44 protein-coding genes and 1 pseudogene (1 of these 45 only partly in view) are annotated in these 57,671 nt (G+C 46.6%); 23 read left to right on the top strand and 22 right to left on the bottom strand.

Annotated features, from left to right (window positions below; all coding sequences use genetic code 11):
• The first annotated feature begins 395 nt into the window (after positions 1 to 395).
• Complete coding sequence (locus F453_RS0100220) at positions 396 to 2,663, top strand: prokaryotic RING finger family 4 (RefSeq protein ID WP_018966189.1); 2,268 nt, start codon at positions 396 to 398, stop codon at positions 2,661 to 2,663.
• 256 nt (positions 2,664 to 2,919) lie between these two features.
• On the opposite strand, the gene F453_RS0100225 is transcribed toward F453_RS0100220, so the two are convergent.
• The 4 genes from F453_RS0100225 to rplU all read right to left on the bottom strand — a co-directional run bounded on the left by F453_RS0100225 (position 2,920) and on the right by rplU (position 7,288).
• Complete coding sequence (locus F453_RS0100225; RefSeq protein ID WP_025789851.1) at positions 2,920 to 3,753, bottom strand: O-fucosyltransferase family protein; 834 nt, start codon at positions 3,751 to 3,753, stop codon at positions 2,920 to 2,922.
• A gap of 274 nt (positions 3,754 to 4,027) precedes the next feature.
• On the bottom strand, positions 4,028 to 6,088 hold the full coding sequence (porE, locus tag F453_RS0100230) for a PorE family type IX secretion system protein (RefSeq protein ID WP_018966191.1): 2,061 nt from the start codon (positions 6,086 to 6,088) through the stop codon (positions 4,028 to 4,030).
• Between the two features lie 600 nt (positions 6,089 to 6,688).
• Positions 6,689 to 6,952 (bottom strand): 50S ribosomal protein L27, encoded by a 264-nt coding sequence (gene rpmA / locus F453_RS0100235; protein WP_009235217.1) that lies wholly within the window; start codon positions 6,950 to 6,952, stop codon positions 6,689 to 6,691.
• 18 nt (positions 6,953 to 6,970) lie between these two features.
• Positions 6,971 to 7,288 (bottom strand): 50S ribosomal protein L21, encoded by a 318-nt coding sequence (gene rplU, locus F453_RS0100240; protein ID WP_009229380.1) that lies wholly within the window; start codon positions 7,286 to 7,288, stop codon positions 6,971 to 6,973.
• 573 nt (positions 7,289 to 7,861) lie between these two features.
• On the opposite strand from rplU, the gene F453_RS0100245 reads away from it, so the two are divergent.
• The 8 genes from F453_RS0100245 (at position 7,862) to F453_RS15930 (ending at position 21,065) form a co-directional block, all read left to right on the top strand.
• Positions 7,862 to 11,416, top strand: a complete 3,555-nt coding sequence (locus F453_RS0100245) for an ATP-binding protein (protein WP_018966192.1) — start codon at positions 7,862 to 7,864, stop codon at positions 11,414 to 11,416.
• Positions 11,417 to 11,445: 29 nt separating this feature from the next.
• A complete protein-coding gene (locus tag F453_RS0100250; RefSeq protein WP_018966193.1) occupies positions 11,446 to 12,171 on the top strand; it encodes a DUF5932 domain-containing protein in 726 nt (241 codons plus the stop codon).
• Positions 12,164 to 12,802, top strand: coding sequence for a hypothetical protein (locus F453_RS0100255; RefSeq protein WP_018966194.1), 639 nt, complete (start codon positions 12,164 to 12,166; stop codon positions 12,800 to 12,802). Before F453_RS0100250 ends, F453_RS0100255 begins: the two co-directional genes overlap by 8 nt.
• 383 nt (positions 12,803 to 13,185) lie before the next feature.
• On the top strand, positions 13,186 to 15,801 hold the full coding sequence (gene gyrA, locus F453_RS0100260) for a DNA gyrase subunit A (RefSeq protein ID WP_018966195.1): 2,616 nt from the start codon (positions 13,186 to 13,188) through the stop codon (positions 15,799 to 15,801).
• Positions 15,802 to 16,005: 204 nt separating this feature from the next.
• The gene (locus F453_RS0100265; protein WP_009235223.1) at positions 16,006 to 17,232 is read left to right on the top strand and encodes a tetratricopeptide repeat protein; all 1,227 of its coding nucleotides are present in this window, start codon (positions 16,006 to 16,008) and stop codon (positions 17,230 to 17,232) included.
• Positions 17,233 to 17,590: 358 nt separating this feature from the next.
• Positions 17,591 to 18,796, top strand: a complete 1,206-nt coding sequence (locus F453_RS0100270; RefSeq protein ID WP_018966197.1) for a tetratricopeptide repeat protein — start codon at positions 17,591 to 17,593, stop codon at positions 18,794 to 18,796.
• A 405-nt stretch (positions 18,797 to 19,201) separates the two neighbouring features.
• Complete coding sequence (locus tag F453_RS0100275) at positions 19,202 to 20,527, top strand: DEAD/DEAH box helicase (protein WP_018966198.1); 1,326 nt, start codon at positions 19,202 to 19,204, stop codon at positions 20,525 to 20,527.
• A gap of 319 nt (positions 20,528 to 20,846) precedes the next feature.
• Positions 20,847 to 21,065 carry a hypothetical protein gene (locus tag F453_RS15930; RefSeq protein ID WP_018966199.1) on the top strand — a complete coding sequence of 73 codons (219 nt, stop codon included), beginning with the start codon at positions 20,847 to 20,849 and terminating at the stop codon, positions 21,063 to 21,065.
• A 445-nt stretch (positions 21,066 to 21,510) separates the two neighbouring features.
• Here the strand turns inward: F453_RS15930 and F453_RS0100285 are convergent, their stop codons facing one another.
• Positions 21,511 to 21,870, bottom strand: coding sequence for a rhodanese-like domain-containing protein (locus F453_RS0100285; RefSeq protein ID WP_374188173.1), 360 nt, complete (start codon positions 21,868 to 21,870; stop codon positions 21,511 to 21,513).
• A 274-nt stretch (positions 21,871 to 22,144) separates the two neighbouring features.
• Positions 22,145 to 22,693, bottom strand: coding sequence for a peroxiredoxin family protein (locus F453_RS0100290; protein WP_018966201.1), 549 nt, complete (start codon positions 22,691 to 22,693; stop codon positions 22,145 to 22,147).
• A 339-nt stretch (positions 22,694 to 23,032) separates the two neighbouring features.
• Between F453_RS0100290 and F453_RS0100295 the strand changes: the two genes are divergently transcribed.
• From F453_RS0100295 to F453_RS0100305, 3 genes are all read left to right on the top strand, one after another.
• Complete coding sequence (locus F453_RS0100295; RefSeq protein ID WP_018966202.1) at positions 23,033 to 23,710, top strand: YiaD family glycine zipper/OmpA-like lipoprotein; 678 nt, start codon at positions 23,033 to 23,035, stop codon at positions 23,708 to 23,710.
• A 172-nt stretch (positions 23,711 to 23,882) separates the two neighbouring features.
• The gene (gene mtgA, locus F453_RS0100300; protein WP_018966203.1) at positions 23,883 to 24,641 is read left to right on the top strand and encodes a monofunctional biosynthetic peptidoglycan transglycosylase; all 759 of its coding nucleotides are present in this window, start codon (positions 23,883 to 23,885) and stop codon (positions 24,639 to 24,641) included.
• Between the two features lie 33 nt (positions 24,642 to 24,674).
• Entirely contained in the window at positions 24,675 to 27,146 is a 2,472-nt protein-coding gene (locus tag F453_RS0100305) for an ATP-dependent helicase (RefSeq protein ID WP_018966204.1), read from the top strand.
• A gap of 322 nt (positions 27,147 to 27,468) precedes the next feature.
• Here F453_RS0100305 and F453_RS0100310 read toward each other — a convergent pair whose 3' ends face one another.
• From F453_RS0100310 to F453_RS0100325, 4 genes are all read right to left on the bottom strand, one after another.
• A complete protein-coding gene (locus F453_RS0100310; protein WP_018966205.1) occupies positions 27,469 to 29,328 on the bottom strand; it encodes a M6 family metalloprotease domain-containing protein in 1,860 nt (619 codons plus the stop codon).
• Positions 29,329 to 29,362: 34 nt separating this feature from the next.
• Entirely contained in the window at positions 29,363 to 30,145 is a 783-nt protein-coding gene (locus tag F453_RS0100315; protein ID WP_018966206.1) for an EFR1 family ferrodoxin, read from the bottom strand.
• A gap of 156 nt (positions 30,146 to 30,301) precedes the next feature.
• Complete coding sequence (locus tag F453_RS0100320; RefSeq protein WP_018966207.1) at positions 30,302 to 31,036, bottom strand: cysteine hydrolase family protein; 735 nt, start codon at positions 31,034 to 31,036, stop codon at positions 30,302 to 30,304.
• A 22-nt stretch (positions 31,037 to 31,058) separates the two neighbouring features.
• A complete protein-coding gene (locus tag F453_RS0100325; RefSeq protein ID WP_018966208.1) occupies positions 31,059 to 33,536 on the bottom strand; it encodes a bifunctional UDP-N-acetylmuramoyl-tripeptide:D-alanyl-D-alanine ligase/alanine racemase in 2,478 nt (825 codons plus the stop codon).
• 442 nt (positions 33,537 to 33,978) lie between these two features.
• On the opposite strand from F453_RS0100325, the gene F453_RS0100330 reads away from it, so the two are divergent.
• On the top strand, positions 33,979 to 34,479 hold the full coding sequence (locus tag F453_RS0100330) for an outer membrane protein (RefSeq protein WP_025789847.1): 501 nt from the start codon (positions 33,979 to 33,981) through the stop codon (positions 34,477 to 34,479).
• An 86-nt stretch (positions 34,480 to 34,565) separates the two neighbouring features.
• On the opposite strand, the gene F453_RS0100335 is transcribed toward F453_RS0100330, so the two are convergent.
• Positions 34,566 to 35,462 carry a hypothetical protein gene (locus tag F453_RS0100335; RefSeq protein WP_018966210.1) on the bottom strand — a complete coding sequence of 299 codons (897 nt, stop codon included), beginning with the start codon at positions 35,460 to 35,462 and terminating at the stop codon, positions 34,566 to 34,568.
• 108 nt (positions 35,463 to 35,570) lie between these two features.
• Positions 35,571 to 36,344, bottom strand: coding sequence for an RNA methyltransferase (locus F453_RS0100340; protein ID WP_018966211.1), 774 nt, complete (start codon positions 36,342 to 36,344; stop codon positions 35,571 to 35,573).
• Positions 36,345 to 36,620: 276 nt separating this feature from the next.
• Here F453_RS0100340 and F453_RS0100345 point away from each other — a divergent pair, with 276 nt between their 5' ends.
• Together F453_RS0100345 and F453_RS0100350 are read left to right on the top strand one after the other, a co-directional pair.
• A complete protein-coding gene (locus F453_RS0100345) occupies positions 36,621 to 37,379 on the top strand; it encodes a head GIN domain-containing protein (protein WP_018966213.1) in 759 nt (252 codons plus the stop codon).
• Between the two features lie 486 nt (positions 37,380 to 37,865).
• Positions 37,866 to 38,792, top strand: coding sequence for a hydrogen peroxide-inducible genes activator (locus F453_RS0100350; RefSeq protein WP_009235244.1), 927 nt, complete (start codon positions 37,866 to 37,868; stop codon positions 38,790 to 38,792).
• Positions 38,793 to 38,911: 119 nt separating this feature from the next.
• Here F453_RS0100350 and F453_RS0100355 read toward each other — a convergent pair whose 3' ends face one another.
• The 4 genes from F453_RS0100355 to F453_RS0100370 form a co-directional block, all read right to left on the bottom strand.
• Complete coding sequence (locus F453_RS0100355) at positions 38,912 to 39,946, bottom strand: hypothetical protein (protein ID WP_033404069.1); 1,035 nt, start codon at positions 39,944 to 39,946, stop codon at positions 38,912 to 38,914.
• 38 nt (positions 39,947 to 39,984) lie between these two features.
• Positions 39,985 to 42,150 (bottom strand): TonB-dependent receptor, encoded by a 2,166-nt coding sequence (locus F453_RS0100360; protein WP_018966215.1) that lies wholly within the window; start codon positions 42,148 to 42,150, stop codon positions 39,985 to 39,987.
• 207 nt (positions 42,151 to 42,357) lie between these two features.
• Positions 42,358 to 42,678, bottom strand: a complete 321-nt coding sequence (locus F453_RS0100365) for a hypothetical protein (protein ID WP_234398254.1) — start codon at positions 42,676 to 42,678, stop codon at positions 42,358 to 42,360.
• A 349-nt stretch (positions 42,679 to 43,027) separates the two neighbouring features.
• A complete protein-coding gene (locus F453_RS0100370; RefSeq protein ID WP_018966217.1) occupies positions 43,028 to 43,924 on the bottom strand; it encodes a DsbA family protein in 897 nt (298 codons plus the stop codon).
• A gap of 163 nt (positions 43,925 to 44,087) precedes the next feature.
• Here F453_RS0100370 and F453_RS0100375 point away from each other — a divergent pair, with 163 nt between their 5' ends.
• The 8 genes and pseudogenes from F453_RS0100375 to F453_RS15940 all read left to right on the top strand — a co-directional run bounded on the left by F453_RS0100375 (position 44,088) and on the right by F453_RS15940 (position 52,574).
• Entirely contained in the window at positions 44,088 to 44,543 is a 456-nt protein-coding gene (locus tag F453_RS0100375) for a copper resistance protein NlpE N-terminal domain-containing protein (RefSeq protein WP_018966218.1), read from the top strand.
• Between the two features lie 215 nt (positions 44,544 to 44,758).
• A complete protein-coding gene (locus tag F453_RS0100380; protein WP_018966219.1) occupies positions 44,759 to 46,102 on the top strand; it encodes an NAD(P)/FAD-dependent oxidoreductase in 1,344 nt (447 codons plus the stop codon).
• A 149-nt stretch (positions 46,103 to 46,251) separates the two neighbouring features.
• On the top strand, positions 46,252 to 47,982 hold the full coding sequence (lysS, locus tag F453_RS0100385) for a lysine--tRNA ligase (protein ID WP_009235252.1): 1,731 nt from the start codon (positions 46,252 to 46,254) through the stop codon (positions 47,980 to 47,982).
• Between the two features lie 146 nt (positions 47,983 to 48,128).
• Entirely contained in the window at positions 48,129 to 49,124 is a 996-nt protein-coding gene (locus F453_RS0100390) for an NAD(P)H-dependent glycerol-3-phosphate dehydrogenase (protein WP_009235253.1), read from the top strand.
• 17 nt (positions 49,125 to 49,141) lie between these two features.
• Positions 49,142 to 49,981, top strand: coding sequence for a hypothetical protein (locus F453_RS0100395; RefSeq protein WP_009235254.1), 840 nt, complete (start codon positions 49,142 to 49,144; stop codon positions 49,979 to 49,981).
• A gap of 45 nt (positions 49,982 to 50,026) precedes the next feature.
• The gene (locus F453_RS0100400) at positions 50,027 to 51,376 is read left to right on the top strand and encodes a glucose-6-phosphate isomerase (protein WP_018966220.1); all 1,350 of its coding nucleotides are present in this window, start codon (positions 50,027 to 50,029) and stop codon (positions 51,374 to 51,376) included.
• 82 nt (positions 51,377 to 51,458) lie between these two features.
• Positions 51,459 to 52,196: pseudogene (locus tag F453_RS15935) on the top strand (inorganic diphosphatase); the annotation flags it as partial.
• A 51-nt stretch (positions 52,197 to 52,247) separates the two neighbouring features.
• The gene (locus F453_RS15940) at positions 52,248 to 52,574 is read left to right on the top strand and encodes a DUF4180 domain-containing protein (RefSeq protein ID WP_169333976.1); all 327 of its coding nucleotides are present in this window, start codon (positions 52,248 to 52,250) and stop codon (positions 52,572 to 52,574) included.
• 330 nt (positions 52,575 to 52,904) lie between these two features.
• Here F453_RS15940 and F453_RS15945 read toward each other — a convergent pair whose 3' ends face one another.
• The 6 genes from F453_RS15945 to cobU all read right to left on the bottom strand — a co-directional run.
• Positions 52,905 to 53,132 (bottom strand): hypothetical protein, encoded by a 228-nt coding sequence (locus F453_RS15945; protein ID WP_081619089.1) that lies wholly within the window; start codon positions 53,130 to 53,132, stop codon positions 52,905 to 52,907.
• 217 nt (positions 53,133 to 53,349) lie between these two features.
• Positions 53,350 to 54,906 (bottom strand): PAS domain-containing protein, encoded by a 1,557-nt coding sequence (locus F453_RS0100410; RefSeq protein WP_018966222.1) that lies wholly within the window; start codon positions 54,904 to 54,906, stop codon positions 53,350 to 53,352.
• A gap of 190 nt (positions 54,907 to 55,096) precedes the next feature.
• Entirely contained in the window at positions 55,097 to 55,627 is a 531-nt protein-coding gene (gene cobC, locus F453_RS0100415; RefSeq protein WP_018966223.1) for an alpha-ribazole phosphatase, read from the bottom strand.
• A 15-nt stretch (positions 55,628 to 55,642) separates the two neighbouring features.
• Positions 55,643 to 56,461, bottom strand: coding sequence for an adenosylcobinamide-GDP ribazoletransferase (locus F453_RS0100420; RefSeq protein ID WP_025789846.1), 819 nt, complete (start codon positions 56,459 to 56,461; stop codon positions 55,643 to 55,645).
• Positions 56,436 to 57,482 (bottom strand): nicotinate-nucleotide--dimethylbenzimidazole phosphoribosyltransferase, encoded by a 1,047-nt coding sequence (gene cobT, locus F453_RS0100425; protein ID WP_018966225.1) that lies wholly within the window; start codon positions 57,480 to 57,482, stop codon positions 56,436 to 56,438. The genes F453_RS0100420 and cobT overlap by 26 nt, the downstream gene beginning before the upstream one ends.
• 72 nt (positions 57,483 to 57,554) lie before the next feature.
• Positions 57,555 to 57,671, bottom strand: partial view of a bifunctional adenosylcobinamide kinase/adenosylcobinamide-phosphate guanylyltransferase gene (gene cobU / locus F453_RS0100430; protein ID WP_018966226.1) — the 3' portion only. Its footprint extends 411 nt past the window's final position; the window shows 117 of its 528 coding nt (coding positions 412-528); the start codon falls outside the window, past its right edge; its stop codon occupies positions 57,555 to 57,557.

A 57,671-nucleotide genomic window follows, 5' to 3' on the forward strand; every position in this document is an offset into this window, starting at 1 on the left:
ATATAAAAGGTGGGCATGTTCTTACCGCAAACGCGCCATAATATGTTGCTTTGATGCACGGTATAAAGGGAAACGAGGGACGGTCAAGTTGGTCTTACTTCAACTCATAGGAAATTTAGGCCAGCAATTACCGCCCTCTCACCCTTTTTTATTTTAGATGGCGAGTTCGTGAGTTCATGAGTTGATGTGTTATAATCCCCGAACATCCTACTAAGTTTATAACTCGTAAGCTTTTAAGTTAAGGGTGTATGCGATGGAATTCAATTCTGTCAGGAACTTATCGACCAAGAAACGACACGTCTTTGTCCCACAACATAAAACCCATTGACAAGCGAGAAAACGTCGTCTAATTTTTTAATTGTTTGGAAAACAACCAGTATCAACAATCCCACAACATGGACCATATCATAGCAAACAAAGTGGCTTTTCGCTACCAAGCCCTGTTTATCGACATTGATAGAGAACAGATTCAACATCCCCACGTGCCTTCTTCGGCCGCGTTGGCCTTGGTGTCGCGTCTCAATGGCTGTGGCTATGGCGTAGACGAACCTTTGTTGCAGGCGCTTTACATGGCGTCCGACCAACAACTGGAGAGCGTTTTCAGCGTGATAAGCGATGTTTTGGGCTTGAAACTCAACTGGGCGCCCTTGGTAAAGGCATGGGATACGCCCACGGGAGAGGGACTTATCGACCATTTCATCACTTTCGCGGCCAACAATAGCAAAGATAGGCTGAACCTTCAAGGCACAACCTTGCCTTGCGGACACTTCATTCCCACAGGCACTTTCCCTTTAGAGCGATATAACGGCTGTCCCTTTTGTGGCAAACCGTTTGTCACCTCCACCACCATTTACGAGGGTCAGGGCAAGAAACTTAAACCTCTGCACCTCTTTACGCGTACCGACCTGATGCGTGAGTTGCGCACATTGCTTGCTTCGCCCACGCCGTTAGATGCCACCCAGGCACAATCGGTGGCACAACTGCTCATGTTGTTCGATTTGCCTAGCGATGTAACCATAGCCATGAAAGAAACGGCGATGATTGCCATCAAGGCATTGGTGGCCTCAGGGAAAGGCGAACAGGCAACAGGACTGTTTGAATCACCTGCCGATATCTTGCGATTTCTATGGTATGAGAAGAATGGATGTGCACGAATAATTGAACCCCGAACGCTCATAGCTAACGCCCGAGGCCTACATTGGCACATGGCCCCACAAGAAAACAGGGCTAACGAAGCAGGCGAGGCTATGCGTGAGCGACTAAAACTGAAATACAGCAGGGCTTATTGCCGACTTGTGGCCACGTGGATGAATGCCATTCCACTGCCTGAGGAGAAATCGGCCGAAGCGATGCACGCTAAAAGGGGAATGTGGGTGCGCATGATTAGGGCCTTGCGACTGGCCGAATATGCGCGTAAAAAGGGTTTCGAACGTCTCACCTCGCTGCTCGACGTGTTTTATTGCCAAGCTTACACCCCGTGGTTGGGTACGTTAGATAAGGCGCGGAGGGCTAACGACGCGCAACTTACTCTGTCGTTGTTGTCCAAACGCCCTGGCTTGTTTGCCCGTTGTCTGTTTTCCACCATGCTTAGCTTTGATTCGCAGTCCACACTTGCGGCTTTCGAAGGTATCGTTCATCAGCTGCCCACGCGTCTGTTGCTCTCGTTAAACGATGCGGCTGTTGCCTATTTCGACCCAGAGCGCATGCGTTTGGCACGTCCAATAACGGGTGTGATGCACAATCTCGACCCCCATCCATTGCTTGCTTTTTACGATGAAGCACAGCTTAAACAGATGGTGGCCGATGTAAATGCGATGTACAAACGAGCAATGAAAAGCCGATATGCGAAACAGTCGCACTGTGCAGGTGGCACGGTTTATATCGACCCGCGACTTTATCAAGTGCCAATCGGCGTGGGCGATAGGTCGAATACCGTTCAAGACGCATCGTGCGCCTTGCAAGGAACGCGGTTTAAGGTGAAAGGAAATGCCGTTAGGTTGTTCATGCAATGGGGGAAAGGGTTGCCTGCCCAGCACCTAGATATGGACCTAAGTGCACGTATTGCCCTCGATAAAAAAGAGGTTAGGGAGTGTGCTTACTTCAATTTGCGTTGCCCTGGGGCTAAACATTCGGGTGATATACAGCATATCCCAGAGCAAGTTGGTACGGCCGAGTACATTGAATTGAATCTAAACGAATTGGAAAAGACTGGCGCCCGCTACGTAACATTTAGCTGCAATGCCTATTCCACTGGTGCTTTGTCGCCCAACTTGATGGTGGGTTGGATGAATTCGGCCTATCCCATGACCGTTTCGGATAAGGATGGGGTGGCTTACGATCCGTCGTGCGTTCAGTTTATGGTACGCGTTAGCGAGGCCAATTTGTCCAAAGGGTTGGTGTTTGGCGTGCTTAAAGTGGCGCAAAGAGAAATTGTTTGGTTAGAGATGCCCTTCTCTTCGCAAACCATTTTGGGAGCAGACGCATCTAGTATTGAGGCTCTTCTCAAGCGGTTGGAAGAGAAAACAGCGGTTGGCGAACTGCTGGAAATAAGGGCAGAGGTACAAGGTATGACGCTAGTTAGCAGCGAAAACGATGCCAACGAACGTTACAATTACCAGTGGGCACTGAACACCGCCGAGGTGAGTAAGTTGTTATTGGGATAGGGAAGAGGCGTTTAAGCAGACTCTTAGGTTAATGAATAGGTAAGAAGTACAGATCACGAGCTGACAATTTGATAAGTAGATTTATGGTGGTACTGCTTAGTAAACCTGTCAGCTCCTATCTTGTCAACTTGCTAACTTGTACTTTATCAACTTGTTAACCTATATCTCATCACCCCGTCAACTTATATCACGTCAACTTATTAACTTGTACATGGCCAACTTGTTAGCTTGTATCTCGTCAACATATCTCCTTTCTTCATTTGCTCAACACTTCCAGTTTGTTTTCTCCAATTTTGGAAGCCATAACCGAATAGCTGCTTCCTGCTGAACCATAGATGGTAGAGGTGGAGGCCAGCATCCACAGTTCGGCCACTCCACCCCTAATACCTGCAATGCTATTGCGTGCTGCGGGTTTGCTGGAAGTGATGATGCGGTTGCCAAATTCGGCCTTTAATGCCGTTTTAATGCCTTCATCGTCGGTTGCAAGAAAAATGCGTGTGTCGTCGTGAAGGTCAATTTCTCGCTGGGCAGCATCAATAAACAGGCTAAGTGGACTTCGTTCTATCGACTCCTTATTGTCTGTGCGCCTAATGTGCATGCCAATGGTATGTGCCGAGAATTGTTCGTGATAACCCTGCATTTCATCGAGAATGGGCCCAACAGGGTGGAACAAATGCTTGTAAACGGAGTTGGGAACGTGCCCAAAGTCTTGGTAACAGCTCATATAGCTGTTTTTTCCTGCAGCCCACTTATTAAAGTCGAAACCTTTATTTTTTAAGGGCGTAACCTGCCATTCGTCGATGCGCTGTGCGAAACGGAGCTGCTGATACAACAGTGGAATGCGGAAATTGCGCTTTCTAGGACGGTCAAGCGTAAGCTGTTCCCATGTCTTGGCTTCTCTTGCCACCATCTCCGCAATTTCAATTGGTTCGAAAATGGAATGGAAAGGCGCATTAAGTGCCCAGTCGCAAAACCAAACGGTCTCAACTTTAACACCTGTATGCACAGCCAACTGCCATGCCGATGCCATCGCACGCATTCTGTTGGCCAGTCCACCAGAGGGTACAAAAAGTAGTTTTCCTGTATTCATTGTTTTTCGATTCTTATTTTTCTAGTGGTAGATGATGACACTTGTCAACTGATCAACCTGTAATCTTGTTGGTTTGTAAGCTTGTTAATTCGTCAGTTTGTTAACTTACTTAACAACATTTTGACATGAGAAAGCCAGACGATGGTGGTAAAATAGAGGGTGTTCGCAGATAAGAGGCGCTTTTTTGATATGCCGAAAACTGTACGTTTTTCAACAGCTTGTCGGCCGAAAGCAGATTAAGTAAACTCCACACTCGCCCCTTTTATCAGCCGTTTTATTCCATAATGTCGAACACATCCTCTTTTTCCTTCTCCGATTGTTTGGGCGTTTTCTTTTGCTTTTTCAAGTTGCCCTTATCGTCTAGCAATCCGTATGTAGTGCGTTGAACCACAAATTCGGTTCTGCGGTTCAGCTGGTTGCAAATCTCCTGCTTCTCTTTATCTAGCTTGGTGATAAAGTCTTCGGTCAGCACATCTCCCTCTTTCAGCCACTTATACCGTTCTGTCAGCTTCTTTCTGATGGTTTTAGGCTTCTCCTTACCATAGCCCATGGGGGTGAGCCTTTGTGGGGCGATGCCCGCCTCGATAAGATAGTGCACCACGGCGTTTGCCCTATGCTGTGCCAAAGTCTTGTTATATTCGGGCGTACCGCGGTAATCGCAGTGCGCACTTAGTTCGATTGTAACGTTGGGGTTTTCGTTAAGAAGCTTCACAAGTTCGTCTAATGCTTGTTTCGATTCAGGTCGCAAGGTGTACTTGTCTAAGTCGTAAAAGATGTTGTCGATGAGTACGGGGGCCGTGATAGAGGCCAATGGGAACTGTAAAACGTATTCGTGCGAAGTTTCCGAAGGCTTCACCACCAGTTCTTCCTTGTGATTGAGGTAGCCCTTACACGTGGCTAACATCACGTATTCAACGCCTGGTTTCACCACTTGTTTAAACGATCCGTCGGCCAGCACGTTCAGTTTGAGGTTCGTTCCATCGTTTCCCACCATGAAAACCTGTGCTGCGGGCAGTTCGTAGCCCTCTTGTTCGTACACCCATCCTTTAATACTCTGTACTATTTCAGGATATTCGAAAGCGTAGATGTGATCCCATCCGCGTGCGTCACCACGGTTCGACGAGAAAAAGCCACGGTTGTATGGGCCTTCGAAGGTTAGTCCGAAGTCGTCGCCATTCGAGTTTAGGGGAAATCCTGGGTGCTCTATCGTCCATTGTTGGGCCATGTTTTGCCGTGCCACATACACGTCTAGTCCGCCAAGGCCTATGTGTCCGTCAGACGAGAAGTAAAGGTCGCCATTGGGTCTAAACGTTGGAAAACATTCGTTTCCTGCCGTGTTGATTGCTTCACCTAAGTTTTCCATCTCTCCCAAGCCGTTAGTGGTAAGCCTAATGCGCCATAAGTCTTGCCCGCCTTGTCCTCCTGGCATATCAGAAACAAAGTAAAGCCACTGCCCGTCGGGCGAAACGGCAGGGTGGGCGAAGCTTGAAAGCGTATCTTTCGATATGTCTAGCTTTGTGGCTTTTGCCCACGCGGCATCCGAACGAGCAGAAGTCATCACCTGCGCATAGCGTGGATAGTTGGGATCTGTGGTGCATTGGGTGAAGTACATTGTGCGTTGGTCGGGCGAGAAGGTACAAGCCCCCTCGTCGTATTCGGTGTTCAGTCCGCCTTGCACGGGTTCGGGCTTGCTCCATTTGCCCTTGTCGTCGCGCTCTGATACGAATATGTCGGCGGGTTTAGCGCCTGTTATGCCGCTTAGCGCATCGCCTTTGGCCTCGTTTCGGGTAGACGAGAAGTAAAGTTTATTATGGTCGTCGCCGAAGAACATAGGCGAATAGTCGGCCTTATGCGAGTTAAACGCGTCCATGCGTTTCACGATATAGTGTGAGCCTTCGCTCTTGGTTTGCGCCGCTTGTTGTGCCGATAGCAAACCTTCGCTGGCCAATTTGTTTCCAGGCAGCGAGTCTAGGGCACTCTTAAACTGCCTTTCGGCCGCCTTATATGCACCAGTTTTCAGTAGCTGCCTACCCAAAAGCAGGTGTGTGTTGGCATCGGCCATACCGTATCGCAGCACGTTTTGGTATGCGCCCACAGCCTTTTGGCTAGCGTTCATCTTATCGTAGCAGAAGGCTAGCTTGGTAGACAGGCGTCCCCTGGCTGCCTTATCCTTGGAGGGCGTTCGCGTATAGGCTTGCTTAAAATTGTTGGCGGCATCGAAATATTCGCCCAATGCAAGGTTCTTTTCACCCTTTTTGATGTAGGCATCAGCACCACATGATGTGGCGACGATGGTTAAAACCATCAGCAGGGCGTTTATGTGGATTGATTTCATCTTGTTTTTTCGTATGGGGTTGGCGGTTTTCTTATGGTTAACCGCTATTGTATTACCAACGTGTTTTTGTGCAGTTTATTGTAAAAGCGTGTTCTATAAATTGCCCAGTAGCTTACAAACTTGCACCAAAACACACCTTCATTCTTATTCCGTTTTGGGTACTTTTCTTTCGCGCGCGCGTATATTAATAATGAGTAGCTCTGTTTGGAGGAATCTGCAAAAGCTTTTTAGAGGCATGTTTCGTCTGTGTCGAATATTGCTTAACGGTAAAACGGCAGCAAGTTAAAAAGCGCTTACCATTAACTTTTTAACCGTCTGGCTTGTTCCATCTAACATGGAACAGTGCTCCTTCTAACATGGAACAATGTTCCATTTAATCTGGAATAACGTTCCACCTAACATGTAACAGCAGTCCCAACAACATGTAGCATGGCGGGAATTAAAAAAGCGTTCTTTAATGGATCGTTTATGGGCTTATGGGAAACATGTAGCTCGTTGGTAATTATCGTATTTTACCATCCCTTATAACGCAGAAATCCCAACCATAAAGTTATGGTTGGGATTCTGTTGTTTGTTTGGAATAAGTGTAATTGTTCTTATTTATGCCTCAGCTTCCGGTATTACAGAAACGTAGCTTTTATCTTTGCGACTCTTGCGGAAGTTCACAACACCGTCAACAAGCGCGAAGAGCGTATCGTCTTTACCGATGCCCACGTTCTTGCCAGGATTGTGTTTCGTGCCACGCTGACGAACGATGATGTTACCAGCAGTAACCTTCTGTCCGCCATAAATCTTAACGCCAAGTCTTTGTGAAGCTGATTCGCGTCCGTTCTTAGAACTACCAACACCTTTTTTATGTGCCATTCTTAATTCCTCCTGCGTTTAAGCGATTACTTGTTTAACTTCTACTTGCGTGAACTGAGCGCGGTGACCATTCTTCTTGCGATAGTCTTTGCGACGTTTCATCTTGAAAACGATGACCTTGTCACCCTTTACAAGTGGGTTCACAACTTCTACTACTACTTTCGCACCTTCAACGGTGGGTGCGCCAACGGTTACTGCTCCTTCTTTGTCTACAAGCAGAACCTTGTCAAACTCAACAGTTTTGCCGGCTTCCACATCTTTAATGTGGTGAACATAGAGCTTCATACCCTGTTCAACCTTAAACTGCTGACCGTTAATTTCTACAATTGCGTACATTATAATGTTTGTAAAACGGTTTTCCGCGAGGCGTTCAGACTCGTTCCGACACTTTTTTAAGCCTCCACGGACTAAAACAGGTGCAAAGTTACGAAATATATTCGGGTGTTTCATTTTATTGGGATACGGCAATAATAACTTTAACACTTATTAAGTATTAAAAGGGCGTTGGAGTTAAATGGAGTGGTGACGTTGAGACATGAGGCTTATTCAATAGAATCCACGCTATTGTGCTTTTCCATTTAATTCGTTCGTTTTTAATTGCCTTAAACCAGAGGTTTGAGAGGGTAGGGGTATAAGTTCGTGAGAGAGTAGGTTTGATAAGTTCATTGGCTTGTGCGTTCATGCGTGTTCATAAGGGTGTAAGTTTTAAGCTCGGATGTTCGGCCATAGTCCCTATAAACTTAGTTGTTCACAGGCTTAGAACCTCAACTATTTTAGGCGAACGTTGCGTTTTCCGAAATTTATTCTATATATTTGCATGCGTAACCAGTAAATACATAGGCTATCAATTCGCTTTTCCAACATCGACGCATCGCGTTTCTCATCAGGCTTACTTTCGTTGGCCTTTGGGTGTTGGGCCTCTTTGCTTGCAGTGATAAGAACGCTGACGAGGCAGACAGGCTCAACGGTAAAGCGTACGCCTTTCACTATCGCAGCCTCGATTCTACTGCCGTGTATGCCCAACGCGCATTGGATGTGTCGGAAGATTATGCCGACGGACGGGCTGAAGCGTTGAACAACTTGGCTTTTGTGCACATTTCTAAGATGGAATTTGAAAAGGCTTCGAAGCTACTTAACGATGTGCAGAATATCACCGACAACCAAGTGGAACTGCTCGTGGCTGATGTGCAGATGATGAGACTTTGCCAAAGACAGTCGCGTAACAAGGATTTCTACAACTATCGTGAAAGTGCCTTACGCCGACTAAAGCGTATAAAGGAAGAAGCCCATAACCTTTCGCCACGTCTGCGCAAACGAATGATATACGCCGAAACCGAACTTTATATCGTGGCTTCGGTGTATTTCTACTACATTGGCTTACCCGAAAGAGCGGTAATAGAACAAGAAAACATCGAACCTAACGGCGATATACAGCAAGATACGGCACAATGGTTGAGCTATATGTATAATGTGGGTGCGGGTGGACTAATCTCTGCGCCTACCAAAGAGGCCATCTGCCAGCAGGAATTTGAATTTTTGTTCCGCTGTTATGGGCTGGCCATGCAAAGCAATTACTCTTATTGGGAGGCCAACTCGCTGCAAGCCATAAGCGAACACTTGATAGACAAACGCCAAAGACGACAATTGGTGCGTGACAACACAACGGCCATCACCATACTTAACACCGACGAGATGCCCGACAGCTTGCTGGCTGGCAACTTGGCGCAAAGGGCATTAGTGATTTTCTCTAGCTATGGCGATGTTTACCAAACTGCAGGTGCTTATCGTACGCTCGCCTCTTGCTACTGGGCACTTAGAGATTACAAGTCGGCCCTTTTCTGTTTGCAAAACGCCTTACACCGTAACCCTGTCATCAAGAAGGCTCCCGACCTGGTATCGTCTATCTGCGAACAACTCAGTTTGGTGTATTCGGCCATGAACGTGAAAAGCCAAAGCGACGTGAACCGCAACGTCTACCTCGACATACAACGCCAAACCCGACAAGACAAGCAGCAAGAGGCACGTGCCGAACAGCTGGAAAATTCGTCGAAACAGCTAAACATGATGCTAGTGTATGTGGGCGTGGCCATCTTGGTGGTGATACTCTTGCTATACCTCTTTAATTCTATGCGCGCGAGGCAGGCTGCAAAATATTCGCCCGAAAAGATGCTCGAACCCCTTCGGCAATGGGAGAAGACGAACGCAAGGCACGTGGAAGAACAGAACGATCGATATGAAGAATTGCATGAGGAGCAGGAAATTGGTAAGCGGCATGTGGTGCTGAACAAGAAAAAAAATATCGAACAGCGCGCCAAGGTGTCGTTGGTAAACTCGGTTGCGCCCTTTATCGACAGGATGCGCCACGAAATTCACCGCCTAAACGCAGTGGAAGAACCCGAAGAAATTAGGCAAGAGCGACTGGACTATGTAAAGGAACTTACCGATAAGATAAAAGAATACAACGCCATTCTTACCCAATGGATACAGATGAGACAAGGAGAGCTGAGCCTGCACGTTGAAAGCGTGGCTCTGCAACCCCTCTTCGACATCGTTGGGAAAAGTAGAATGGGATTTGAACGCAAAGGGGTGAGTCTTGTGGTGAAACCTACCACCGAGGTGGTGAAGGCCGACCGCACGCTAACGCTCTTTATGATTAACACGCTGATAGATAATGCGCGTAAGTTTACAGAAGCGAACGATAGCGTTACACTTAGTGCACGAGTGGTTGAAGAAGGCTATGTGGATATTGTTATTGCAGATACTGGCGTGGGAATGACCGAGGAAGAGCGGGCACACTTGTTCGAACGCAAGGTTATCAATTCTTCTTCGGTAGACGTGCAAACATCGCATGGCTTCGGGTTGCTCAACTGCAAGGGTATCATCGACAAGTATAAGAAGGTAAGTAAGATATTTAACGGCTGCTCTATCTCGGTAGAAAGTGAGAAGGGTAGGGGCAGCGTGTTTAGCTTTAGACTGCCAAGGGTGGTTCGCGCATTGCTCGCAGTGGTGGCGATGGGGGCATGTTTGGAGGCGCAAGCCACGGCTACAACCGACAGCGGACACGGCAATCGCAGCAAAATTCTCGACCGTATATCGGGCAACACCCTTGAAGGTAAGCTGCTTAAACGTGCCAATGCATACGCCGACAGTGCTTATTTCGCCAATGTTAATGGTCGCTACGCCAAGGCCTTGCAGTATGCGGATAGCTGTATAGGCAAACTTAACGCCGTATATAGCCAGAGAAACCCACAAGGAAAAGACCTTATGGTGCTTTACTCGCAATCGGTGGATAAGCCAGCAGAAATACAGTGGTTTAACGATGGACTGAAAACCAACTTCAGTATCATACTCGACATACGTAACGAGAGTGCCATTGCCGCGTTGGCTTTGCACCAGTGGGAACTGTATCGCTATAACAACGAGGTGTATACAAGGCTCTTTAAGGCGCGCTCGGCGGATAATACGCTCGATGCTTACGTGGTGGGCATGCAGCAGTCGAAGGCCAATAAAACCATTAGTATCGTTGTGCTCATCTTGCTCTTGTTGCTTATCATTCCCGCTTATTACGTGCTATTCTATCGCCATTATGTAGCCTACCGCATCTATGTGGAAAGGGTTGAAGATATAAATAAGGTGTTGATGAACACCGATGAAGCGCAAGCCAAGCTCGATGCCATAGCGCGCATCATCAAGTCGATAGATAGACATGGTGGCGAAACGGTGCAATTCAATTCGCTTAACGAAGTGGTGAGCCAGATAAGCGAGGTGTTACAGAAGAGCGTAGCGATGGAAAAGGCCCGAGAAGAGAATATTGAGATGGCCGAAGACGAACTTCATCGCGTGGAAATAGAGAACGACAAGCTGCACGTTAACAACAGCGTGTTGGACAACTGCCTTAGTGCGCTGAAGCACGAAACGATGTATTACCCCTCGCGCATTAGGCAACTGATTGAGAATGGCGGTGAAGACCTGCACGATATGAACGAGTTGGTGGACTATTATAAGGAACTTTACATGCTATTGAGCGCCCAAGCGATGCGTCTTGTCGAAGACTTGCGCTACCAATGCAGGCCTGTGCCGCTGGAAAAGCTACTCGGTGCCTTACCCCACATCAACAAAGCGGAAGGCGAAGGGTGGTATATACTTGGCGACGAAGACCTCTTGACCTACCTGTTTGATATCCTCGCCCGACTCTTCGAAGGGCGTCCGGTTGTACTTACGGCCAAAGACAAGGGGGCACGATACGTGGTAATCGACCTCGAATTGCCTAATATCGTGTACACCGATGAGCAGTGTAGGGATCTGTTTACACCCACAACGCCCAACTTGCAGTTCTATCTGTGTAGGCAAATCGTGCGCGATACGGGCGAGTTTGCCAACGCCAGGGGGTGCGGCGTGTTTGCATTTAATATCGAAAACAAAACACATATCGAGATAACCCTGCCTAAAACAATGCAGGCATAAACACTAGACACTAAACAACCACAAAAGATATGGACAAATTTAAAGTGATAATCGTTGAGGACGTGCCCTTAGAACTGAAGGGAACTGAAGGCATATTTAGGAACGAGATACCCGAGGCTACCATCATCGGGACGGCCGATAATGAGCCAACGTATTGGAAACTGCTGAAACAGGAGTTGCCTGATTTGGTGCTGTTAGACCTTGGTTTGGGTGGTTCCACTACCATTGGCGTAGAAATTTGCAGACATACCAAGGAGCAGTTTCCCAAAGTGAAGGTACTTATATTCACAGGCGAAATACTCAATGAGAAGCTGTGGCTCGACGTTCTTGATGCAGGCTGCGATGGGATTATACTCAAAAGCGGCGAATTGCTTACACGGGGCGATGTGGCCAGTGTGATGAATGGCAAGCGATTGGTATTTAATCAGCCCATCCTCGAAAAAATCGTGGAGAAGTTTAAACGTGTGGTGAGTAACCAGATATTTAGGCAAGAAGCTTTCATCACTTACGAGATAGACGAGTATGACGAGCGTTTCTTGCGTCATTTGGCGCTAGGCTATACCAAGGAGCAAATAACCAACTTGCGGGGAATGCCCTTTGGCGTGAAGAGTTTGGAGAAAAGGCAGAACGAATTGGTAAATAAGCTATTCCCTAACGGTAACGGTGGGATGGGCGTAAATGCTACACGGCTCGTAGTAAGGGCCATCGAGCTGCACATTCTCGACATAGACAACCTTGTTCCAGACAATGACTAAACACAAGTCTGTTTATCATCGGCGAACAGGAAAGTACATTGCACGCCTCGCTTTGGTGTTAGGCGTTTTCCAGTTGATTGCCGTGTTGGGTTCATGGATATTCAAAGCCGTGAGCCCCGAGTTGCCTATACGTTCGCTTTTGAGTGCCGAAGGCATCAGGTGGATGGTGGGAAGCATCGGCGACAATCTTGCAGGGCGTGGCTTAGTGTGGCTTCTTTTGGGTAGTATGGCCTTTGGCTCGGTGAAGTTTTGTGGTATTCTCGATGTGCCGCGCAAATCGAAAGCCATGTCTTTTTGGGATCGTTTCGGGGTGATGGTTGCCTTGGCTGAGCTTCTGGTGATTGTGGTGTTGACCCTTTTGCTCACCGTTTTGCCCCACGCCGTTTTGCTTGGGGTGACGGGCAACCTATATCCCAGCAGCTTTTCAAAAAGCTTTTTCTTCATCGTTTGTCTGTCGGTGTGCTTTATCAGTGTGTCGTTCGGGGTGGTTAGTTCGCGTTTGCGTTCGCTCGAAGAAGTGTGCGATTGTCTTGTTGCAGGTATTTCCTACACGCTTCCGCTATGGCTTATCTATGTCTTGGCCATCGAACTTTATGCCTCTTTGCAGTTCATTTTCGTGCTATCGTATTGATATCGTAGAGCACGAAAAGCCGCATCAAACATAGCAAAGCGCTTAATCAAGTATGGATAAATGCCTCATCAGGCATGGTTAAATGTCTCTTCAAGCATGGCAAAGTGTGTAAACTGCATGCCGAAGTGTATAAGCAGCATGGAACAAACCCTCACAGCGCACCTCAAACGCCACTATTTGTCAGGCATTAAACGGCCTTTTTGCCCATCTTATTCCTTTAATAGAACAATGTTGGAGCGTTTTTTGGCGTATTTTAGCTGTTTTTGTTTTACCGAATGAGAAAAATATTGTAACTTAGCACCTTGTAAAACGTGGAGAAAAAGGCCTTAAATCGAAAGGAAATGGCCTTAGAACGAATATTCAATAAAATCACAATAGATTAGATGGACGAAAATCAAACAATCGATCAAGACAGGATAATCAAGATCAATATCGAAGAAGAGATGAAGTCTTCGTACATTGATTATAGTATGTCGGTTATTGTTGCGCGCGCACTTCCTGATGTGCGCGACGGCTTTAAGCCTGTTCACAGGCGCATTTTGTATGGAATGCTAGGGCTGGGAAATACCAGCGACAAGCCATATAAGAAATGTGCGCGCGTGGTGGGTGATGTTTTGGGTAAGTATCACCCACATGGCGACTCCTCGGTTTACGGGGCTTTGGTGCGCTTGGCACAAGATTGGAACATGCGTTACACCTTGGTAGACGGTCAAGGAAACTTCGGAAGCGTTGATGGAGACTCGGCTGCGGCCATGCGTTACACAGAGTGTAGGCTCTCGAAGTTGGGCGAACGTATCATGGACGACCTTGATAAGGACACCGTTGATATGGACGAGAACTTCGATGCCACGCTGCAAGAGCCTCAGGTGATGCCTACCAAGATACCAAACCTACTCGTTAACGGTGGAAACGGTATCGCTGTGGGTATGGCCACTAACATGCCGACCCACAATTTGGCAGAAGTGCTTGATGGTTGTTGTGCTTATATCGACAATCCTGATATCGATACAGAGGGCCTGATGCAATATATTAAGGCACCCGACTTCCCCACAGGGGCTTATATCTATGGCTTACAGGGCGTGAAAGACGCCTACGAAACAGGTCGTGGACGTATCGTGTTGCGTGCAAAGGCCGAAATAGAGAGCGACGAAAGTCACGATAAGATTGTGATTAGCGAAATACCATACGGCGTAAACAAGGCGCAGCTTATCGAAAATATTGCCGACTTGGTGAAAGAAGGTCGCTTGGAGGGTATATCCAATGCTAACGACGAGTCGGGAAGACAAGGTATGCGTATCGTGGTAGACGTAAAACGCGACGCTAACGCCAACGTTGTGCTCAACAAGTTGTTTAAGATGACGCAGTTGCAAAGCTCGTTCTCGGTGAACAACATTGCACTGGTGAAGGGTCGTCCACGTTTGCTCACGCTCAAAGAGTGTGTGAAATACTTCGTGGAGCATCGTCACGACGTTACCATTCGCCGTACCAAGTACGACTTGAAGAAAGCGCAAGAACGTGCGCACATATTAGAAGGACTCATCATTGCCTGCGACAACATCGACGAAGTGGTGCAAATCATTCGCAAGAGCGAAACGCCATCTGAGGCACAGCGCAATTTGGAGAAACGTTTCGAACTCGATGAGCTGCAAAGTAAAGCCATTGTAGACATGCGCTTGTCGCAACTCACGGGCTTGCGTATCGAACAACTGCACGCAGAATATAAAGAACTGGAAGAGCTTATTGCTCGATTGCAACTTATTTTGGATGATCCCGAAGAGTGTAAGCGCGTGATGAAGCTCGAATTAGAGGAAGTTAAGGAGAAGTTTGGTGACGTAAGACGCACTGAGATCATCCCCGACGAACACGAGTTTAATGCCGAAGACTTCTATCCTAACGATCCTGTGGTTATCACCGTTAGCCACCTGGGCTACATCAAGCGTACTCCGCTGTCCGAGTTTCATGAGCAAGCGCGTGGCGGAGTGGGTAGTAAAGGGGCCAACACGCGAGATAAAGACTTTACGGAGTACATCTATCCGGCCACGATGCACCAAACGATGCTCTTCTTTACGAAGAAAGGTCGCTGCTATTGGTTGAAGTGCTACGAAATTCCTGAAGGTGATAAGACATCCAAGGGACGTGCTATACAAAACCTCTTGAACATTGATGCCGACGATTCGGTGAATGCTTTCCTTCGCGTTAAGGGACTCAACGATGTAGATTTCATTAAGAGCCACTACATCGTGTTTGCTACGAAGAACGGTACAGTGAAGAAAACGAGTCTTGAAGCTTACTCGCGCCCACGTACCAACGGTGTAAACGCCATCACCATTGCCGAGGGCGACGAGGTGGTAGATGTTCGTCTGACCAACGGAAAGAACCTGTTGATTATGGCAAACCGTAACGGACGTGCCGTGTACTTTGACGAAAACACCGTTAGAACCATGGGAAGAACCGCCACAGGTGTACGTGGTATGCGATTGGATGGTGGTGACGACGCCGTGGTTGGCATGATTGTGGTGAACGATCCCGAAACCGAAACGGTGATGGTAGTTAGCGAAACGGGCTACGGAAAACGTTCGTTCGTGGCCGATTATCGTAAAACCAACCGTGGCGGAAAGGGTGTAAAGACCCTCAACATCACCGATAAGACGGGTAAGTTGGTGGCAATTAAGAACGTTACCGACGACAACGACCTCATGATTATCAACAAGAGTGGTATCGCCATCAGGTTGGCCGTGGCCAATTTCCGTGTTATGGGACGTGCCACACAAGGTGTTCGACTCATCAACCTGAGCAAGAAAAACGACGTGATTGCCAGTGTTTGTAAGGTGAAGACATCCGATAAGGAAGCCGAACTGAATGAAAATGATGAGGAAAATCCCAATAACGGGGTGATGCCTACTGATGAACAAGGCGTGGCAAACGCCACCAACGAAACCCAAATTGAAGGCAACGAAGCCAACGATGGGGTAGAAGGGGAGGCTGATGCCACAGAATAAGGCTTTGATATGGCTGGTTGGTGTAGGTCTGTTTGTAGCTCTCATGCAGCAAACGCTGCACCAACGCGCCAAAAAGCTGGCCTACTGGTAGGTTTAGAACATGCCACAATACAACCAAGGCTGTGGCAAATGGGAATTTAAAACGCCCGTTTCGCCTCGCCAGAATAGAGATAGACTATCATTAAATCTTAAAAAGTTACAGTTATGAGAAAAATTATGATGTTCGCCTTGATGCTTGCAGCATCGCCTGTGGCGTTCGCCCAAGATGCCGTTAAAGAGGTGTTGAAGGCCAAAAACTATGCCGATGCGCAAGCGTTGGTAAAGGCCAACCTCTCTAGCATGAGCGATGCTGACAAGGCTAAGGCCTATAACAAGCTTGTTGATCTCTCGTTCGAGAAGATAAATAAGGAGCAGAGCGTTATCACCGCCAATCAAATGGCAGAGCAATTGAAGCAAGGAAAGGTAGAGGCTTACGATACGTTGGGCTTTTACAATGCACTTGCCAATGCGCTCACTAATGCTCTTGAGTGTGAGAAGTACGACCAAATGCCCAACGAAAAGGGAAAGGTTAAGCCCAAGTTCCATACTTCTAACCAAAACCGTTTGTACAACTTGCGCGTCTATCTGGTAAATGCCGGACAAGAGGCTGCACAGAAAAACAACAGTGCAGACGTGTTGAAGTACTGGGGATTGTACACCGCTACGGCCGACACGCCCCTCTTTGCCGACATGGCTAGCAAGCAACCCGACCAATATGTTGGTCAGGTAGCAGGCTTCGCTGCACGTTATGCCATCCAGGATAAGGACTATGCTGCTGCCGACAAGTATCTAGACGTTGCCTTGAAGCATTCTGGCGACAACAAGGAAGACTATAAGGATGCGCTAAGCTTGAAGTTCTATGTTGCTCAACAGCAGCTCAAAACCAAGGAAGACTCGGTAGCTTATGTTAACAAGCTGAAAGAGTATTATGCCAAAGATCGTTCTAACGACATGATTATGGGTACGTTGGCCAACATGTACACCAGCATGAACATGAAGGACGACATGAAGAAGCTCATCGACGAGCGTCTGGCTGCCGACCCCAACAGCTCTATGGCATGGACTTTGAAAGGTCAAGCCGAGATGAACGCCAACCAATGGGATGATGCCATCGCTTCGTTTAAGAAGGTGATTGGCGTAGATGCCAAGAATGTTATCGTGCTTACCTACCTCGGTTTCTGCATCAACTCGAAGGCTGCTGCCATAAACAACGATGTACCTGCACAAAAGGCACTTTATAAAGAGTCGATGGGCTACTTGGAGCAAGCCAAGGAATTAGACCCCAATCGTGAAAAAGCCAATTGGAGCTACCCCCTCTATCAGTGCTATTATGTTAACTATGGCGCTGCCGACCAACGCACAAAAGACCTCGAATCGTTACTTAACAAGTAATAAGAAATAGTATGAAAAAGCACAGAACCACGGCCTTGCGCCTTTGGTTCTGTGCTTTACTATGTCTATGTAGCCCGTGTCGTTTGCTTTGCGGTGTGGCAAATGTGATGTGGGTATGTTTCCAAAGGGAAAATAAAGGTTTTCGGATAACAAACCGCAGGCGACATTCTACGCGTCAGACACAAATGTATAGTGTCGCCTTGTAGTGAAGAAAGATAGTGAAAAGCGTATGCTTGGCAGCAAAAAGAAGCAATTGGGGGTATAAAAGAGTTATGACATTCCACCTCTTGCACCAGCCATTTCCACGCTTATACACCCGCCAGTCAATTCCGAACTGGCGTAAAATAAAATTATCGGCATGAACAGACTTTACTTTATATTGTTGTTATCGTTTTTCGCTTTGGCCAGTTCCGCTTCGTTAAAAAAGGACTTGGCACAGGTGAAAGCGTCCCTAAAAACAGGGAAAGAGTTAGACAAGGCCGAACGCATCATGAACGATGTGCTCGCCCAGCCCGACAATCGAAAAGACGTGAAGACATGGTTGCTGCTTTTCGATGTTATCAAAAAGAAATACGATCAGGGTAACGAAAGGCTTTATTTACAGCAGTCGGCCGACACCGTTACCATGTACGACCTTACCAAGAAGATGTGCTTAACGCTCAAAAGCATCGATTCGGTAGAGGTGATCAATGCCAATGGCGACGCAAGTAGACTAAAATATCGCAAGAAACACGCAGAAGCGTTGTTCACTTATAAGCCCAACCTCTTCTTTGGAGGTACTTATTTTATGAGCAAGAAGATGTACGACAAGGCCTACGACTTCTTTTCGCTCTACATCGATTGTGCCCAAATGCCTATCTTTACGGGCTACGACATCCTCAATTCCGATACCAAACTGCCGCGTGCAGCATTCTTCTCGGTGTTTTGCGGTTATAAGTTGCACGCGCCCGAATTGGCCTTGCGCTATCTTCCTTTGGCCGAAAAGGACAAGGAACGCCACGAATACCTCTTGCAATACCTTGCCGACGTGTATCTGTCGCAGAACAAGACCGATAAGTATATGGCCATATTGAAGGAGGGTTTTCAAGATTATCCCACGCAAACATACTTCTATACGCGCCTTATCGAGCACTATTCAAAAAATAATAACTGGGCTTCGGCCAATGAGTATATAGACCAGGCCTTGACAGCCATGCCCGAACATCTTTGGTTGCGTGTGGCAAAGAGCACTATTCTTTTAAATCTTGGTCGCTACGATGCCTGTATTGCCCTCTGCGATAGCATCATTGCCAGTCATAAAGACCTGCCCGAAGTGTATCTCAATGCAGGTTTGGCCTACTTTAATCGTGCTGTTGAAGCAGAGAAAACGGCCAAAACGTCGCGCGACTTGAGAAAGAAAGTGGCGACAAGTTACCGCAGTGCGCTGCCTTATATGGAGCAATACCGTCGCCTTGAACCCAAAGACGAATGTCGATGGCTATTGCCGCTTTATACCATTTACCTCAACCTGAACATGGGTAAAGAGTTTGAAGAAATGGATAAGCTGATGAAAGCAGCTAAATAGAGTGTGGTTAGTTTGTGAGTTTATAAGTTTTTGAGTTTATGAGTTGAGAGTTTTTGAGTTTATAAGTTGATAAGTTTTTGAGTTAAGAGCTGGTGAGTTTATTAGTTAATAAGTTGTTAGGCTGATTGATGGGACAACAATAAAACCAGGAACTTATAAACTCGAAAGCTCACAACTCATACACTTACGAACTCATAAGCCCAAAAACTCAACTTATCAACTCAAAAACTCAAAAGCTCACAACTCATAAACTTACGAACTCATAAGCCCAAAACTCAACTTATCAACTCAGAAACTCAAAGCTCATAAACTCACAACTCACGAACTTATAAACTCAAAACAAACCAACTGATCAACTCATAAACCCAAAAACTTACGAACTCATAAACTCAAAAACTCATAACGATGAACAAGATAGACTTGGCGAAAGCCTTCCGTAAGCTAGGCGTTGAAAGCCTTAACGATATGCAAAAGGCTACGGCCCAAGCCATGAAGGCAGGTAAGGGCGATGTGGTTGTGCTCTCGCCTACGGGCACAGGCAAGACGCTTGCTTACCTCTTACCCTTGGCCGAGATGATAAACCCCGACAACGACAATGTTCAGGCCGTGGTAATTGTGCCCGGTCGCGAACTGGCTTTGCAGTCGCAGCAGGTCTTGGCTGATGTTGGGGCAGTGCGTGGCATGGCTTGCTATGGAGGACGAACGGCAATGGAAGAGCATCGCGCTTTGAAGCAGCTTCGTCCGCAGGTGGTTTTCGCCACGCCTGGACGTCTGAACGACCACCTTGCAAAGGGCAATATCTCTGCCGCCGATGTGCGTTTGCTGGTTATCGACGAGTTCGACAAATGCCTCGACATGGGCTTCGAGAACGAAATGCGAACGGCTTTGGCCTCCCTTTCGTATGTGCAAAGGCGAGTGTTGCTATCGGCAACCAATTCGCCACGTATCCCCTTGTTTGTGGAGCATGCCAAGTTAGAGCGCATCGACTTTGTTGACGAGGCCGAAAAGGTGAAAGAACGCATAGCTGTTTACGAAGTGAAAAGCGACTCGAAAGATAAACTTGCCACCCTTCATCGCCTTTTGTTAGCGTTTAATGGCGAAAGCACCATCGTCTTTCTCAACCATCGCGAGAGCGTGGAGCGTACCAATGCCTTCTTGCTTGAACAGGGATTTGTTACCAGTCTTTTTCACGGTGGTCTAGAGCAAGATGCCCGCGAGGCTGCACTTTACCGCTTTGCCAATGGTAGTGCCAATGTGCTTGTATGCACCGATTTGGCTTCGCGTGGTCTGGATATTAATGATGTACGCCACATTGTGCATTATCATCTACCCGAAACAGCCGATGCCTACACCCATCGCATTGGGCGAACGGCCCGTTGGGACAAGCAGGGTAACGGCTATTTTATCCTTTCGGCCAACGAGCGAACACCCGAATACGTAGACAGCGAGGTACAACCTTTCGACCTTCCCACCACTTCGGGCAGTGCACAAATGCCGCGAATGGCCACCTTATATATAGGTAAAGGCAAGAAAGATAAGATTAGCAAAGGCGACATATTGGGCTTTCTCTGTAAGAAAGGCCACCTCAATAACGATGATATCGGCCGTATCGACGTAAAGGAACGTTATGCCTACGTGGCCGTTAGTCGCAATAAGGTAAAGCGTTTGCTTGCCGATGTAGCAGGTGAAAAGATTAAGGGGGTAAAGACGATTGTAGAAGAGGTGAAGTAGTCAGCTTCAATTGGCCTACGCCAGTCTCTTCATTGATATACACTCCTTAATATAATACGCGTACGCGTAAGTGTGAATATATTAAAAAACATCTTTTTGCTAAGCGGTAGTTGTGTTTATCGCCTTGTAGAGGTTTACGTGCGTTCGGGATGAAACACAATAGTTATGCCGACTGTCGCGTAGAGCTAGCAGGCGAGATAGCCATTTCTTTACCTGCCCTGTCTTGTTTAAAGGGCATAGTGTCTCATCCCGAACTCGCCAATTAGCTATTTCGTCGTTCGCATTTTCATAGTTCCGAAAATACGCTTGCTAAGCCCTGATGATGCAATATTTGATTAACCGCCGTGTAAAATATGTTTTGGACTCCTGTTCCATGTTATCCGGAATGCTGTTCCAGTTGAATTGGAATGCTGTTCCAACTTATCTGGAACAGGAGTCCATCTTAGCTGTAACAAGGCTGGAGCTTAAAAAGCTCACTACAAGAGCTTATCGGGTGGAGGATGAAAGATGGCGTTTGGAGGTGGAAAGGGCGAGTTGATGGTGGTGATAGGCTGTGGAATGAACAGCCTAGATAGTGCCAAACTAGCATCAAACGTTACGTGAATTCGGGATAAGGTACGATGCTTTTTTGAGCAGGATTAGATAAAAAACGAATGGTTTTCTCACCAATTAACGCCACGCGGTAGTTCACATAGCGATTGTGTTTTATCCTGAACTCGCGTAGAGGCTGGGTTTGGCTGCATCCCATTTTATCTATCGCAACCCATTATCAGTGCTTTGTTAATCAACTTTTTATGCATTCGGTCGGCACCAGATAATATATAACCCTGTTACACATAAGGTGTAACAGGGTTACATGTTATATAGAATAGGATTACGTCTAAGTGATAACACGCCCAAAGACGTTAAAGCACTTTTCAATCCCATTTTAAACGTCTGTCGTTATGTTATCAGTTGGGGATGAAAAGGCCATAAATGGCCACTTACCTAACCGTTTCTTTACGCTTGGCAATCCATGCCATGATGCCACCTTCTAGGTTTATCACCTGATAACCCTTTGCACTTAGCTGTTTGGCAGCTGTTGCGCTACGCCTTCCACTACGGCAATACACGGCCACGGGGCGTTCTTTTTGTAGCTTGCTTTCGGCATCGGCCAAGAAGTTAGGACTGAAAACGTCTACCTGAATAGCTCCTTTGATGTGACTCTCTGCAAACTCTTCGTGAGTGCGAACGTCTAATATTTGTGCAGAATCGTTTTTAATGGCTTGTTCGAAGCCGTCAACGTCTACGTTAGTGTATTGGCTTTGTGCGCACGCACCGAATATTGTACTCCAAATTGACATAAAAATAAATGTGATTTTTTTAATTCTTGATGTTTTAACCGATTGGTTCTGTTGATTCATTATTAATACCTTTTAAAATGTTTGGCCTTGATGTTTGTTTGCAGACGCATGCAGAGCGGGGGCGCTGGCTGTTGATGCTCGTCCCGTTTTAAGTTCTGCGTTATAGTGATTGCAAATGGTTTTAAGGCTTGTTTTGTTGTTTTTTCCAGTTCTCAAGTCAGCAAGTCGACATGTTGAGAAGGGTTTTTAACCCGCTTTTGTGCTGGTCTGTTGCTTACTGTAATAGTTCTTCCAGTTTTCTTTCAAGCTTCTTCGAGAGTACGGTTCCCATCACCACCTTTCCTTCGGGGTCGATAAGTACCATCGATGGAATCCACTTTACGCCATAAGCCTTTGATATATTGGCTTCGCGCATCTTTTTTAGCTCGCTCACGTGGGCATATTTCATACCATATTTATCGATGGCGGCTTTCCATAGGGCAGCGTCAATGTCGAACGATACACCCACAAATGCCACACCCTTATCCTTAAACCTGTTGTACATGGCAACGATGTTGGGTGCATCTTTGCGGCAGTCGGGACACCATGATGCCCAAAAGTCCAGCACCACATATTTGCCCTTAAACTGGCTAAGGCTCACTTTCTTGCCATCGGGTGAGGGCAGTTCGAAATCGGGAGCAACTGTTCCAGGCTTTAAAAGTTCTGTGGCGTATTGTTCATCGAGATCTACTTCGGTAGCTTGTTGTGCCTTTGCGTTGAGGCACCACAACGATAAAGCGACCAATAAGGCCGTAGCTGTTCTGCGTATATGCTTGATTTCCATATTTATAATGCTTTAGTTGTATGTTTCTTTTTCTGCAAAAGTAATCTTTTTCTTCCTTATTATGGCATTGTTAGGCTAAATATTTTTTAGTTTTTAAGTTTACGGGCGAGCAAGTTTCTGTATTTTTAAAATCTTGATGACAAACTTATTGAGTCTTACTTGTACGTTTCTATGGTTAGAATTGTAACGTGAAGGTATGTAGAACTTAGAATTTTACATATTTATAAACCCATAACCTAAAAGACTATTATTATAAAAAATGTTGCAAATTGCGCATCAAGACAATAAAAAGGCGTATCTTTGCACCAAGATTAACGTTTAAAACATAGTTAGAGATTTATGAAGAAGATGAAATTAATGACACTATTGATGTGTCTCGCATTAGTGTTCGGTTGCAAAACCAAGCAAGGAACTGGTGCCCTTATCGGTACTGGTGGCGGAGCACTCTTGGGTGCTGTAATAGGTAAGGTTGCAGGTAACACCGTTGTTGGGTCTGTTGTAGGTGCCACTGTTGGTGCTGCTGCTGGCTCGATGATTGGTAAACACATGGATAAGGTGGCTAAACGTACCGCCGAACAAGTGAAGAGCGCTAAGGTGGAAGAAGTAACCGATGCCAACGGACTGAAAGCCGTTAAGGTAACTTTCGATTCGGGTATTCTTTTTGCCACCAATAAGGCCGTGCTCAGTCAATCGTCGAAGAACGAGTTGGCTAAGTTCTCGCAAGTGCTTAAAGAGAATAGGGACTGTCATGTGGACATCTATGGCCACACCGACAATACGGGTAACGATGGCATTAACATCCCCTTGAGCAATAGTCGTGCACAGAGCGTTGTTAACTATCTTAGCAATTGCGGTGTACCCCGTGCCCAATTTCAGAAGGTTGAAGGCAAGGGAAGCTCTGAACCAGTTGCTAGCAATGCATCGGCTAGCGGCAGACAGCAAAACCGCCGCGTAGAAGTTTACCTCTATGCAAGCAAGGCTATGGTAGACGCTGCTAACAACGGAACGTTGAAGTAAGGCGTGTGCCAAAGGCATAATCTGCCCAAAGGCACGAAAGAGAAGCTGCATTGGCCAACAATATAGTGGGCGATGATATCTTTTCTTTCGTGCCTTTCGGCGTTAAAGTGGGGAAGATAACCCATGCAATGCCGAGTTTAACTAGGCGGATAGCTTGCGGAATGCGCATTAAATGCGTATTATAACAACGTTTATGAAGAAGAAAGTATTTAAGATATTGCGGTGGACGGCCGCTTTGTTTTTTAGTTCTACCATCCTCTCGGTGGTGGTATTGCGGTTCGTACCCGTGTTTTTTACCCCCCTGATGTTCATCCGCTGTGGCGAACAGCTGTTCGATGGCAAAAGCCTTACCATGCACCACCACTGGGTTTCGTTAGATAAGATTTCACCACACTTGCCTGTGGCGGTGATGGGAAGCGAAGATCAACGGTTCTTATTGCACCACGGGTTCGACTTTGCAGCCATTCAGAAGGCGGCTAAACGAAATATGGAGGGTGGAAAAAAGCTTGGTGCCAGCACAATAAGCCAACAAACGGCTAAGAATGTGTTTCTCTGGCCTGGACGTTCGTGGATAAGAAAGGGCTTCGAAATGTATTTCACGGCACTTATCGAGCTGATGTGGAGCAAACAACGTATCATGGAGGTGTATCTTAACTCTATAGAAATGGGTGATGGTATTTATGGAGCTGATGCGGTGGCAGAATACAATTTCGGCACTAACGCCCTCAACCTTAGTCGCGCCCAGTGTGCCCTTATTGCCGCAACACTGCCCAATCCGAGAAAGTTTAGCTCGAAATATCCCTCGGCTTACATGCGCAAGAGGCAACAGCAAATCATGAAGAACATGCGCTTTATGCCTTCGTTCCCTAAGGAAGGCGAAGACTATAACCCCAATACGGCCAGTGGTGGCGTGTATAGAAGGAAAAAATAGGTGGGTAAGACACTCCCATACAACAAACGAAAGATGGAGAATTTGCTTGAAAAACTAAACGAAAGTCAGCGCGAAGCAGTGGTATATACCGACGGACCACAGTTGGTTATCGCTGGTGCTGGTTCGGGTAAGACACGCGTTCTTACCTTTAAAATTGCCCATTTGCTGCAATTGGGTCTGAAACCATGGAACATCTTGGCGCTTACTTTTACCAATAAAGCGGCCAACGAGATGAAGGCGCGTATTGGCGACCTTGTTGGGCACGAAGAGGCTAAACGTCTTTATATGGGTACTTTCCATTCAATTTTCTCGCGAATATTGCGTGTTGAGGCTCCCTACATCGGCTTCTCGCCGAATTTTACCATTTACGATGAAACGGATTCGCGGTCGCTTATCAAGACTATCTGCAAAGAAATGCAGCTAGACGATAAGGTATATAAGCCTGCCACGGTGCATGCGTGCATATCGATGGCTAAAAACCACTTTATCCTTCCCACTGCTTATGCTGCCAATATTGAGTTGATGGAGCGCGACGCAAGAGAGCGTATGCCGGCCGTGCACAAGGTGTATGCCACGTATATGCAACGTTGCCGACTAGCTAACGCTATGGATTTTGACGACCTGCTGGTGCTTACCTATCAACTTTTTGCCGAACACGAGGATGTAAGAAAGGAGTATGCCGATCGTTTCCAATATGTGCTGGTAGACGAGTACCAAGATACCAACCACGTGCAACAACTCATCGTGACGCAGTTGACGAAAGAACATCGGCGCATCTGTGTGGTGGGCGACGATGCACAGAGTATTTATGGGTTTAGAGGAGCCGACATCGATAATATATTAGACTTTCAACAGCAGTTCCCCGAAGCACGTCTTTTTAAGTTGGAACAAAACTATCGCTCTACACAAAACATCGTGAAGGCGGCAAATAGCCTTATCAGCCACAACCAAAGGCAGATAAAGAAAGATGTGTACAGTCAAAAGGACTTGGGTGAGAAAATAACACTGAAGCCCGTTTATTCGGACAAGGAAGAGGCGCTGGTGGTGTGCAACGACATCAAGCGCATCATGAAGAACGAGGAAGGTCTGTATAGCGACTTCGCCATATTATACCGAACAAATTCGCAAAGCCGATCGTTTGAGGATGAGTTGCGCCGACAAAGTATTCCTTATCGCATCTACGGAGGAATGAGCTTTTACCAAAGAAAGGAGATAAAAGACATTATCGCCTATTTCAGACTGGTGATGAACGTTGACGATGAGGAAGCTTTTAAACGCATCGTGAATTATCCTGCCCGCGGAATTGGTGATACAACATTGGCCAAAGTAACGATGGCTGCGCAGCAAAACGAGGTGAGTTGTTGGCAAGTTCTAGCTGATCCTGCACACTATCACCTTGATGTGAACAAGGGAACATGGACTAAGTTACAGAAGTTTCGCGACATGGTGAATGGCTTTGTTGCTGATGTCGCAACTTTAGATGCCTACGAACTAGGGATTAAAATCATAAAGGAGAGTGGCATTCAGGCCGACCTTTATGCCACTAGCGATACTGAAAGCCTTTCTCGACAAGAGAACTTGCAGGAGCTTGTGGGTGGATTGAAAGAGTTTGTAGACATTAGATGCGAAGAGGGAAACGAAGACGAGGTGTTCTTAGGCAACTACTTGCAGGAGGTTTCGCTGCTCTCCGACCTTGATAGCGAGGGTGATGAGGAGAGCCGAGTGGTGTTAATGACCGTTCATTCGGCCAAAGGCTTGGAGTTTCCAACCGTTTTTGTTGTGGGATTAGAGGAGAATATCTTCCCCAGTCCACGGTCTACCGATTCGCCTAGACTGCTTGAAGAGGAACGCCGACTGCTTTATGTGGCCATCACTCGTGCCGAAAAGCATTGCATCTTGACGTGTGCCAAGAATCGTTATCGTTTCGGACGAATGGAGTTTGACACGCCAAGTCGCTTTATTAGCGACATTGACCCTAACTTGTTGAATGTTCAGAACCCTATGGCAGAATATTCTACACCGCGATTTGAACGACGTTTGCAGTCAGACGAACAGCCTTCGGCGCGCTATTATGGTGGTAGAGACACGGCGGGAACATACGAAAAGCGTTCAGCTAATCCACGTTTTCTTAACTCCCGACCCGTTGCCAGTCAGTTTATGGCCGACCCAATACCCAACCCTACACGTCCTCGGAAACCCGAGCAGACCGTAGATCCGTTGTCGGATGCCTTTAAGAAAAGGCTTGTAGCTAGTGGCGCGAACCTGAAAAAAATATCTAAGGCTATGGGGCAGTCGTCTTCTGGTGCAGCATCAACGGAAGTTATGCACGATAGTAGTGGAAAGGCGATTGTAGAGGGCAGCGTTATCGAACACGAAAGGTTTGGTATTGGCACGATTGAAACATTGGAAGAAACAGGCGAAAACGCTCGAATGACCGTTAACTTTAAACATGCTGGCTCCAAAAAACTACTCTTGAAGTTTGCAAAATTTAAAGTGATAGGGTAGGGCGAGCAAAAAATAGAGGCGTCTGAACCTGCGAAAAATATGCGTTAGCTCGCATTTCGCGTTGGTTCAGACGCCTTTATTATGTATGTTTGTTAGTGATAGGCGGGCTTAAGGGCTGTTGGTTAAGTTGTTCGCTAACTAACTGGAAAGTTAGGAGAGCTAGTAAACAAGGCAAACCAGTAAGCTAGAAAATCATAGACCTAATAGACTTGCTAATGTGTAAACTGGTCAACTGGTTAACTTATAAGCTTGTTTGCTTGCAATTTTGTTAACCCGTAAGCTTGTAAACCGGTCAACGTTTTAACTCGTTAGCTAACTACTTTCACTTGCTAATCACCACTTTCTTCTTACCTATTATATAAACGCCCTTGGGCAAAGCTTTGAGGTTGGTGCCTACGTAGCGGCCATCGATGGTGTAAATCTTCTCCTTGTTGCCGTTCTCCATGTCCATTTCGGGCTGTTGAATGCCTGTAGACATTTGATCTTTAAGGAAATCAAAGGTAACGATACCATCTTTCAGCATGATGTTATAGATGGGTTTGTTAAGCATTCCACCTGTCCACGGTGCATAGTTCACTAGCCCTTGTGCATCGGTAAGGCGTTGAACATTGGTCTTTCCTGGGTAAAGGTCGCCCGCAAGTTGTTCTTTGTATTGGTCTGCCTTGATGTGGGGCCAAGTCTCAGCGCTTGAATTTGATACCTTTCGATAAGAAGAGGGCAGGTAACCATCGGCAGGAACGATGGTCATTCGGGGGTGTTTTTTCAGGTTATTTACTGAGTTGTCGCCCCCATAGAACACCGAAAAGGCTCGTGGGTCGTACTCTACGTGGCTCACCATCATACCCGATGCGGGCAATTTATAGTTCCATCCCTTGGCTTGAATGTTCTCTACGATGTAGTATTCCTTGCCATCGGCCCTGTTGTCGTTCTTTATTCGATAGGCTTTTCCGCCCTGATCAATGCTTTTTAGTTCTACTTTCCCTTCCTTGGTAAGCGTTTCGATGGTTATCCAGCCCATCTTTTCGCGTTCCCATGCGGTGTAAGCGGTGGGCGAATAACCATCATACATGTATATACCATTGTCCATCACGTCCCAATCTTCCATGCCTTGGTTGTCGTAAGCGTCTAAATCACGTTCTCCACCGGCAGTGGTCCATTGTGAATTTACTGTGGGATAGAAGTCGGGCAGTCCCATACAATGCGAAAATTCGTGGCAGAAAAGTCCTACGCCGTTGATGGCCAAGCCACTTTTTGAATTGATTTTTGAATTTGGTCGGTAGTTCAACTCGTTGCTGATACCAGCGAGTCGCACGTATTTTCCATCTTTCTTAATATCTGTTCCACAAACGAATGCTTTCGGCCAAAGTGTAGAATCTAAGCTCGAGGCACTCTCGCCATATCCTGCATAGATAACATAAACAAGGTCTACGTTGCCATCATTATCGGCATCATATTTTGAAAAGTCTAGCGAATCGTCCATCATGGTGCAGGCTTCGGCCACTAACTCGCGGTAATTTTCCATTGAAGAGCTACCGTTGCCATAGTAAGCAGCCCCTTTCGACATGGTTATTGGACCGTAAAGGTCGAACTGTGGGGTGAATTTTCCACCGCTCATGTCGCTGAAGTACTTCTTAACACTACCCGTGTTGCGGTTTTCAGCGTTTCCGAAGTCTTGGTGCCTTGGGGCCATACTATTAAGGTATTGGTTGAAAGCCTTGCGCGGTTGAACCTTGAAAGGCCTATTGGCGAATTGCACAAGGAGCACGATGGCGCGTGGCGAACCAGTATGGGGGAAGAAACTAGGTATGTTACCGCGAGTGAATCCGCGAGTGGCAGCGAGGCGTTCTGGTTGTGTGTTAACGGTAAGAAAAGCCTTAACGTCTTGCTTCTTGCATAGTGATTGTTCGGCAGAGCTTCGTTTATCGGCATCATGAGCCAATGTGCCCGATGATGTGAGCATACCGTTAGCATCGATATTGGCAATGTAATAACCGTTGCCAACTTGTTTCAGTACCACGTTGTCGAGTGTGGATACCCAGTTAAAGTTGGCATCGCCGTTGATGCGAATTGTCAGTTGAGTGCCGTCGGGCTGGCTAACCGTGATGGGGTAGGGCCATCCCTTGGAGGCGAAACTTGCTAAATGGCATAGCAATGTGATGAGAATAAGTACCGTTTTTTTCATTTTCTAATTCTTTTAAATAAGTATATGGTATTAGTTATAGTTGGTTCCTGCCGTACCAATACTGTCCTTTCTTCTTGGTTTGTCTGCCAAATTCGATGGCATGTTGTGGACAATGGTGGTAGCAAGCAAAGCATGTGAGACAGCTGCCGTTGTGTTTCCACGTCGGCTCCTGTCCCTTTCCGCCGTCGATGTCGGCAGTTGGGCACACTTCAGCACAGATGCCACAGCGCACACAACGATTTGTTTCAACCCGAAAAGCCTTGTCGCTAACGAGCTTTCGTTCGAAAAGCTCACCTATAACACGGCTGTTTATGCGTGGCCATCGTCCCACATTGGGTTCTTTTTCTACTCTTTGAGCCTCGATAATCTGTGTAACGATGGTTGCCAGATGTATTTGGGCTTGATGCTTTTTCTCTCTTTCTTTTTCGATAGTGTCTACATCCATGAACGGCAAACCCACATAACTCTCGGGCATGAGCAGCGAAAACACGGCATCTAAGTGCAGCGGACGTTGCGCCAAAGCCTGTCGGAAGATGCGCATGCTCTCGCCTGTGGTGTCGCCAGCGGTGCAAAGAGCGAAGCAATAATGTCCCTCTGCGTTAGTGAAGCTTAGCCTTTCGATGAAGCGACGTACTAAAACTGGAGGCCGCCAAGCATGTACGGGAAAGCAAAAGCCTATACGTTCGCCCGCTGCAAGTGTATAATGGCATTGCCCTTCCATTGCATCGGGTATGAAAACAAGGCGTTCGCCCGTCTTTTCTGACAGCTGTTGTGCGGCCCAAAGGGTGTTGCCCGTGGCCGAGAAGTAGAATATCATTAGGCAAAGGTACTACTTTTCAGCGTTAATGGCAAGTTTGACGTGACGTTTTTGCTTACAAATCATACTGGCGAAAGTCCTTTTACGTAGGCTTGGACGGCTTAAATGGCACGGCGTTGACACCAAAAGACCCAACTGTTGAACAACCTAAACGCTTTAAACCCTCTTTGCACCGAACGTATTGATACAGTCTTCGTAAACGGCGAGATTGGCAGATTGCGGGTTGATTGCTGCCATTCCTGCGTCGAAAAAGCGCAGTTTGCCCTCGAAACGTGGGTCGTTGCGCAGGTCTTTCACCGATTCGGCCACGCAATAGTCCTTTGCAAAGCCACAAACAACCACTTCATCGTATTGCGCCAATTGGTCTAGCACTTGCTTTCCGTGTTCGTTGGGTGTAGGTTCGCTTACATACGAGAAGATAGAAAACATCTCAGCGTCGGCGTACTCTCCTTTTTGGTAAACGTGTAGAGGGCGTTGACCATGGTGAAGGTTGTCCCAAGCGCTTATGGCTTGCACCAAAACGTCGGGTAAAGCCCATCCCCAAGAGCCCACCAGGCAGTGTTCGGGCCACAATGTATGTGCCTTGCCTTGGCTTTCCATGGCTCGAAGATAGTTTAGAACCTGCTCTTTGGGGGCAAATGTGGGTGTTATTACTCCTCGTTCCACATCTTCGGCGTGCACATTGGCAAAGGGTTTCACACCTTCGCCTTGCCAGTAGGCACAGTGGCCTACGTGATAACGGCGGTGGGTATCTAGCGAAATGGCGATGGCCTCAGGGTCGTTCTCTGCTATATATTGGGCAATGGCCTCAATGGATTTGTCGGCATGAGGCACATAAAGACTGCCGCGGCTGTCTGCGAAGTCGTTGTTAGGATCGATGATAAGTAACATAATGCGGTTCTTTTGTTGTTGTTCAATCTTGAAAATACACCCTATTAACCCTATTGCTGATACCCGTAAGCACCTCGTAGGGTATGGTTTGTAGTGCATCAGACAATACCGTTACGGGCAGATTGTCGCCGAATATCTCCACGCTGTCGCCTTCGTGGCAGTCAATTCCTGTCACATCAATCATGGCTACGTCCATGCAGATATTGCCAACATATTCCGCTTGTTGGTTGTTTACTAAGCAATAACCGTTGCGATTACCCAATCTCCTATTCAATCCATCGGCATATCCAATGGGAATAGCCGCTATCACGCTGTCGTGATCGATGGTTCCGCGTCGCGAATAGCCAACGGTGTCGCCCGCCTTTACCTCTCGCAGTTGCAAAATTGTTGTGCGCAGGGTGCTCACGTTGTTGATGATGGCGTTGTTTCGAGGGTTAATTCCATACAGGCCTAGCCCCAATCGGCACATGTCGAGTTGACGTTGCGGGAAATGTTCGATGCCTGCTGAGTTATCAATATGGCGTAGAATGTGGTGTTCAAAAGCCGCTTGTAGCATCTTGCTACCCATATCGAAGCGTTCGAACTGCTGTTGTGAGAAATCGTCGAACTGGTCGGCATCGGACCCGACGAAATGCGAAAACACCGACTTAGGTATCAAAGCGTTCTGGTTGTGTAGGCGTTCTATCAGGCGTGGGACGTCTTTTTCCGGGTCGAACCCTAAGCGGTGCATACCCGTATCTAGCTTGATGTGTACGGGAAATCCCGTGATACCCTCCTTCTCGGCAGCCTTAATAAGGGCCTCCAATAGGCGAAAGCTGTACACTTCAGGTTCCAAATCGTAGTCGAACATGGTTTTGAAGGCCGTCATTTCGGGGTTCATGATCATGATGTTACTCGTTATTCCGTTGCGTCTTAACGTGGCCCCCTCGTCGGCTACAGCAACTGCCAGATAGTCGGCACGATGGTCTTGCAGGGTCTTAGCAATCTCTACGGCCCCCGCACCATAGCCGTCGGCCTTAATCATACATACCAATTTGGTGTTGGGATGCATCATTGCGCGGTAATAGTTTAGGTTATCTACCATGGCGTTGAGGTTCACTTCGAGCGTGGTTTCGTGCACTTTCTTCACCATTAGTTCGGTTAATTGGTCGAAACCGAAGCTTCGTGCGCCTTTAAGTAGCACCACCTCGTTATGCAAACCCTTGAAAACGCTACTGCGTATGAACTCTTCTACCGAAGCAAAGAAATGTTGCTCTGCCAACGCAATACAACCTTTGTTGGCACAAATCTTCGGTCCTATGCCGATGAACTTTTGCACACCGCGCTGCTCGACCAAACTAGACACCTCGCGATACAGTTCTGCATCGGGCAGACCGCTTTGCAAAATGTCGCTCAACACCAATGTTCGCTGCTGCCCATTGTGGTCGGGTCGGCGGTTCATAAAGTCGAGAGCGATGTCAAGCGAGTTGATATCCGAGTTGTACGAATCGTTGATGAGCGTGCAGCCATTTAGCCCCTCTTTTACTTCCAATCGCATTGCCACTGGCTCGAGTTTGCTGATACGCTCGCCAATGGTATTTGCGTCGAGGCCAAGATACCGGCATACGGTTGCGCAGATAATGGAATTGCACACCGAGGCTTCGTCGATAAAGGGTAACGAATAACTTGCTGGTTCACCCCCCTTATATATATAATGTATGGTTGTGTGGGTAGGTTGCTTGTCAATCTTCGTCACAAACATGGCGACATCGGGGCTTTTTGTAGACCAAGCCAGATGTTGTCCCCCGTTATTTGTCTCGTTTAGCACGTGTGTCACTAGTGCGTCGTCGGCGTTATATACCATTACCTCGGCCCCCTCGAAGAGTCTTAGTTTCTCGCGACATTTCTCTTCTGGCGTGGAGAAGTTCTCTTCGTGTGCCGAACCGATGTTTGTTAGCACCGCGATTGTTGGCTTAATGATGTCGTGCAAGGCTTGCATCTCACCTTTTTGACTGATGCCCGATTCGAAAACGCCTAGTTGCGAGTGGCTGTTGAGCAGCCAAACAGAAAGCGGAACACCTATTTGTGAGTTATAACTGCGTGGACTTCGCGTCACAACCATTTGTGGCGAGAGCAGTTGGTATAGCCATTCTTTCACCATTGTCTTGCCATTGCTACCCGTTATGCCCACAATGGGGATATCGAATGCCTCCCGATGGCGTTGGGCAAGTTGTTGCAAGGCCTGTCGGGTGGAACTAACGCATAAGAAATTGGCATCGCCGAATAGTTCGGCAGCACGTTCCGGCACTTCTTCCACCACAAAACAACGCACCCCGCGACGGTAAAGTTCGGGTATATAGTTGTGTCCGTCATTTCTGTTAGACCTCAAAGCGAAGAACAAGGTTTCTTCGGGAAAACAGAGCGAGCGACTATCGGTGAGCACAAAGCTGATATGCGCCTCGGTATTACCCTGGCGTTGTGCCCCGATAAGCGTTGCAACCCTTTCTATGGGATATGTCATTTTTCGTTTATTCTTTAAGTTGATGCAAAGGTAGTGCAAGTTGATAAGACTACAAAATAAACACGATACCTATTTGGAGAATAACTTCTCATAGGTTGTTTTGACGCCTTTTGATGTCTGTATTGAGGTTTCTTGGGGACATAATCTGCCGATAAGTTGTTCTAAATGTATGGTAACATAAAAGGCATGTCATTGTCTATATCTCCTTTGTACATAGGCTTTTTGCTGCGTTTGTAGACATATTATCATATTTTTTTATGATATTTGTATTTGTTTTTTTACATAAAAACGCATGGGTTATGTTTTTTTTATCTATCTTTGCCCACGGTTAGAAAGAGAAATAGATAATCAGAATAGATTTAATCGAGATTATTCTCACCTTAAATGCTACATTTTAGTGTGGCGATTGAGGAAAATTAATTATCAAAAAGTAATAGAGAAGATGAAAAAATTATTTTTAGTAGCAGCTTTTGCTATGGTTAGCGCATTTGCGTCTGCACAATTTGCAGTTGGTGTTCACACACTATATGGTACTGATGTAGCCAACTTGGGTATTGGCGTTAGAGCTCGTTACGACATTAACGACCAATTCCGTGCTGATGGTAACTTTAACTACTACTTCAAAAAGAATGGATTAGAGTTTTGGGATATTAACGCCAACTTGCACTATCTATTTAATATCACCGATAGGTTTGCTGCTTATCCTCTAGGTGGATTGGGTTATGTAAACGCATCTAGAAGCTATGATTTTCCTGAATATATAGGTGGCAAATTGGTTACAACCAGACGTACAGACACCGATGGCAGACTAGGTGTTAACTTAGGTGGTGGTGTTGACTTCCAACTTACCGATGACCTGTATCTTAATGGCGAAGTGAAGTATCAGATTGCAAGTGGATACAACCAAGCAGTGATGAGTGCTGGTATCGTTTACAAGTTCTAAAACGGCCATACATTTATTTAAAATACAAAGGCCCGGAAGGTGTTCGTTCACCTTCCGGGCTTTTTGTGTGCGGTTTGTTCTGCACCTTATTCTGCTGTTGCTACTTGTCTTTGTTTTTTCATTTGCCTACGATGTTCGATGGAACCGTAGGCATAATAAAATACGAACACCGTCCATACCATCACCATCATGAATATAAATGTGGTGAGAACAAGCGATCCAATGAACAGCGCATTAAAGTAAGTGGGCAATCCTGAAGGATCATTCAAGGTTAGTTCGCCAATCAACGACGACGTTTTAGCACCCAAGAGAATAATGGTGGGCAAGAAAATAACAAGTCCTAAGCATATTGATGCCAACGCGGTAAAGAAACTTGAGCCAATAAGAAGTCCGCTTCCCCTTACGCCTGACACGTAATAGGCTATCAGATTGCGACGTAAGCTACCCGTGGGAGAAAGCAAATAACGCATCTCTGCATATCTAAAAGGCACCATGAGTAGAGCCGTTAGCAATATCCATGCGAGCGAAATGCCACCAACAAGCGTAAAGAAGCTGGGTGTAAGTGGCTTGTTGATATAGCTCATCACTACCATTCTGATTATAACACCACCAATAGCCATCATCACGAGATAGAAAATCAACTCTACGGCAGTGATGGCAAACGAGCGACGAAGGTTCTGTTTAAAGCTACTTTCGCTAACAAGGTTTACCACCGAAGCGAAAAAATAGGCCCAAAGGGCTATACTGCCCAACCACGACACGATGCCTAACACCATGGGGAAGAGGTCGTACTCGGATACAGTAGGCGAAAAGGAATATAGGCTTTGCAGTATTGAGAAGCCTAATATAGCCGTCATTATGGCAATGAGCAAGGCGGGTAGCCATGTGCCCTTGATGGTTTTGGCGAAGTTAACGCCAAGGAGATTGTTGGCTGTCTTTATGCAGCTAGATAGGCTCCTGTCTTTAATGAGTTCGGTTTCCATGTTTATATCTTTTTAAAGGGTTTCTTTTTTAAGTTGGCAAGTTGACGAGTTAACGGGTCGGCGAGACTGTTTCCCTGTTGTCAAGTCCGTTTTTCTTATATGCGACTATCACCTTTGTGCGCCTTGCCTTCTAAACTCGGCACACACAATGGCTGTGGCGATGGCCACATTAAGGCTTTCTGCCCGTTGTTCGCCTGTTGCAAAATGGGGTATCAGTAGCTTGTGATTTACACGTTGTCTTACGCTGGTCGAAAGCCCCTTACCCTCGTTTCCCATTACGATTATGCCGTGCGCACAGAGCTGTTGCCCATAGATGTTGTCGCCATCGAGCAATGTTCCATATACAGGAAACGATGGGGGGAGGGCGTCAAGCAAGGGTTCGAGCGGCGTATAGCTCACTTTTACGCGGGCGATACTACCCATCGTGGCTTGCACCACCTTGGGATTGTACACGTCGGCTGTGTCGAGGCTGCACACCACATGACGAATGCCAAACCAGTCGGCTAGCCTTACGATGGTGCCTAGGTTGCCAGGGTCTTGTACTCCATCGAGCATCAGGGTGAGCTCGTTCGTTTCCACACAGTCTTTTAGGACGTCTCCATGTTGGGAGAATTTAGGAAACACGGCCATAACCTGTTGTGGCGCCCGCATGAAACTTAGCTTCTGCAATTCGTCGTCGTTGACTGTTATCAGCTCTGTAGACGCATGCAAGGCAACAGGTACTTGCCATTGAGGCGTGGCCACGAGCAGTTTGGCAGGCATTGTGGCGAGCAGTTCGCCCACCACTTTAGGCCCTTCGGCCACAAAAACGCCTTCTGCATCGCGGTGTTTTTTCGCTTCCAGCGCGCGTATGTACTTTATTTTCGCTTTACTGATGGTCATCTCACTGCAAAGTTACGTTTTTTTTGGTTATCATGGGCATAAGCTTCGGCTTATGATTAGTAAATTTGACTAAATGATGCGAAAGACTTCGGAGAGGCCTATGTGCGTTGTTAAAAATGCTTTCAATGGCTACTTGTTTGTCGGACTTTTGCTTTCTGTATGTTAATTCTGCCATCATTACGTTAGTTTTATGTACTTCTTTTCATAGCTTTGCAACCAAACGACGCGTCGATGCGTCTAAAGGTTGTATTAATCAAGTTATAAAGGATAGTAAATATGAAACATCGAATTTTGTTAATCGCATCTGCAATCCTCGCGGTTGGCGTGTTAGTTACTTCAAGCACCCGTGTATTTGCAGCAAACAGTAAGAAGAAAGTTACCACCCAACAGAGCTTAAAGTACTTTAAACGCATTGTGATGTCTACGCCTTATGATGTACATTTCGTGCAGGGAGATAAGAACGTGGTGAAGCTAGTTGGCCCACAAGCTGAAGTGGCATCCGTGGTTTTACGTGTAAGTGGTGAAACATTATATATAGAAAGGGCAACAAGACGTAGCCGAATGTTTTTTACATCGAGCGACGATGTGGACATCTATGTTACATCACCTGACCTAACGCAATTGGAAATAAAGGGTTCGGGTGACTTCGAAGCTAACCGGCGTGTTGACACCGACCAACTAACAGTGTCTATCAATGGCTCTGGCGATATCGATTTTAAGGATGTTATCTGCGATAAGTTGGAGGCTTCTATCAGCGGTTCGGGTGACATTGACTTTGGAAAGGTAGAATGTCTGCGTGCTTCTGCCGGTATCCATGGCTCTGGTGACATCAAGTTTAAACAACTTAAAGCCAACAAAATGCAATTCTCTATTAAGGGGTCAGGCGACGTCGGGGCAAACCTTAACAACGCAGGTGACGTTAATTGTGAAGTGTTTGGTTCGGGAACAATCAAACTTGCGGGTGTGGCCAAAAGCTTGAATAAGAGCATACGTGGTTCGGGTAATGTTGAAAGCGGCCACTTACAGTTAAAATAAACCATAAGTTTTCTTACTGGCGTGAGCCAGGATATTTAGCATTAGTTATGGCGCACCAAGTTTCGGCAACGAAATTGGTGCGCCTTTTCGTTGGTGTTTATTATCAATCGTGGTGCCGTTGATAAGGACTAGAATGCAGCTTTATCTGCTTTCGCCGTGTTATCTATTATATGGACTGCTGTTCCATGTTAACTGGAACATTGTTCCATTTGATATGGAACAGCAGTCCAGTTGACATGGAATAGGGTTACTTCTTAGCTGTAACCGTTCGATGGGTTTGTGCAAGCATCTTCAAAGCGGTTTTATGGGGAGTTGATAGGTTAGAATATGGAAGAGATGTGATGAGGGAATGTAGGTCAGAAGAATGGAAGTCATGTCTACGAGTAGGGTATAGAGTTGTTTAAATACAGTGTCTTAATCTGCACGAAGCTTTGGTTTTGTTATCAATATGTAGTAACTTTGTACCACGGAAAAAATATAGATTAGATGACTTTACAACAACTTGAATACGTGATGGCGGTGTTTAGGTTTCGCCATTTCGCGAAAGCAGCCGAACATTGTGGCGTTACACAGCCTACGCTTAGTTCGATGGTGCAGAAGCTGGAAGACGAGTTGGGGCTGAAAATATTCGACAGAAAGAGTCAGCCCATCGCCCCTACGCCAACCGGACGATTGGTTGTGGAACAGGCATGGAAGGTGTTGCTACGTGCACGAAAACTTAAAGAAACGGTGGAAGAAGAAAAACACTCGTTGTTTGGAACGTTCACCATCGGCATATTGCCCACTATCGCACCCTATCTTATACCACGTTTCTTCCCCCAATTGATGAACAAATATCCCGATATGGATGTGCGCATCGTGGAGATGAAGACCGAAGACTTGAAGCGGGCTTTGGTGCGTGGCGATGTGGATGCAGGCATATTGGCGCAATTGGAGGGCTTAGAAGAGTTTGATAGCATGTCGTTGTTCTACGAACAGTTTTTTGCATACGTGGCCGATGGCGACCCGTTATTCAGCAAAGAGAGCATCAAGACGGCCGACCTAACGGGCGAATATCTGTGGTTGCTTGACGAAGGGCATTGCTTTCGCGACCAATTGGTGAAGTTTTGCCACCTTAAAGCGGCATCAGCTTCCAAGAAAGCCTACACCTTGGGTAGCATCGAGACGTTTATGCGTATAGTTGAAAGTGGCAAAGGCATCACCTTTATACCCGAATTGGCCGTTTATCAGCTAGACGACGCCCATAAGCAGCTTGTGCGTCCCTTTGCCATTCCCGTGCCAACACGTGAGATAGTGATGATAACTGGTAAAAACTTTATCCGCAAAACATTGCGCAGCTTGCTTGTTGAAGAGATACAAGCGAGCATACCTAAGGACATGTTAGCGTTGAGACAGACGCAGAAAAAGATATAAAAAGGTTATCCCCTGATAACGTGTTTCTATGTTGGGGAATAAAAAATAACGTGCGTTTCGATATAAACGAAACGCACGTTATTTTTATAATGGTGCATGTCTATAAGGCATGTCAAGGCTTACAGCCAAATACCTTTACCTAAGTCATGTGGCGCTGTTGTGAAAATAGACGTGTGATAATCACGAAGAGCCTCGGTCCACGAGAGGTTAAAGGCTTTCATGATGCGGTTGATCAACTTGTTACTTACATCATTTTTGAAACCATTTACCGGGAAATTATCAATGTCCATGTCTTCCTTAAAGGCTTCTTCTTCGATGTAATCTTCCCTATCTGCATACACCACCACAGGAACCGTGAAGTTTATATCCCATGTGCCCTGCTGTAACTGCGTTGGTGAGAAACGATAATAGGGGCTGAATTGACCCGTCCGAGGATCTTTCTTACCTTTGTATCCATGATAGAGTCTGATACGGAGGTCCATTGTTACATCGTCTTTTAAGAATTTCATCACCCCTTTAAGCCCAATGGGGTTAGTGGTTCCTGTTAGTTTGGCGTCGTCGTATTTCACTGTTTTATCCCAAGGCGTTGTGTCTGTGTACTTATAATCGATGTAGTCGGGGGTGTTGAGCTTACTGGCTATTTCCTTTCCACTCATCAGTTCTTTCACGTTTTCAACCGTAAAGAAGTGTTGGTGAATAGCATCTTGACCATTCGTCACAAATTGTCCGTTTATATATTCGCCTTTGGCGTTGTAGTACTTGATGAACAAGAGGTAAACGGGGGCGGGATTCTCGAACCCTTTTTTCTCGCTATAATCATGTGCTTTCACCACATAGAATTTGTCTGCACTGCCTTCTGCTAGTGTCCATCCTTTGCCAGGCTTTACTTCGTAGGTTATTTCTTGGATGCGTTTCAAGTATTTGGCTTTCGATTCAGAGTCTTGGTGGAACCCTCCTTCCGTGTCAACATAAAGCCAATTGGCGTGCATGTGTCCTTGAACCAACTGTACTGTAACCTTTGCGGGGTCTTCGTGTAGCTTGTGGTCTATTTCTTTTATGGGGGTGTCTACATCGTTGTTGCAAGCAGTGAAAGCTAGTGCGAAGAATGCGGCGCAAGATAATGCCAGCATTGATTTAAAGAAATTCTTTTTCATAACCTTATTAGTTTTGTTGTTTAATTGTCTATGTTTTTTTAAAAGAACCAGCCAATGGAGAATCGTACATCGCGCCCCATATCGTGAGCGTAGTAACGCGAGCGGTTGGTGTATTCTTTATATTCTTTATTAAAGAGGTTGTCGGCAGCCAACAGCATGCGTAACTTATTCCGTTCGCTAAGTGGCCATTCAATGCCTGCCTCAACCCCGAAGAGGTTGTATGTGGGAGGTGTAAAGTCGATGAGGTCGCTTGCGGGATTAAAGCGCGTCTGTTTCAAAACCAGCCTGTGCTTCAATTGCAACCATGCGTTACCTTTTCCTACGCGGATGTCTTCCCACGTTAGGTCGTGGTCGAAGCGTGCCGAAGGAATATAAGGCAGGTAGTTACCTGTTCGCTTTTCGTTGGCCCAGATAAGGCCAGATAGCAGGTGATACTCCAAGTGATGCATGGGTTTTAGGCGTACATCGAAGTCTATCCCGCGGAAAAAGGCGTCGGTTTGTTTGTATTGGAACAGCGGATAAGAACCTGAAATCACCGTGATATATTTTCCTCTCTCTGGCTGATCGTAGATGTAACCATTTATCCATTGCAGATAGGCGTCTACCCGAACTTCGGCAAAGGCAGAGCGATAGGATAGTGATGTAACCCATTTTGTGCTCTGTTCGGAGTGCATGGTTGAGTCGCCTATGACGAACATGCCCGATCCCAGCTCGTTTCCATTGCTATAAAGCTCGTGAACGTGTGGTGCACGCCACGCCAAACCTAAGTTGGAGGTTAGTTTCCACTGTTCGTTGAGCCGATAGCTAGTGCCAAGATTATACGAGAAGTTACTGAAAATATGGTGCCCGCCATAAAGCTTGCCCGTGTAATCGTAACCCGATGCCCGTGTTTCTTGGTTGTCAAAGCGTACGCCAGCCTCTGCCGTCCAATTCTCATTGCGATACTTCTGTATGGCGTAAATGCCTAAGTCGTACTCGGTGTAGTTGGGGATAAGCGGCACAACGCCCGTTCCTCCTTGGTTGCGGTTACGTATGTGCAAGTAAGATGCGCCTGCTTCGGTATTCCATTTGTTGTAAGTCAGATTCCATTTCAATTGGTTTTGAAACGAGGTAAGGTACAGGCTCACCGCTGGAATATTCGAGAGATTCATCCTTCTGATGCGATTTTCCTTGCGGTCATCGTGCTGAAAGGCTGTCTGCCATAAGAAAATGCCGAACTTGCCCGCATCAAAAGATGCTTTGCCAATGGCCGTATGGTGAACAACATGCTGAAAAGGGTAGTCGATGTGACGGCTGTATGGATAGATTTCCACGGGTTGACCGAGCTCGATGCGCAGCTTAAGCAGGTCTTCGCTACCCATTTGCGCACTAGGCAAAACGCCCAATTTTAGGTTGTACATGCTGTAATAGCCTTCCAATTTGAGGGCGTTGTACTTGTAACCCAATGATGCCGAGAAGTCGTGTTCGCGATAACCAGTGTTGTTGAGCAAGTATTTGGCCGTGCTTTGGTCACCCGAATTGGCGTAGGTTCCTTGCAGTCGCCAAGCCAAACAGTTGCTGAAAGGTATAGTACCTTCGGCTTGTGCCACAACAGAATATCGTTTGCCATTGCTGCCGTAGAGCGTTCGTAGGTGTCCTGAAACGCCAGCCTGCCCGTAAGGCAATGCCTTTTGTTCCATCACGATAATTCCGCCGAGAGCCTCAGAGCCATACCTTACAGACTCTGCACCCTTGATAACCTCAATAGAACCACTGCTATTTTGGTCTATTTCGGGAGCATGGTCGGCGCCCCATTGCTGTCCTGTTTGTCGTGCTCCATTGTTAACGATGAGTATTCGGTTGCCATACATGCCGTTGATAACGGGCTTGGCCACCGTTGTACCCGTCTGGATGGAGCTTACGCCGCTAACATGTTCGAGGATGGAAGCGAGCGATTTACCCATGGAACGGTCTATCAGGTTTTCGCCTATCTTGTCGCTTACGCTGTTTACGCTGGCTTGCTGTCGCACGCCTGTTACAACAATCTCGTTGATGTTGTGTTCTTTACCAAGTTCCGACTTACCGTTTTTATTGTTGTTTTTTGTCTTTGTGGTGTCGGCTTGTTGACTTAGCGAAACGGGTAGTTCTGTCTTTGAAACCTTTGCAGAAGCCCATGATGCGGTGAACGCAGCGAATGCGATGCAAAGAAAAGTTGTTTTTACCATACGATTAGGGGTGTTGGCTTACGTGCGCCATAGATTATAGTTGCAGCACGACAAGCCAAACAGTGTATAACTACTGATTGGAGGAGTGACCGAACATGATTCGGTCTCCTGTGATAAAAATGTGAATGTAACCCAAGATGCCTATTCGAAAAGACACATTTGTCCCATCAAATAGATACAATAAGGGTGTAATGGGTGTGGAATAATTTATGCGCGCGTTGGCGGCGAATGGCTATTTACCGATTCAATGTGTCGGTAAACAACTTGTTCGGTGAAGATATAAGGCGTAAGGATAGTGGCAAATACTGCGGGTTGATAGGTTTGCAGCGTTGGTGTACTAGCCTCATGCATGATGAAGTCGCAAATAAAGCACGATGATTTGAAGGTCTTCGTGGTTCCGTCGCAAGTGAGATGAACGTTTGAAGGGTGCTCTTCGTGCACATGAAAGTCTTTGATAGCAAACACCGACATGAATGTTACGATGAACATCCATGCTAGAATACGTCTGATGTGTTTGTTACAATTCATGTGCTAAATGTTTGTTCGTGCCTATTGGCAACTAGTGTGCGCGTGTTTGATTTGCTTCGCGCTATTATTTGCTTTGCAAAAATACGGCAAAAGAACGAACCTTGTTTGTAAACGCCTCATTTGTTAGTGTTATTTAACGCTTCTGGTTGCGTTTTTTTGCAATGCTAATACTTGTCGGAAAGTGTGCTAATGTCTGTTTAGATGAAGTGCGACTGACAAGCCTAAGCTAGCGTGGAGTGGGGTGGTGGCTTGCTAATGTTGAGAAAGAGGGGGATGTCTTGCTAGTGCTATGACATTCCCCTCATTTCTTATCGTGCATAAACAGAGGCTTTGTCCATGTCGTCTCAGGCTATTTGCAGATGCCTGTTGTTAGGTCGCATGCCATGCCTTTGGCAGGTTTTCTTACGAAATAGCTGTTGTCAGTAGGCTGTTTTAGCAGGTCGCCAGTGGCCAAAAGAGGAGCGATGGCTGCCTCCATGGCTTGTAGGTCGGCAAAGTCGAAAGCCTCTTTCACCTCTTCAGCTGCCAGTCGGGGATGCGTTTCCATCAGCTCGAATAAGGCTTCGGGCGAGAAACTAACGGCTTGTGGCAGTAGCTTTCCACCACTAACAGCCTTTATCATGGCAGCCATGGTGTTGTAGTCGCGGAAATTTTTGAGGGGCATCTTTTTGCCTTCGTACTCGAAAACGAAGGTGGGGAATACCTCCACCTTGAGACTTTTGGCCTCTTCTACGTCTTGCCAGAAAGCTTTTTCGGCCGAGCCATCGTTCAATGGATCGAGAAATGCAGCGATATCAATACCACTTTCGTCGGCAATGGCAATGAGTTCGGCTTCTGATATGGCTTGTCGGGCCTCAGCCATAGCAGCCGCACGTAAGTTGTATAGAAAGAGATCGGCCTTTTCGGCATCAGCCATTTGTGCCGCCTTAAAGGCGATACAGAGGGGAAACGACGAATTTTCCGTTTCGGAAAATAGATTAAATCCTTCTACCTTAATAGGCATGTGATGTTTCTCGGCTGTCTCCAAGCAGTGGGTTATGAAGTCTTTGTTCTCCTTATTATAATAGGTGAGGGAGTCAATGTCGGCCGGTTTGTTCTTGTTCATGTCCTCAACAAGTCCGCCCATCACATTTCGCCACGTGATAAGGTTAGGGAAATGGGTCTCTAACTTTCTGAAAAAGGGCTCTTCTCCCCAGCACCAAGGGCAAACTGGGTCGGTAACGTTGGTTATAATAACTTTGTTCATTGTGTATCGTCTTTTTAATGTAGTTTATGTTGTTCAACTACAAAGTTACTGATAAAACAACTTTTCTCCATCATTTTAAACTCTTTTATGAATACAAATGATTGTTTTATGCGTTTTTTGTTCTAAGTTTGCAACCGATTTTAATTCAAACATAAAGAGAAACATGAAAAAGTTATTAATGATGGTAGCTGCTTGCGCAGTTATCGCTTCTTGCAACCAAAAGGGTAAGAATGCAAATGTAGAGAATCCTCAGGATTCTGTAATGGCTGTTGATACTACGGCTGTAGGCATGACTTATAGCGGAACTATTCCTGCTGCTGATGGTCCTGGTATCAAGTATACTGTTACTTTGGCTGGCGACTCTGCAAAAACCTTCACTATGGAAGAGGTTTACTTGCAAGCTAAAGACGGCAAAGACGACGTGAAGACCTACAAGGGAGATGTTGAAACGATTAAGAAAGACGTTAAGGGAAAAGCTGTAACGGCTTACAAGTTGGCTATGGATAAGGACAATGCTCTTTATCTGCTCGTGAAAGATGACGCTACTTTGAGCGTTGTTAACGATCAGCTGGAAGAAGCTGCCAGTGGAAACAACTACGACTTGAAGTTGGTTAAGTAATCCCGACATCAATTAAGTAAATATCTTTTTTTCATCCCGTGCGGTGTGGTGTTAGCCTTGCCGTGCGGGATGAATCCGTTTAGGCTATCGCATTTAAGCGTGTCACATACCGCATTTTTCTGTCTGACCATGTCTTTTTCGCAATAAAATATGTAATTTTGCATATTCGGGCAAGGCCCGAGCAAAAGATTGTTTTAGGTTAAAAAGGTAAAGACATGAGTCTAAATATAGCAAAAGACGGCCGCAAGCGAATTGTGATAGTTGGCGGTGGCTTTGGTGGCTTGCAGCTGGCAAATGGGCTAAAAGGCACCGATTATCAAGTGATACTTATCGATAAGAATAATTATCACCAGTTCCCACCACTTATTTATCAGGTGGCATCAGCAGGAATGGAGGCCAGTTCCATATCATTTCCATTCCGAAGAAACTTTCAAAAGCGCAAGAACTTTTATTTCCGAATGGCCGAATTGCGTGCCATCTTCCCCGAAAGGAAAATTATTCAGACTTCAATAGGGAAGGTGGAGTATGATTATTTGGTGCTAGCGGCCGGCACTACCACCAATTTCTTTGGCAATAAGAACGTTGAACAGCAGGCCATGCCTATGAAAACGGTAGACGAGGCCATGGGTTTGCAGAACGCTATACTGGCGAACATCGAGCGTGCCATAACCTGTTCCACAAAGCAAGAGCAACAAGAACTACTCAATGTGGTAGTGGTTGGCGGTGGAGCGACGGGCGTTGAGATTGCTGGAGTGCTTTCTGAGATGAAACGCACAATTCTTCCACACGACTATCACGACCTAGACCCTAGCCTGATGAACATCTATCTCATTGAGGCTAGCAATCGTTTGTTGTCGGCTATGTCGCCCGAATCGTCGTCGGCGGTGGAAAAATATCTACGTGAAATGGGTGTGAACATCTTGCTTAACAAGATGGTGACCGACTATAAGGACCATAAGGTGATGCTGGCAGATGGTTCTTCCATCTCCACACGTACGTTTATCTGGGTGAGTGGTGTGGCCGGGCAGCCTGTAGGCAATCTCGATGCAAATCATTTAGGACGTGGACGACGCATCAAAGTTGATTCTTTTAACCGCATTGAAGGGCTTGAAGACGTGTTTTGTATAGGTGATCAGTGCTTGGTTGAAGGCGATAAAGATTACCCAAACGGGCATCCGCAGCTGGCACAGGTGGCTATCCAGCAGGGTGCAAACCTGGCCAAGAACCTCAAGCGCATGATAAAAGGAAAACCGTTTACCCCTTTCCGTTACAAAAACTTAGGTGCAATGGCCACCGTTGGGCGAAACAAAGCTGTGGCCGAGTTTGCAAAAATCAAGATGAAAGGCTTTTGGGCATGGTTTATGTGGCTCGTTGTGCACCTCCGTTCCATATTAGGCGTGCGCAATAAGATGGTGGTTTTGCTCAATTGGATGTGGAACTACTTCAACTATAATCAGTCATTACGCATGATTTTCTATCCCAAGAAGGCTAAGGAGATACGAGATAGGGAAGAACGCGAGGCCAAAATGCATTGGGGAGAAGACCTGATGGAGCGATAAACGCAAAGGAAGTGAGAGAAAAGAACATGCCAAATGTCTTGGCATAAAACACCGAATGTCCCCAAAGTCTAAAACTTAGGCGGACGGACGTTCACCCTTTCACTTTTTTTTCGTACTTTTGCAATCATAAAGCACATAGTAAGAAAAGTATGAACGTATTAGAACTAAGTGAGCAGGAGATAGTAAGAAGACAGAGCCTGCAAGAGTTGCGCGACTTGGGAATCGACCCTTATCCCGCGGCAGAGTATCCCACTGATGCTTTTTCAACCGATATAAGAGACAATTTTAAGGACGACGAGCAGCGCCAAGTATGCATTGCGGGTCGTATGATGACACGCCGTGTGATGGGAAAGGCCAGCTTTATGGAGCTACAAGACTCCAAAGGCCGTATTCAGGTGTATATTACTCGCGACGACATTTGCCCCGATGAGAACAAGGAACTGTACAACACGGTGTTCAAACGCTTGCTCGACATCGGCGACTTTGTGGGCGTAAAGGGTTTCGTATTCCGCACACAGACGGGCGAAATATCTGTTCACGCCAAAGAACTCACGCTGTTGAGCAAGAGTATAAAGCCACTTCCCATCGTGAAATATAAGGACGGGGTGGCCTACGACAAGTTCGACGACCCCGAATTGCGTTTCCGTCAACGCTATGTAGACCTCGTTGTGAATGAAGGCATTAAGGAAACGTTCTTGAAACGCGCAAAGGTAATCAGCACCATGCGCCAATTCTTCGACGAAGCAGGCTATACCGAGGTGGAAACACCTACGCTGCAAAGCATTGCGGGCGGAGCAACTGCGCGCCCATTTATTACGCATTTCAATGCGCTGAATCAGGAAATGTTTCTGCGTATCGCCACCGAGCTTTATCTAAAGCGACTCATCGTTGGTGGATTTGAGGGCGTTTACGAAATTGGAAAGAACTTCCGAAACGAGGGAATGGACAGAACGCACAATCCAGAGTTTACCCTGATGGAGCTTTATGTACAATATAAAGACTACAACTGGATGATGTCGTTCACCGAACGTTTGCTCGAAACTATCTGTGTAGCCGTTAACGGAAAGCCCGAAAGCGTTGTAGACGGTCAGGTTATTAGCTTTAAGGCTCCCTATCGTCGCTTGCCCATCCTCGATGCCATAAAAGAGAAGACCGGTTACGACCTCGATGGCAAGACTGAAGACGAGATCAGGCAGGTGTGCAAGGAGTTGAAGCTAGACATAGACGAAACGATGGGTAAGGGAAAGCTTATCGACGAGATTTTCGGAGAGTTCTGCGAAGGTCAGTTTATTCAGCCTACGTTCATCACCGATTATCCAGTGGAGATGAGTCCGCTAACGAAGATGCACCGTTCTAAACCCGGACTGACCGAGCGTTTCGAACTGATGGTGAACGGAAAAGAGCTGGCCAATGCCTATTCTGAGCTTAACGACCCCATCGATCAAGAGGAACGCTTCGTTGAACAGATGAAACTGGCTGACAAAGGTGATGATGAAGCGATGATTATCGACAAGGATTTCTTACGCTCTTTGCAGTATGGCATGCCCCCAACGTCGGGTATCGGCATCGGTATAGACCGCCTCGTGATGCTCATGACGGGTCAAACTGCCATTCAAGAGGTGCTGCTTTTCCCGCAGATGCGTCCCGAAAAGACCATCCCGAAGAGCACTGTGGCCGAGTGGCAAGCATTGGGTGTGCCTGCTGAATGGGTGCCCGTGTTCAACAAGGCTGGATATAACCTTATCTCTGACATAAAAGAGGTGAAGGCGCAAAAGCTGCAAATGGACGTTTGCAACGTAAACAAGAAATATAAATTAGGTTACGAGAACCCGAAGGTGGACGCCTTCCAAGCTTGGATAGACAAGGCCAACGAAGGCTAAGGTATTGGCTAGGGGTTGAAAGGAAACGTGTTAGGTTTAGGCCTTTGTTTTCCTTTCCACCCTTTTGCCATGCTTTTTCCGAGGATTAAAGGGCAATGTTTACCTGTCTCCTCACTCCTTCTCACCTTTAACCCTTTCACTTAACCATGTTTAATTGCGGTAAAATAGCAATAGTGGGAGGTGGTAGCTGGGCTACTGCCATTGCCAAAATCGTGGTGCGGCACACGCATCACATCGGCTGGTATATGCGCCGCGACGACCGTATAGACGACTTCAAACGCTTGGGGCACAACCCTGCCTATCTGATGAGCGTGCATTTTAACGTAGACGAAATTTACTTTTCGAGCGACATCAACAAGATTGTGGAGAACTACGACACGCTTGTGTTCGTTACGCCCTCACCTTATTTGAAGAGTCATCTCAAAAAGTTGAAGACGCGTTTGCACGATAAGTTTGTCGTTACGGCCATTAAGGGGCTCGTGTCTGAAGACAATTTGCTTTGCTCCGAGTTTTTCCATCAGGTGTACGACGTGCCTTATGCCAACATCGCTTGCATCGGTGGCCCGTCGCACGCTGAAGAAGTGGCCCTCGAAAGATTGTCGTATCTTACCGTGGGCTGTGCCGACAGGGAGAAGGCACAGGCTTTTACCGATATTTTAAGCAGCGATTTCATCAAGACGAAGACAAGTCAGGATGTCGTAGGTATTGAATATTCGTCGGTGCTAAAGAATGTCTACGCTATAGCGGCAGGCATTTGCAGTGGTTTGAAATATGGCGATAATTTCCAAGCGGTGCTCATGGCCAATGCCGTACAAGAGATGTCGCGTTTCCTTTCGGCAGTACATCCACTCGAACGCAATGTCTACGACAGCGTCTATCTTGGTGACTTGCTGGTTACGGGTTACTCCAACTTCTCGCGAAACCGCACCTTTGGTACAATGATTGGCAAGGGGTATAGCGTGAAAAGCGCACAAATAGAAATGGAAATGATTGCCGAAGGCTATTTTGGTACGAAGTGCATGAAAGAGACCAATAGACATCTGCACGTGAACATGCCCATTCTTGATGCCGTATATAATATATTGTACGAGAAGATTTCGCCACAAGTGGAGATAAAGTTGCTTACCGATAGCTTTAGATAATCAAAAACCCACACGATATGAAAAAGGTTATCCTTATCTTGATGTCCTTTCTTTGCGTCCAGATAGCTGAGGCAAAAAAGAACGTAACCACCCTTCCTTCACCCGAAGCGTTGGCTGCCATCAATGACAGTATCATCAAGGAAGGGCATCAATTGTATCTATTTGAAAAGCTGAACTGGGAACTCACCGATCTCTTTCTTGCACATCATAGAAGGGAAGAGATAGGTGGACAAATGACGTACAGGGCTAAAGACAGCACCATCATTGCCTTTTTTTGTGACAAGTCAATGAAAAATTGCTTATATGAGTTAAGGTACGAGAAGACATCCCCAAAGTTTATCGCTGTTGATTCTGTTCGTCCGCTTACTCAAGAAGAAAAAGAACTTGTTGTGCTGAAAGATGTCTTGATCGCCAAAATGGAGACATTGGCAGATAGTATCAATGGTGTTTCACCTGATTTCGGACAGTTTAATGCTAATATCATTCGCTTTAACGACCATATAACGCGGTTATATCTGCTGACAGGAACGGTAAAGCCGAGCATTATTCCCTTTGGAAATGATTACAGCTTCGACTTTACCAACGACAATCGCCTTGTCGCTTTCCGTCGTTATCACCGTTCATTAATTCCAACACAAACCAAGCATAAAGGTAAGACGGTAGTATCCACAATTCATTCTCACCTTAAAGATAACCCCTATATCACTGCGACAGACATTTGTAACTTTCTTCTTTACGGGCGAGATATTGCCGGTATGAAGTCGTTTCATGTTTATAGCACAGCTTGTGATTGCCTCTTTGCTTATTGGGATGGTGATAAGCCAGTCATTAAGATAGAGGAAATACCAGAGGAATAGGTTGCAATAATAATAAGATAAACATAGAATTTAAAGATAAATACAATGGAACGTATTCAATTAGACATCACCAAAGCCGCCCAATTTCTTAGCGAGGGCGCAGTGAAAGCCTACGAACCGCAAGTAAAAGCGGCACAAGAGGCTCTGGAAAATGGCAGTTGCCCTGGTAACGATTTCTTGGGTTGGCTGCATTTGCCCAGCTCCATCACACCCCAATTCCTAGACGAAGTGCAGGCAGTAGCCAACACTTTGCGTCAGAAATGCGAAGTAATCGTTGTTGCAGGTATTGGTGGAAGCTATCTCGGAGCACGTGCCGTAATCGAAGCTTTGGGAAATTCGTTCGCATGGCTTGTGGGTGATAAGACGAACCCCACTATTGTTTTTGCAGGAAATAACATAGGCGAAGACTATCTTTTCGAACTCTCCGAGTATCTAAAAGATAAGCGCTTCGGTGTGATCAACATCTCGAAGTCGGGTACTACCACCGAAACGGCTCTCGCATTCCGTTTACTTAAGAAGCAATGCGAAGAACAACGCGGTAAGGCCGATGCAAAAGACGTAATCGTAGCCATCACCGATGCCAAGCGTGGAGCAGCAAGGGCTGCCGCCGATAAGGAAGGTTATAAAACCTTTGTGATACCCGACAATGTGGGTGGACGCTTCTCGGTGCTAACACCTGTTGGCTTGCTGCCTATCGCTTGTGCTGGTTTCGACATTAAGGCGTTGGTTAATGGTGCTGCCGATATGGAGAAGGCCACTGCCCCCAGCGTGCCTTTTGCCGAGAACATCGCTGCCCAATACGCTGCTGTGCGCAACGCACTGTACACCGAGAAGGGAAAGAAAATCGAGATAATGGTAAACTATCAGCCTAAGTTGCACTTCATTGCCGAATGGTGGAAGCAACTTTACGGCGAAAGCGAAGGTAAGGAACACAAGGGCATTTTCCCTGCATCGTGCGACTTTACCACCGACCTGCACTCCATGGGACAGTGGATTCAAGAGGGCGAACGCAGTATCTTCGAGACGGTTATCAGTGTGGAACAACCTGCAAAGAAACTGTTGTTCCCCAGCGACGACGAGAACCTAGATGGCTTGAACTTCCTTGCAGGCAAACGTGTTGACGAGGTTAACAAGATGGCCGAGTTGGGAACGCTGCTCGCTCACGTAGATGGTGGCGTGCCAAATATCCGCATCATCGTGCCCGAACTGAACGAATATTACATCGGACAGTTGATTTATTTCTTCGAAATAGGTTGTGGCATCAGCGGAAACGTGCTTGGCGTGAATCCGTTCAACCAACCAGGTGTTGAGGCTTACAAGAAAAACATGTTTGCCTTGTTAGACAAACCTGGCTACGAAGCTGAGAGCAAGGCTATAAAAGAACGCCTGAAATAAACTCTATTAATATGCGAAACGCCTCTTCGCCTACAAAAACGAAGAGGCGTTTTGCTTGCTTTTATATACGCAAATGGATAATATGTATGCTCCCACTTCATGCAATTTGCCTTTTGGACATAAGCAAGAAGTAAAGCTTTATTTGGAAAAAAGCGGTTTCGACTCTTTTCAACCACGAGCCGTACTCTTTGATATGGATGGTGTGCTATACGACTCTATGCCCAACCATGCTCGTTGCTGGCAAGAGGCTATGGCTAAATTCGGACTGAAAATGACTGCTGCCGATGTGTATGCAACCGAAGGTATGCGTGGTGTAGAAACCATTCGGCTAATGGTAAAGGCTCAACAAGGTCGCGACATCTCTGAAGACGAGGCGCAAATGATGTATGATGAGAAAGCCCGACTTTTCGGATTGCTATCCAAAGCACCCATTATGGAGGGCGTTTTAGAGCTGATGGAGAAGATAAAGTTGGCTGGCATGCAGATTGTTGTTGTGACAGGGAGTGGCCAACGACCTCTGATCGAGCGTTTGCAACATGATTTTAAAGACTTCGTAACGGCCGATAAGATTGTTTCGGCATACGACGTAACTCGTGGGAAACCTGCTCCCGATCCTTATCTGATGGGTTTACAAAAGGCAGGCAATTTGCAACCATGGCAAGGAGTTGTGGTAGAAAACGCTCCAATGGGTGTGCGTGCAGGTGTGGCCGCACGCATCTTTACCATTGCCGTTAATAGCGGACCGCTGCCAAACGCTACTTTGGCCGGCGAAGGGGCAAACATCGTGTTCGACCGTATGACGCAATTGTGTGATGCGTGGGTGAGAAACATGCCCGAGTTTAGTTTTATATCACATACTGTTGGTAAGGCAATGGTGGCCGAAATTACTGCCAACGATATGCTTCTGGCATTCCCCGAAGATGCAAACGACCTTTTGGGAAACGCCTATTATCAGGGATTTGAGGGCATGATAATTTCTACCGATAAAATTTCGCCACGCTTTTTCGATCTCAAAACAAAGTTAGCAGGTGAGGTTTTGCAAAAGTTCTCTGCCTTTCGGATGCGTTTGGCCATCGTTGGAGATTTTTCGGCGTTTCCAAGTGAAAACCTTCAAAGTTTTATTTGCGAAAGCAATCGTGGCCGACTAATACACTTTTCGCCAACCACAGCCGATGCCCTAGCTTGGTTTGAAGCTTAGTTCTGTATGCGTTAAGGCTTTTGTGGCTTAATAAAAGCAGGCTTGAGAAGCAGCCATTTTACAGATCTCGACTTACCAATAACTAAATTCTAATGTATAAGAGATATTTATTTGAAAGTCGATAAATAAGGCCTAAAAACGCTGCTCTGTGTTTCTCGTGAGTTCGGGATAAGAGATACGCGCTATGTCAACTATCGCATAGCATTAGTTGGCGAGATCGCTATTCGTTTTTTATCTAATCTTGCTCAAGAAAGCATCGTCTCTTATCCCAAATCCACGTAACGTTTGATACTAGCTTGGCACTATCTAGGCGTGTCGTTCCACAGCCTATCACCGCCACCAACTCACCTTTCCTACCTCCAAACGCCATCTTTCATTCCTCACCCGATAAGCTCTTGTAGTGAGCTTTTTAACCTCTCGCCTTGTTACAGCTAAGATGGAAGCCTGTTCCAGATAAGTTGGAACAGGATTCCAATTCAACTGGAACAGCATTCCGGATAACATGGAACAGGCGTCCAAAAGATATTTAACGCGGCGTTTAATGTAATAATGCATCATCGGGGCTTAGAAGGCGCATTCCTGGAACGATGAAAATGCGAACGACGGAATGCTTAATTGGCGAGTTGGGGATAAGAAGCCATGTTGCTCTGATAAAATCTAAAAGCCGCCAAACGTAATTTTTGGAACCAGCTTAGCTAAAAAAACCGCCCGCAGAAGTGCTTGTTAGCGTTCCGCAGGCGGCCGGGTGTTACCCTGTCTAGTACCTAATTGAGATTTAATTTATAAGTTTCTTTATCCCTTCGATAAGTTTATCGAGTGGTATTCCCGAGCGTTCGCTCATCGTTTGTACGTTTGCTTTGCCCATCATGATTTTGCCTAGTGGGGTGTTGAGCATCTTAAACTTGGGGTCGAGCTCAGGTAGGCGACTTTTGAGGATGGGATATTGCTTGAGAAGATCTTTCAGGCGGGTTTGTGAAGTAATGTCTGTTATGGGTTCCACTGTCGTCTCTTCGTCTTCTGCTTCACCTTCTTCAGCTTGTTCTGCCTCTGCTCCATGGGCTTGTTCGTTAGTTGCAGGTGCATCGCCGTTGCTCCATGTGAGTAGTGTTTGCGAGCCTTCCAGTGCTCGGATGTGGGTGCAATCTTGCATCATCTCGAGTACGCCACGGAATTTACCATCCTTATCGCGTAAGGCCACATAGATGATGTAGATGAAAAGACCTGGTTTGTTAATCCAAAATTCGGCTTTGTCTTGTTCGCCACTCCGTAGTTTGTCTATCACCTCACGAACGATGTGGGCGCTTTTTCGTGGATGGCAGTTCATCACTTCGCGTCCGATAACGTTCTTGCTACGTGGGAATATACGGTGGTCGGTATCCGAATAGAAACAAACCAATTCGTTTTCGTCTACAAATGAAATGTCGATAGGCAGGTGCTTGTAAATGAGGTTCACCTGCTCGAGCGTTAGTTTGCCCGTGGTAACATCTAATTTGTCGCCTCCGCCAGCCGAATATCCGTATTTGGAGAGCAGCGCTTGCAGGTCGTTGGCAAAGTTTTCGTGTTCGTCGGGTTTAGATTCAGTCTTGGTTTCAGTGGTTTTGTGTTCAACTTCGAAGAAGGCAAAGCCGATTTCTTGGTCGCCACTCTTCATATCTTCAAACTCTTCTTCGTTGATAAGGGCCATCGACGTGGGGTAGAGAATAAACTCCTCTTTCTCCATTAGGTCGCGTGCGTAGAGCAGAACACGTTCTTGTTGTTTTATGAACGCGTCTTCTTGGTCTTCGCGTAGCAAGCGTTCTGCCTCACGAATTTCATCTCGCACCATGTCGTCGAAGGTCCACATCGTAGTTGTGGGGCGTGTAAATCCCTTGCGTTCGAGCACAGGGTAAAGTTGGTTTTGTTTTCGTTTGTAGTGTAAGGGGTATTGGCTAATCTTGTCGTACAGTTCAAGCCACTGGTTCTTTATCATTGGATATTGCACCAAGTCTTCCACCGCCAAGAGCAATCGCTTCATTTCCTCGTTCTCTTTAAGGTAATGCATGATGGGATGATCTGCCGGAAGATTGGGCATAGTGTTATCTATTTGGTCGCCCAACATGTTAATAATGGCGTGCACATCTTCGCGAATGCACTCGTCACTGGTCTCTTCGGTCATTGTTTGCTCTATGTAGGCCACGTGGTAGGCGCTAACTTTGCCTACGCGTTCTTTGATTTGTTGTCGGGCTTCATCGGCAGATAGTTGTCCGGCTTTGAATGCATTCTCTATTTCGAAAAGTGCTTTAAGTTTCTCGGGATCCATCGATGGGAGATAACCTTTCATTTTATGTTCCATGCTTGGCTTGTTTTTTATTTTGATTCTGTTGCAAATTTAGGTATAAATTGCAGCTCGTATGGTAACATTTGTTACTTTACGGATTTAAAAAAGGTTAAGAATTTGTGTGGTAGATGATGACAGTGTGCGTTAGTTCGTTTTTATTCTTCGGGTTCTCTGTTTCTTGTTTTGTTGGGGTGAAGTGGTGCGTTTAGATTGTTATTTTTAGCAATCCGCCAAAGGGTGTTAGGTTATCAAAGGCGTTCTCGCGCTTAAATAGTCCCGTGTAGATACCTGCACATATCAACACACCGCCATGGGCGAACACCACCACACGACGATGGGCTTGTGTTTTCAACATATTAAGGAAGCTGGAAACACGTGCATAGATGTCGGGAAAGCCTTCGCCGTTGGTTGTGCGCACGTTCATATAGTCGGCATACCAACGTTGAAGGTTATCGTCCATTATCTCATCGAAACGTTGCATCTCCCAATCGCCCATGTGCATTTCGCGTAATCGTGGGTCGATGGTGGCGTTTTCGAAGCCACAAAAGGAAGCGAGGCGTGTGGCGCGACTAAGCGGTGAACTGTAAGCTGCATCGAAAGGGGCATGAGCCAACAGGGCTGTGCGCGTGAGGGTGGCCTCTTGTTCGAAGGTGTCGGACAGTGCAACATCGGTCCAACCATAGCATGTGCCCTTGGCTACAGCCACGCTGGTGTGTCTTACGAGAATGATTTCCATATCTAAGAAGCGGATTTAAAGAGTGAGGGTAGAGGTGAGTAACACAACGGCCGTTAGATGGAATGCCAGTTCGCACAGCAGGAATACGGCTCCGCAGCAATCGCCCGTGTAGCCTTTGATACGACGAAGCATCAGTATATATAAGAAAAACATGGTGAGACAGGGTGCAGCAACAAGGAAATTCCAATCTAAACGCCCACTGCCCCAGTGACTATCGAAATAGAGAAGCCCAATAAACGGCGCAAGTCCTTGCACCATGAGCGAGAGACCTGCTAAGAGATTGAATTTGCGATATAGGTTATGGGCCTTGGCTTGTTCCTCTGTTCGGGCGTAGGGGAGTATCTGGGTGATTTGCCCAGCCACCATTTTACAAAACGGGTCGGCAGCACATGCAACGAGCGCAGCGTATAAAGGGCCAAGCGAAAGCATGCATGTGAAGAACAGGGCGAAGTAGACGATGAGCGAAAGAATGCCGAACGTGCCGATATGCGAGTCTTTCATGATGGCGAGAATGCGGCTGCGGTCTTTCCCGCCACCGCCAAACCCATCGAAAAAGTCGGCTAATCCGTCTTCGTGCAGTGCGCCCGTAATCAACAATCGTGCAGCGATGGCTGCCAAAAGAACAATGGGAAAGGGTAGGACCTTTGCCCCAAACCAGATGATAGCGCCCATTAAAGCGCCTGTTAGCCATCCGGCGAGTGGCCAGAACTCAACAACCGACTCGTAAGCGTCTTTCGGTGGCTGATGAATACGCCAGAAAGGAAGTCGGGTGAAGAAGATGAAGGCCGCCCAAGGACGGTCGTACCATTTAGAAGTATTTGTCGATATTCGCATCTTTGAAGTTGTTCATTTCGTTTATCATTCGTACCGAACTCTCGATTATAGGGTAAGCACACAGCGCACCAGTGCCTTCGCCTAGGCGCATGCCAAGTTGTAAGATGGGTTGTGCTTGCATCAGGGCCAGCAGTTGGCGATGTCCGCTCTCGTCGCCACAGTGTCCGAAGACGGCGTAATCAAGTACGGCAGGGTTTAGTTTGCTTGCGGCTAGCATGCAGGCAGACATAATGAAACCGTCAACCAGCACAATCATACGCAGTTCGGCAGCACGAAGCATCGCCCCGATGGCTGCTACCATTTCGAACCCACCAAAATATTGGATGATGGTTGAGGGGTCGTTGTGGGGCAGCGGTTGGCGTTTGAAGTTGCTAACGGCCTGTTCGAGTATGGCCAGCTTATGCTTTTCGCCCTCAGTGTTTAGTCCCGACCCGCTTCCTACGCAGCTGCTGAGCGGCAAATTGCCCCAAAGACTCATCCAAACGCTTGATGGAGAGGTGTTGCCGATGCCCATTTCGCCAAGACAAAGCACGTTGCAGCCCTTGGCGTTGCAGCTTTCTGCCAGTTCGCTACCCGTGTTGAGGGCTTGAAGCATTTGCTGTTGGCTCATGGCTGGTTCGTTAAGGAAGTTGCGTGTGCCGTTGGCAATCTTACGATTGAGTATTGTTGGGTGCCCCGATAGGTCGTGGTCTACCCCCATATCCACAAGTGTTAGTTCGAAACCATGTTGCTTACAGAAGAGGTTTACCCCACCTCCGCCATGTGTGAAGTTTATCATCTGCTGCCAAGTTACCGCCCTTGGCGACACACTTACTCCTTCGCGCTCTATGCCGTGGTCGGCTGCGAACAGCAGATGGCAGGGATGCGACAGGGTGGGAGATAGTGTGTGTTGCATCCGACAAATCCTGAAAGCAAGGGCTTCGAGCATCCCCAACGAACCTTTAGGTTTGTTGAGGTTGTCTATTTTCTGCCATACGAGGGCTTCGTCGAGTGTTAAAGGAGGTATGTTGAAGTGCATCATTGCGTGGAGTTGAGAAGTGTTGAGCGGGTGAAGGTGTTTGAAAGATGCTGCGTTGGGCAAGAGGTTTTAGCCCTATTTTATTTTTACCGCAATGCCACTAACCATGAGATAAACCTCATCAGCCTTAGTGGCGACATATTGGTTCATCCATCCTTGAAGGTCGGTAAAGCGACGTTGTAGGGCGTTGTT

It is taken from the genome of Hoylesella loescheii DSM 19665 = JCM 12249 = ATCC 15930 (assembly GCF_000378085.1).
Classification (GTDB): Bacteria; Bacteroidota; Bacteroidia; order Bacteroidales; family Bacteroidaceae; genus Prevotella; species Prevotella loescheii.

Coding starts and splice junctions, on each gene's coding strand:
- F453_RS0100285 (WP_374188173.1), bottom strand. CDS start 21,870: ATGTCAATTTGGAGTACAATATTCGGTGCGTGCGCACAAAGCCAATAC.
- F453_RS0100360 (WP_018966215.1), bottom strand. CDS start 42,150: ATGGTAAAAACAACTTTTCTTTGCATCGCATTCGCTGCGTTCACCGCA.
- F453_RS0100420 (WP_025789846.1), bottom strand. CDS start 56,461: ATGCGAATATCGACAAATACTTCTAAATGGTACGACCGTCCTTGGGCG.
- F453_RS0100320 (WP_018966207.1), bottom strand. CDS start 31,036: ATGTTACTTATCATCGATCCTAACAACGACTTCGCAGACAGCCGCGGC.
- F453_RS0100395 (WP_009235254.1), top strand. CDS start 49,142: ATGAAAAAGGTTATCCTTATCTTGATGTCCTTTCTTTGCGTCCAGATA.
- gyrA (WP_018966195.1), top strand. CDS start 13,186: ATGGACGAAAATCAAACAATCGATCAAGACAGGATAATCAAGATCAAT.
- F453_RS0100305 (WP_018966204.1), top strand. CDS start 24,675: ATGGAGAATTTGCTTGAAAAACTAAACGAAAGTCAGCGCGAAGCAGTG.
- F453_RS0100355 (WP_033404069.1), bottom strand. CDS start 39,946: ATGAAAAAGAATTTCTTTAAATCAATGCTGGCATTATCTTGCGCCGCA.
- rpmA (WP_009235217.1), bottom strand. CDS start 6,952: ATGGCACATAAAAAAGGTGTTGGTAGTTCTAAGAACGGACGCGAATCA.
- F453_RS0100390 (WP_009235253.1), top strand. CDS start 48,129: ATGTTTAATTGCGGTAAAATAGCAATAGTGGGAGGTGGTAGCTGGGCT.
- F453_RS0100365 (WP_234398254.1), bottom strand. CDS start 42,678: ATGAATTGTAACAAACACATCAGACGTATTCTAGCATGGATGTTCATC.
- F453_RS0100220 (WP_018966189.1), top strand. CDS start 396: ATGGACCATATCATAGCAAACAAAGTGGCTTTTCGCTACCAAGCCCTG.
- F453_RS0100255 (WP_018966194.1), top strand. CDS start 12,164: ATGACTAAACACAAGTCTGTTTATCATCGGCGAACAGGAAAGTACATT.
- porE (WP_018966191.1), bottom strand. CDS start 6,088: ATGAAATCAATCCACATAAACGCCCTGCTGATGGTTTTAACCATCGTC.
- F453_RS0100315 (WP_018966206.1), bottom strand. CDS start 30,145: ATGATATTCTACTTCTCGGCCACGGGCAACACCCTTTGGGCCGCACAA.
- lysS (WP_009235252.1), top strand. CDS start 46,252: ATGAACGTATTAGAACTAAGTGAGCAGGAGATAGTAAGAAGACAGAGC.
- F453_RS0100290 (WP_018966201.1), bottom strand. CDS start 22,693: ATGGAAATCAAGCATATACGCAGAACAGCTACGGCCTTATTGGTCGCT.
- F453_RS0100250 (WP_018966193.1), top strand. CDS start 11,446: ATGGACAAATTTAAAGTGATAATCGTTGAGGACGTGCCCTTAGAACTG.
- F453_RS0100295 (WP_018966202.1), top strand. CDS start 23,033: ATGAAGAAGATGAAATTAATGACACTATTGATGTGTCTCGCATTAGTG.
- F453_RS0100330 (WP_025789847.1), top strand. CDS start 33,979: ATGAAAAAATTATTTTTAGTAGCAGCTTTTGCTATGGTTAGCGCATTT.
- rplU (WP_009229380.1), bottom strand. CDS start 7,288: ATGTACGCAATTGTAGAAATTAACGGTCAGCAGTTTAAGGTTGAACAG.
- F453_RS0100345 (WP_018966213.1), top strand. CDS start 36,621: ATGAAACATCGAATTTTGTTAATCGCATCTGCAATCCTCGCGGTTGGC.
- mtgA (WP_018966203.1), top strand. CDS start 23,883: ATGCGTATTATAACAACGTTTATGAAGAAGAAAGTATTTAAGATATTG.
- F453_RS0100225 (WP_025789851.1), bottom strand. CDS start 3,753: ATGAATACAGGAAAACTACTTTTTGTACCCTCTGGTGGACTGGCCAAC.
- F453_RS15930 (WP_018966199.1), top strand. CDS start 20,847: ATGATGCAATATTTGATTAACCGCCGTGTAAAATATGTTTTGGACTCC.
- F453_RS0100340 (WP_018966211.1), bottom strand. CDS start 36,344: ATGACCATCAGTAAAGCGAAAATAAAGTACATACGCGCGCTGGAAGCG.
- F453_RS0100410 (WP_018966222.1), bottom strand. CDS start 54,906: ATGGAACATAAAATGAAAGGTTATCTCCCATCGATGGATCCCGAGAAA.
- F453_RS0100370 (WP_018966217.1), bottom strand. CDS start 43,924: ATGAACAAAGTTATTATAACCAACGTTACCGACCCAGTTTGCCCTTGG.
- F453_RS0100400 (WP_018966220.1), top strand. CDS start 50,027: ATGGAACGTATTCAATTAGACATCACCAAAGCCGCCCAATTTCTTAGC.
- F453_RS0100270 (WP_018966197.1), top strand. CDS start 17,591: ATGAACAGACTTTACTTTATATTGTTGTTATCGTTTTTCGCTTTGGCC.
- F453_RS0100325 (WP_018966208.1), bottom strand. CDS start 33,536: ATGACATATCCCATAGAAAGGGTTGCAACGCTTATCGGGGCACAACGC.
- cobC (WP_018966223.1), bottom strand. CDS start 55,627: ATGGAAATCATTCTCGTAAGACACACCAGCGTGGCTGTAGCCAAGGGC.
- F453_RS0100375 (WP_018966218.1), top strand. CDS start 44,088: ATGAAAAAGTTATTAATGATGGTAGCTGCTTGCGCAGTTATCGCTTCT.
- F453_RS0100350 (WP_009235244.1), top strand. CDS start 37,866: ATGACTTTACAACAACTTGAATACGTGATGGCGGTGTTTAGGTTTCGC.
- F453_RS15940 (WP_169333976.1), top strand. CDS start 52,248: ATGGTGGCCGAAATTACTGCCAACGATATGCTTCTGGCATTCCCCGAA.
- F453_RS0100335 (WP_018966210.1), bottom strand. CDS start 35,462: ATGGAAACCGAACTCATTAAAGACAGGAGCCTATCTAGCTGCATAAAG.
- F453_RS0100380 (WP_018966219.1), top strand. CDS start 44,759: ATGAGTCTAAATATAGCAAAAGACGGCCGCAAGCGAATTGTGATAGTT.
- F453_RS15945 (WP_081619089.1), bottom strand. CDS start 53,132: ATGATGCATTATTACATTAAACGCCGCGTTAAATATCTTTTGGACGCC.
- F453_RS0100275 (WP_018966198.1), top strand. CDS start 19,202: ATGAACAAGATAGACTTGGCGAAAGCCTTCCGTAAGCTAGGCGTTGAA.
- F453_RS0100310 (WP_018966205.1), bottom strand. CDS start 29,328: ATGAAAAAAACGGTACTTATTCTCATCACATTGCTATGCCATTTAGCA.
- cobT (WP_018966225.1), bottom strand. CDS start 57,482: ATGATGCACTTCAACATACCTCCTTTAACACTCGACGAAGCCCTCGTA.
- F453_RS0100265 (WP_009235223.1), top strand. CDS start 16,006: ATGAGAAAAATTATGATGTTCGCCTTGATGCTTGCAGCATCGCCTGTG.